At 73.2% G+C, this 55066-nt stretch carries 54 protein-coding genes and 2 pseudogenes (2 of these 56 cut by a window edge); 32 read left to right on the top strand and 24 right to left on the bottom strand.

What is annotated here, in order from left to right; translation table 11 throughout:
• From ACFW3D_RS03980 to ACFW3D_RS03990, 3 genes are all read left to right on the top strand, one after another.
• Window positions 1-215, top strand: partial view of a TetR/AcrR family transcriptional regulator gene (locus ACFW3D_RS03980; protein WP_500501003.1) — the final stretch only. Its footprint begins 418 nt before the window's first position; the window shows 215 of its 633 coding nt (coding positions 419-633); its start codon lies beyond the left edge, outside the window; the stop codon is at window positions 213-215.
• Window positions 216-246: 31 nt separating this feature from the next.
• Window positions 247-825, top strand: a complete 579-nt coding sequence (locus ACFW3D_RS03985) for an SRPBCC family protein (RefSeq protein ID WP_500501005.1) — start codon at window positions 247-249, stop codon at window positions 823-825.
• Between the two features lie 99 nt (window positions 826-924).
• Window positions 925-2514: an MFS transporter gene (locus ACFW3D_RS03990; protein ID WP_500501007.1), complete on the top strand. Its 1590-nt coding sequence runs from the start codon at window positions 925-927 to the stop codon at window positions 2512-2514.
• Window positions 2515-2871: 357 nt separating this feature from the next.
• Here the strand turns inward: ACFW3D_RS03990 and ACFW3D_RS03995 are convergent, their stop codons facing one another.
• The 6 genes from ACFW3D_RS03995 to ACFW3D_RS04020 all read right to left on the bottom strand — a co-directional run bounded on the left by ACFW3D_RS03995 (window position 2872) and on the right by ACFW3D_RS04020 (window position 8492).
• Window positions 2872-3033, bottom strand: coding sequence for a hypothetical protein (locus ACFW3D_RS03995; protein ID WP_499600674.1), 162 nt, complete (start codon window positions 3031-3033; stop codon window positions 2872-2874).
• 71 nt (window positions 3034-3104) lie between these two features.
• A complete protein-coding gene (locus tag ACFW3D_RS04000; RefSeq protein WP_500501009.1) occupies window positions 3105-4157 on the bottom strand; it encodes a hypothetical protein in 1053 nt (350 codons plus the stop codon).
• Window positions 4158-4188: 31 nt separating this feature from the next.
• Window positions 4189-5142, bottom strand: a complete 954-nt coding sequence (locus ACFW3D_RS04005; RefSeq protein WP_500501010.1) for a cytochrome c oxidase assembly protein — start codon at window positions 5140-5142, stop codon at window positions 4189-4191.
• A gap of 137 nt (window positions 5143-5279) precedes the next feature.
• Complete coding sequence (locus ACFW3D_RS04010) at window positions 5280-6305, bottom strand: 6-phosphofructokinase (protein WP_500501011.1); 1026 nt, start codon at window positions 6303-6305, stop codon at window positions 5280-5282.
• A gap of 188 nt (window positions 6306-6493) precedes the next feature.
• Complete coding sequence (locus ACFW3D_RS04015) at window positions 6494-7222, bottom strand: type 1 glutamine amidotransferase (protein WP_500501012.1); 729 nt, start codon at window positions 7220-7222, stop codon at window positions 6494-6496.
• Between the two features lie 31 nt (window positions 7223-7253).
• Window positions 7254-8492 carry a MurT ligase domain-containing protein gene (locus tag ACFW3D_RS04020; protein WP_500501014.1) on the bottom strand — a complete coding sequence of 413 codons (1239 nt, stop codon included), beginning with the start codon at window positions 8490-8492 and terminating at the stop codon, window positions 7254-7256.
• A 162-nt stretch (window positions 8493-8654) separates the two neighbouring features.
• On the opposite strand from ACFW3D_RS04020, the gene def reads away from it, so the two are divergent.
• On the top strand, window positions 8655-9218 hold the full coding sequence (gene def, locus ACFW3D_RS04025) for a peptide deformylase (RefSeq protein WP_500501016.1): 564 nt from the start codon (window positions 8655-8657) through the stop codon (window positions 9216-9218).
• Between the two features lies 1 nt (window position 9219).
• Here def and ACFW3D_RS04030 read toward each other — a convergent pair whose 3' ends face one another.
• Window positions 9220-9870, bottom strand: coding sequence for a TetR/AcrR family transcriptional regulator (locus tag ACFW3D_RS04030; RefSeq protein ID WP_500501018.1), 651 nt, complete (start codon window positions 9868-9870; stop codon window positions 9220-9222).
• Window positions 9871-9998: 128 nt separating this feature from the next.
• Here ACFW3D_RS04030 and ACFW3D_RS04035 point away from each other — a divergent pair, with 128 nt between their 5' ends.
• Window positions 9999-11222, top strand: coding sequence for an acyl-CoA dehydrogenase family protein (locus ACFW3D_RS04035; protein WP_500501020.1), 1224 nt, complete (start codon window positions 9999-10001; stop codon window positions 11220-11222).
• Between the two features lie 467 nt (window positions 11223-11689).
• Here ACFW3D_RS04035 and ACFW3D_RS04040 read toward each other — a convergent pair whose 3' ends face one another.
• Window positions 11690-13768: an FUSC family protein gene (locus ACFW3D_RS04040; protein ID WP_500501021.1), complete on the bottom strand. Its 2079-nt coding sequence runs from the start codon at window positions 13766-13768 to the stop codon at window positions 11690-11692.
• 88 nt (window positions 13769-13856) lie between these two features.
• On the opposite strand from ACFW3D_RS04040, the gene ACFW3D_RS04045 reads away from it, so the two are divergent.
• The 5 genes from ACFW3D_RS04045 to gnd all read left to right on the top strand — a co-directional run bounded on the left by ACFW3D_RS04045 (window position 13857) and on the right by gnd (window position 19505).
• A complete protein-coding gene (locus ACFW3D_RS04045; RefSeq protein WP_500501023.1) occupies window positions 13857-14054 on the top strand; it encodes a hypothetical protein in 198 nt (65 codons plus the stop codon).
• Between the two features lie 292 nt (window positions 14055-14346).
• Window positions 14347-14892: a winged helix-turn-helix domain-containing protein gene (locus tag ACFW3D_RS04050; RefSeq protein WP_500501025.1), complete on the top strand. Its 546-nt coding sequence runs from the start codon at window positions 14347-14349 to the stop codon at window positions 14890-14892.
• A 176-nt stretch (window positions 14893-15068) separates the two neighbouring features.
• Window positions 15069-17186 (top strand): SpoIIE family protein phosphatase, encoded by a 2118-nt coding sequence (locus tag ACFW3D_RS04055; protein WP_500501027.1) that lies wholly within the window; start codon window positions 15069-15071, stop codon window positions 17184-17186.
• A 166-nt stretch (window positions 17187-17352) separates the two neighbouring features.
• Window positions 17353-17973 carry an SRPBCC family protein gene (locus tag ACFW3D_RS04060; RefSeq protein ID WP_500501029.1) on the top strand — a complete coding sequence of 207 codons (621 nt, stop codon included), beginning with the start codon at window positions 17353-17355 and terminating at the stop codon, window positions 17971-17973.
• A gap of 92 nt (window positions 17974-18065) precedes the next feature.
• Window positions 18066-19505 (top strand): NADP-dependent phosphogluconate dehydrogenase, encoded by a 1440-nt coding sequence (gene gnd, locus ACFW3D_RS04065; protein WP_500501031.1) that lies wholly within the window; start codon window positions 18066-18068, stop codon window positions 19503-19505.
• A 40-nt stretch (window positions 19506-19545) separates the two neighbouring features.
• Here the strand turns inward: gnd and ACFW3D_RS04070 are convergent, their stop codons facing one another.
• Entirely contained in the window at window positions 19546-21168 is a 1623-nt protein-coding gene (locus tag ACFW3D_RS04070) for an ATP-binding SpoIIE family protein phosphatase (RefSeq protein WP_500501033.1), read from the bottom strand.
• 204 nt (window positions 21169-21372) lie between these two features.
• Between ACFW3D_RS04070 and ACFW3D_RS04075 the strand changes: the two genes are divergently transcribed.
• The 5 genes from ACFW3D_RS04075 (at window position 21373) to ACFW3D_RS04095 (ending at window position 25702) form a co-directional block, all read left to right on the top strand.
• Complete coding sequence (locus tag ACFW3D_RS04075) at window positions 21373-22047, top strand: response regulator (protein ID WP_500501034.1); 675 nt, start codon at window positions 21373-21375, stop codon at window positions 22045-22047.
• Window positions 22044-23105: a sensor histidine kinase gene (locus ACFW3D_RS04080; RefSeq protein WP_500501036.1), complete on the top strand. Its 1062-nt coding sequence runs from the start codon at window positions 22044-22046 to the stop codon at window positions 23103-23105. Before ACFW3D_RS04075 ends, ACFW3D_RS04080 begins: the two co-directional genes overlap by 4 nt.
• 49 nt (window positions 23106-23154) lie before the next feature.
• The gene (locus ACFW3D_RS04085; RefSeq protein ID WP_500501038.1) at window positions 23155-23787 is read left to right on the top strand and encodes a nucleoside/nucleotide kinase family protein; all 633 of its coding nucleotides are present in this window, start codon (window positions 23155-23157) and stop codon (window positions 23785-23787) included.
• A gap of 52 nt (window positions 23788-23839) precedes the next feature.
• Complete coding sequence (locus ACFW3D_RS04090; RefSeq protein ID WP_500501040.1) at window positions 23840-24871, top strand: GNAT family N-acetyltransferase; 1032 nt, start codon at window positions 23840-23842, stop codon at window positions 24869-24871.
• A 243-nt stretch (window positions 24872-25114) separates the two neighbouring features.
• Entirely contained in the window at window positions 25115-25702 is a 588-nt protein-coding gene (locus ACFW3D_RS04095) for a lytic polysaccharide monooxygenase auxiliary activity family 9 protein (protein ID WP_500501042.1), read from the top strand.
• 166 nt (window positions 25703-25868) lie between these two features.
• On the opposite strand, the pseudogene ACFW3D_RS04100 reads toward ACFW3D_RS04095, so the two are convergent.
• The 4 genes and pseudogenes from ACFW3D_RS04100 to ltaE form a co-directional block, all read right to left on the bottom strand.
• Window positions 25869-26639, bottom strand: a pseudogene (locus ACFW3D_RS04100) (SDR family oxidoreductase); the annotation flags it as partial.
• A gap of 62 nt (window positions 26640-26701) precedes the next feature.
• Entirely contained in the window at window positions 26702-27997 is a 1296-nt protein-coding gene (locus tag ACFW3D_RS04105; protein WP_500501044.1) for an RICIN domain-containing protein, read from the bottom strand.
• A 260-nt stretch (window positions 27998-28257) separates the two neighbouring features.
• Window positions 28258-28902 carry a L,D-transpeptidase family protein gene (locus tag ACFW3D_RS04110; RefSeq protein ID WP_500501046.1) on the bottom strand — a complete coding sequence of 215 codons (645 nt, stop codon included), beginning with the start codon at window positions 28900-28902 and terminating at the stop codon, window positions 28258-28260.
• A 102-nt stretch (window positions 28903-29004) separates the two neighbouring features.
• On the bottom strand, window positions 29005-30144 hold the full coding sequence (gene ltaE / locus ACFW3D_RS04115) for a low-specificity L-threonine aldolase (protein WP_500501048.1): 1140 nt from the start codon (window positions 30142-30144) through the stop codon (window positions 29005-29007).
• Between the two features lie 206 nt (window positions 30145-30350).
• Between ltaE and ACFW3D_RS04120 the strand changes: the two genes are divergently transcribed.
• Window positions 30351-31295 (top strand): DMT family transporter, encoded by a 945-nt coding sequence (locus tag ACFW3D_RS04120; protein ID WP_500501050.1) that lies wholly within the window; start codon window positions 30351-30353, stop codon window positions 31293-31295.
• Between the two features lie 34 nt (window positions 31296-31329).
• Here ACFW3D_RS04120 and ACFW3D_RS04125 read toward each other — a convergent pair whose 3' ends face one another.
• Both ACFW3D_RS04125 and ACFW3D_RS04130 read right to left on the bottom strand, forming a co-directional pair.
• Window positions 31330-31509, bottom strand: coding sequence for a hypothetical protein (locus tag ACFW3D_RS04125; RefSeq protein ID WP_500501053.1), 180 nt, complete (start codon window positions 31507-31509; stop codon window positions 31330-31332).
• 38 nt (window positions 31510-31547) lie between these two features.
• Entirely contained in the window at window positions 31548-32240 is a 693-nt protein-coding gene (locus ACFW3D_RS04130; RefSeq protein WP_500501056.1) for a hypothetical protein, read from the bottom strand.
• Between the two features lie 91 nt (window positions 32241-32331).
• On the opposite strand from ACFW3D_RS04130, the gene ACFW3D_RS04135 reads away from it, so the two are divergent.
• Window positions 32332-33336 (top strand): DNA polymerase Y family protein, encoded by a 1005-nt coding sequence (locus ACFW3D_RS04135; protein WP_500501058.1) that lies wholly within the window; start codon window positions 32332-32334, stop codon window positions 33334-33336.
• On the opposite strand, the gene ACFW3D_RS04140 is transcribed toward ACFW3D_RS04135, so the two are convergent.
• Entirely contained in the window at window positions 33309-33521 is a 213-nt protein-coding gene (locus ACFW3D_RS04140; RefSeq protein WP_500501060.1) for a hypothetical protein, read from the bottom strand. The two genes, ACFW3D_RS04135 and ACFW3D_RS04140, sit on opposite strands and share 28 nt — an antisense overlap.
• 203 nt (window positions 33522-33724) lie before the next feature.
• On the opposite strand from ACFW3D_RS04140, the gene ACFW3D_RS04145 reads away from it, so the two are divergent.
• Together ACFW3D_RS04145 and ACFW3D_RS04150 are read left to right on the top strand one after the other, a co-directional pair.
• Window positions 33725-33949, top strand: coding sequence for a DUF397 domain-containing protein (locus ACFW3D_RS04145; protein ID WP_500501062.1), 225 nt, complete (start codon window positions 33725-33727; stop codon window positions 33947-33949).
• Between the two features lie 220 nt (window positions 33950-34169).
• Window positions 34170-34403 (top strand): DUF397 domain-containing protein, encoded by a 234-nt coding sequence (locus ACFW3D_RS04150; protein ID WP_500501064.1) that lies wholly within the window; start codon window positions 34170-34172, stop codon window positions 34401-34403.
• Between the two features lie 44 nt (window positions 34404-34447).
• Here ACFW3D_RS04150 and ACFW3D_RS04155 read toward each other — a convergent pair whose 3' ends face one another.
• Complete coding sequence (locus ACFW3D_RS04155) at window positions 34448-34642, bottom strand: hypothetical protein (RefSeq protein ID WP_500501065.1); 195 nt, start codon at window positions 34640-34642, stop codon at window positions 34448-34450.
• 161 nt (window positions 34643-34803) lie between these two features.
• On the opposite strand from ACFW3D_RS04155, the gene ACFW3D_RS04160 reads away from it, so the two are divergent.
• Window positions 34804-35853 carry a CobW family GTP-binding protein gene (locus tag ACFW3D_RS04160; protein WP_500501067.1) on the top strand — a complete coding sequence of 350 codons (1050 nt, stop codon included), beginning with the start codon at window positions 34804-34806 and terminating at the stop codon, window positions 35851-35853.
• A gap of 58 nt (window positions 35854-35911) precedes the next feature.
• Here the strand turns inward: ACFW3D_RS04160 and ACFW3D_RS04165 are convergent, their stop codons facing one another.
• Window positions 35912-36871: a GlxA family transcriptional regulator gene (locus ACFW3D_RS04165; RefSeq protein ID WP_500501069.1), complete on the bottom strand. Its 960-nt coding sequence runs from the start codon at window positions 36869-36871 to the stop codon at window positions 35912-35914.
• A 111-nt stretch (window positions 36872-36982) separates the two neighbouring features.
• Between ACFW3D_RS04165 and ACFW3D_RS04170 the strand changes: the two genes are divergently transcribed.
• Complete coding sequence (locus ACFW3D_RS04170) at window positions 36983-37303, top strand: DUF4326 domain-containing protein (RefSeq protein WP_500501071.1); 321 nt, start codon at window positions 36983-36985, stop codon at window positions 37301-37303.
• A gap of 180 nt (window positions 37304-37483) precedes the next feature.
• Window positions 37484-38122: an HD domain-containing protein gene (locus ACFW3D_RS04175; RefSeq protein ID WP_500501073.1), complete on the top strand. Its 639-nt coding sequence runs from the start codon at window positions 37484-37486 to the stop codon at window positions 38120-38122.
• A gap of 31 nt (window positions 38123-38153) precedes the next feature.
• Here ACFW3D_RS04175 and ACFW3D_RS04180 read toward each other — a convergent pair whose 3' ends face one another.
• Both ACFW3D_RS04180 and ACFW3D_RS04185 read right to left on the bottom strand, forming a co-directional pair.
• On the bottom strand, window positions 38154-39197 hold the full coding sequence (locus ACFW3D_RS04180; RefSeq protein WP_500501075.1) for a GlxA family transcriptional regulator: 1044 nt from the start codon (window positions 39195-39197) through the stop codon (window positions 38154-38156).
• A gap of 129 nt (window positions 39198-39326) precedes the next feature.
• A complete protein-coding gene (locus ACFW3D_RS04185) occupies window positions 39327-39779 on the bottom strand; it encodes an ATP-binding protein (protein WP_500501078.1) in 453 nt (150 codons plus the stop codon).
• Between the two features lie 158 nt (window positions 39780-39937).
• On the opposite strand from ACFW3D_RS04185, the gene ACFW3D_RS04190 reads away from it, so the two are divergent.
• The gene (locus tag ACFW3D_RS04190) at window positions 39938-40438 is read left to right on the top strand and encodes a metallophosphoesterase family protein (protein ID WP_500501080.1); all 501 of its coding nucleotides are present in this window, start codon (window positions 39938-39940) and stop codon (window positions 40436-40438) included.
• A 21-nt stretch (window positions 40439-40459) separates the two neighbouring features.
• On the opposite strand, the gene ACFW3D_RS04195 is transcribed toward ACFW3D_RS04190, so the two are convergent.
• Window positions 40460-42082, bottom strand: a complete 1623-nt coding sequence (locus ACFW3D_RS04195) for a hypothetical protein (RefSeq protein ID WP_500501083.1) — start codon at window positions 42080-42082, stop codon at window positions 40460-40462.
• A 120-nt stretch (window positions 42083-42202) separates the two neighbouring features.
• On the bottom strand, window positions 42203-42397 hold the full coding sequence (locus ACFW3D_RS04200) for a hypothetical protein (protein ID WP_018534760.1): 195 nt from the start codon (window positions 42395-42397) through the stop codon (window positions 42203-42205).
• A 378-nt stretch (window positions 42398-42775) separates the two neighbouring features.
• On the opposite strand from ACFW3D_RS04200, the gene ACFW3D_RS04205 reads away from it, so the two are divergent.
• The 3 genes from ACFW3D_RS04205 to opcA are packed head-to-tail and all read left to right on the top strand — an operon-like array spanning window position 42776 to window position 45767.
• Window positions 42776-43189, top strand: a complete 414-nt coding sequence (locus ACFW3D_RS04205) for an ankyrin repeat domain-containing protein (protein ID WP_500501085.1) — start codon at window positions 42776-42778, stop codon at window positions 43187-43189.
• A 50-nt stretch (window positions 43190-43239) separates the two neighbouring features.
• Window positions 43240-44775, top strand: a complete 1536-nt coding sequence (zwf, locus tag ACFW3D_RS04210) for a glucose-6-phosphate dehydrogenase (RefSeq protein ID WP_500501087.1) — start codon at window positions 43240-43242, stop codon at window positions 44773-44775.
• Window positions 44772-45767, top strand: coding sequence for a glucose-6-phosphate dehydrogenase assembly protein OpcA (opcA, locus tag ACFW3D_RS04215; RefSeq protein ID WP_500501089.1), 996 nt, complete (start codon window positions 44772-44774; stop codon window positions 45765-45767). Before zwf ends, opcA begins: the two co-directional genes overlap by 4 nt.
• On the opposite strand, the pseudogene ACFW3D_RS04220 reads toward opcA, so the two are convergent.
• Window positions 45692-46045, bottom strand: a pseudogene (locus tag ACFW3D_RS04220) (hypothetical protein); the annotation flags it as partial. The gene opcA and the pseudogene ACFW3D_RS04220 sit on opposite strands and share 76 nt — an antisense overlap.
• Window positions 46046-46407: 362 nt before the next feature.
• Here ACFW3D_RS04220 and ACFW3D_RS04225 point away from each other — a divergent pair.
• Window positions 46408-46998, top strand: a complete 591-nt coding sequence (locus tag ACFW3D_RS04225) for a hypothetical protein (protein WP_500501091.1) — start codon at window positions 46408-46410, stop codon at window positions 46996-46998.
• A 324-nt stretch (window positions 46999-47322) separates the two neighbouring features.
• Here the strand turns inward: ACFW3D_RS04225 and ACFW3D_RS04230 are convergent, their stop codons facing one another.
• Window positions 47323-48075: a DUF4328 domain-containing protein gene (locus ACFW3D_RS04230; RefSeq protein WP_500501092.1), complete on the bottom strand. Its 753-nt coding sequence runs from the start codon at window positions 48073-48075 to the stop codon at window positions 47323-47325.
• 590 nt (window positions 48076-48665) lie between these two features.
• On the opposite strand from ACFW3D_RS04230, the gene ACFW3D_RS04235 reads away from it, so the two are divergent.
• The 5 genes from ACFW3D_RS04235 to ACFW3D_RS04255 form a co-directional block, all read left to right on the top strand.
• Complete coding sequence (locus ACFW3D_RS04235; RefSeq protein ID WP_500501094.1) at window positions 48666-51086, top strand: FtsX-like permease family protein; 2421 nt, start codon at window positions 48666-48668, stop codon at window positions 51084-51086.
• A gap of 268 nt (window positions 51087-51354) precedes the next feature.
• Window positions 51355-52275 carry a carbohydrate ABC transporter permease gene (locus ACFW3D_RS04240; protein WP_500501096.1) on the top strand — a complete coding sequence of 307 codons (921 nt, stop codon included), beginning with the start codon at window positions 51355-51357 and terminating at the stop codon, window positions 52273-52275.
• Between the two features lie 2 nt (window positions 52276-52277).
• The gene (locus ACFW3D_RS04245; RefSeq protein ID WP_500501098.1) at window positions 52278-53246 is read left to right on the top strand and encodes a carbohydrate ABC transporter permease; all 969 of its coding nucleotides are present in this window, start codon (window positions 52278-52280) and stop codon (window positions 53244-53246) included.
• 116 nt (window positions 53247-53362) lie between these two features.
• Window positions 53363-54706, top strand: coding sequence for an ABC transporter substrate-binding protein (locus ACFW3D_RS04250; protein WP_500501100.1), 1344 nt, complete (start codon window positions 53363-53365; stop codon window positions 54704-54706).
• A 153-nt stretch (window positions 54707-54859) separates the two neighbouring features.
• On the top strand, window positions 54860-55066 hold the start of the coding sequence (locus tag ACFW3D_RS04255; RefSeq protein WP_500501102.1) for a LacI family DNA-binding transcriptional regulator. 846 nt of this gene lie beyond the right edge of the window; 207 of the gene's 1053 nt are visible here — the first part of the coding sequence; the start codon lies at window positions 54860-54862; its stop codon lies off the right edge, out of view.

Below are 55066 nucleotides of genomic sequence, written 5' to 3' on the forward strand. Positions count from 1 at the left end.
AGAAGCTGCGGGACAACCAGCGGCGCCGCCGCATCAGTGTCGAGCAGGGCATGAACCACGTCGCGGCGCGCGCGGTGACCCGGGAAGAGCTGGACGGGGTGTGGGCGGTCCTCGGCGTCGAGGTCTACCACCTGCTGACCGGGATCTCCGGATGGACGCCGCAGCAGTACGAGCAGTGGGTGGCCGGTGTCGTCGACCGGCTGCTCGACGCGTGACGACCGAGCAGGGCATCGAGGGGGGAGAGGCATGAGGGACAACGAGAGCGGCAACGGCACCACGGAGGGCAACGGGACGGAGCGCGGCGTCGCCCGGACGTGCCGCAGCGAGGTGGTCGTCGACGCACCGGCCGGGGCCGTGTGGCGCGTCGTCGCGGACGTGACCCGGAACAGCGAGTGGAGCCATGAGTGCCACCGGGTCACCTGGCTGCGCGGGGCGGCCACGGCAGCGACGGGCGCCCGCTTCCGTGGGTACAACCGATCGGGCCGGCTGCGCTGGAGCCGGGTCTGCGAGATCGTGGCGTTCGAGCCCCCGCGCCTGATCACCTGGCGCACGATCCCCGCCCCGCTGTTCCCCGACAGCACCGAATGGACCATCGAACTGGAGCCGGCCGACTCGGGGACCCGGGTGGTGCAGACCTACCGGATGCGGAGCACGCCCCGCTGGTTCCGGTGGCTCGTGGGCAGGATGGTCCCGGCCCACCTCGACCGCAGCGGTGACCTCTCCGGGGACCTGCGCCGCCTCGGGACGATCGCCGCCGGTGACGCGCACCGCTCTGCGACGCGACGTGATCCCGAGCCGGAACACGTGGTGCAGCCGACCGGGTGACGTGGCCGTCACGCCCCGGGAATGGCCTTGCCCGCCACCCTGCGCCGATGTGACCGTGTGCCGCAGACAACCACGGGCCGGGACCCTGGAGGTGCGCACATGGGGCGCTGGCGGGCTCTGATCGTCCTCGGCACGGCGCAGTTCCTGATGGTGCTGGACACCTCGGTGATGAACGTCTCGATCAGTCAACTGGTCGCCGACTTCGACACCGAGGTGACGGCCATCCAGGCCGTCATCACCCTGTACACCCTGGTCATGGCCGCCTTCATGATCACTGGCGGGAAGCTGGGCGACATGTTCGGGCGCCGCCGCGCCTTCGCCGTCGGACTCATGGTGTACGGCGCGGGTTCGGCGATCACAGCCGTGGCCCCGAGCCTGTGGGTGCTCACCCTCGGATGGTCCGTGATCGAGGGCCTCGGCGCGGCACTGGTCCTCCCGGCCCTGGCGGCGCTGGCGGCGGGCGCCTACTCCGGCCGGGACCGGGCGGTGGCCTACGGTGTCATCGGCGGCCTGGCGGGAGCGGGCATCGCCGTCGGCCCGCTGCTCGGGGGATGGGTCACCACCTATCTGACGTGGCGGTTGGTCTTCGCCGCGGAGGTCGTCCTCGTGGCCGCCGTACTGTGCTGCGTGAGGTGGGTCGAGGACCACCCCCGCCCCGGACCGGGGCGCCGGCTCGACACCGGTGGCGCGGTCCTGTCGGCCGTCGGTCTGGCCCTGGTGGTCCTGGGCGTCCTGCAGAGTGGATCCTGGGGCTGGCTGCAGCCCCGCAACTCCCCGGTCACGGTTTTCGGCTTCTCCCTCACCCCCTTCGTCATCACGGCGGGAGCCGTGGTGCTGTTCCTGTTCCGGTCCTGGGAGCGGCACCAGGAGTCCACCGGCCGTGAACCCCTGGTCCGCTTCTCGCTGTTCACCGTCGCCCCCCTGCGCTCCGGCCTGGCGATGCTGCTCGTCCAGAACCTGGTGCTGCTCGGCCTGTTCTTCGCCATCCCCCTGTACCTCCAGGTCGTCCAGGGCTTCGACGCCTTCCAGACAGGCCTCCGGCTGCTGCCGGTCTCGATCACGATGCTGGTCGCCTCGATGAGCGGACCCCTGCTCGGCCGCATCGCCGGTCCCCGTGCGATCGTGCGGCTCGGCCTGCTGGTGCTGTTCATCTCGGTCCTGTGGCTGCTCGCCGCCGTCGAGCCCCGCATCGACGACCTCTCCTTCGCACTGTCCATGGCGCTTCTGGGGCTCGGCATGGGCCTGCTGGCCTCCCAGCTCGGCAACGTCGTCCAGTCCGCCGTGGGGGAGTCCGAACGCAGTGAGGCAGGGGGACTGCAGTACACCGCCCAGAACCTGGGGTCCTCCTTGGGCACGGCGCTCATCGGCGCCATCCTCATCGGCGCCCTGGCGAGCGCGTTCACCAGCCGCATCGCCGACAATCCGCTGGTGTCCGACGTCGCGCGGCAGGAGACGGGCATCGCCCTCGAGGCGGGCGTCAGCTTCGTCGGCACCGATCAGGTGCGCTCCGCCGCAGAACGCGCCGGACTGCCGCAGTCCGAGGTCGACGCGATCGTCGACTCGTACGCCGAAGCCCAGTTGGCCGGCCTCAAGTCCGCCGTTCTGGCGGCATCCGTCATCACCCTCACCGGTTTCGCGGCCACCCGTCACCTGCCCGCCGGCCGGCTCACCGGCACCTCGTCGCCGTAGCGTCGGAGGCCCTATCGGACGCCTCGTCCCGGCCGGTTCGGGTCACGGGGTGACGCTGACGAGGTCCGGGTCACCGCGCACGTGGGCGAGGGGCGAGAGCCGGTGCGCGCGCAGGAGATCGGGAGAGGCGGAGACGGTGGGGGAGCGGACGGGGCCCTGACGCGGTTCGAGACCGCCGGTCAGGTGGAAGGCGCCGCTCGTCGGCGGACGGCGATCGCACCGCTGCTACGTGCCCGAACCGGGCCGGCGCTCCGTCGCCGTCCGGCAGCCGGCTCACGCCGGCGACGGGTGCACCGGCCGACCGGGCAGGGGCGCAGTGCCCCCCTGCGCTCACCGGACCACCGCGCCGCGCAGGCCTCAGCGGGGCGTGCGGATCGCGAACACCCCGATCGTGGCCAGCATCAGGACGACCCAGGCGAACCACACCCAGCCGTTGGGGCCGAGTGCGACCGTGTACGCGGTCACTGCGACCAGACACGCCACCGTGCACGTGATCATCGCCTTCGCAGGTGTGGGCATCGCCGGCCTCCTCCCCGGGGGCCGCGCGGCGGCGGCCCGGACTCCATGGTCCCGCCGCCGCCCGCCGTGCGCTACCAGTCGCCGTCGGTGACCTGACCCTCGTCGCCCAGCTGCTTCACCTGACCCGGATGCGGTGCCACCCACGGCGACTCGTCCTCGCCGAGCCAGTCGCCGACCGGCTTCACCTGGGTGAGCGTGCCGGGCGCCGCCAGGTCCTCGGCGTCGGCGTCGTAGTAGTCGAACCAGGGCAGTCCCGCGGCGGTGTACGCGGCGCGGTTGACCGGGGAGGGAGGAGCCGGCTCGCCGGTGATGCGGCGCCATTCCGGCACCGTCGTGAGGTGGACGAAGACCCGGCCCGAAGGCTCCGCACGCCAGTCGGAGGGCTTGCGGTCGTCGCGGTAGACCTCCTGCCGCATCCGGCCGCCCGCGCCCAGCCCCATGGCGACCGGGGAGCGCTTCGCGCCTTCGCCCTGACGCGGGGCGCGGCCCGGGGCCGGCGGCGGCGCGGCCGCGGGGGCGGCCATGGGCATGGCCCCGGGAGCGCCGCCGTAGCCGCCGAAGGCCGCGCGGCGCGTGCTCTCCCGGCGCCGCTGCTCGGCCCGCCAGGCGGCCAGCTGCTCCTCGCCGAGTTCGGTCACCTGCAGCTGCACCCCGCCCCAGACCTCCTCGCCGGTGACCTGGCCCTCGACGGTCGCGCCTAGGCCCAGGGGCACGGCCACGAACTGCCGGATCGTCCCCGAGCCGGAGTTGATGCCGTCCAGCCACGGCTGGCGCGGCAGCACCACGTAGTTCTGCGGGTCCTGCGACAGCCGGTTGCTCCACGGCCGTCCCGACACCGCGCACACCTTGCCGACGCCCACCTGGAGCGCGGCCGGCGCGGCGGCCGAGAAGCTGAGCCACATGGCCTCGCGCTGGTAGACGGGCAGCATCACTCCGCCCCGCGCCAGCCACTCCTGGGGCGCGGTGCCGGGATGGTCGGAGACCCGGCGCAGCGGGAAGGTGCCGATGCCGGGTGGGAGCGGATGCGTCCCCGTCTCCGGCAGCCGCAGCGTGCGCATGAAGCGCACCGTCACGCCGCCCGGCAACTGCAGCGCGTCGCCCGATATCCGTACCTGGTCGCCCATCGCGGGCCTCCCTTCGCGGCGGGCGGCCCCGTCAGCCGCGACCCCGTGCCTCCAAGGATGCCAAGTACGCGTTGTAGGCTGCCAGTTCCGCGTCGCCGTCGCGGTCCGCGGCGCGGTCCTTGCGACGCGCCTGGCGCTGGTCGGAGGTGTACCACTGGATCAGCAGCGCGACGAGCACGATCACCGACGGGATCTCGCTGAACGCCCACGCGATGCCGCCGGCCGCGGTCTGGTCGTCCAGTGCGTCGATCCCCAGCGAGGCGGGCGGGTGCTTGAAGGCGCCGATCATCGGCTCGCTCGCCATCATCAGGGCGATGCCGAAGAAGGCGTGGAACGGCATCCCGGCGAACAGCTCCAGGATGCGCATCACATGGCTCGGCCGGTTCGGCCCCGGGTCCACGCCCATGATGGGCCAGAAGAACACCAGGCCCACGGCGAGGAAGTGGACCATCATCGCGATGTGCCCGGCCCGGCTGCCCATCAGGGTGTCGAACAGCGGGGTGAAGTAGAGCCCGTACAGGCTGGCGATGAACAGCGGGATGGTGAACGCCGGATGCGTGATCACCTGCATGTAGCGGCTGTGCAGCAGCGCCACCAGCAGCTCCCGCGGGCCCTTGCGGCCGCGTCCCGCCGTCGGCAGCGCCCGCAGCGTCAGTGTCACCGGGGCGCCCAGCAGCAGGAGGATGGGGGAGACCATGCTGACGACCATGTGCTGCACCATGTGGACGCTGAACATGACCATGCCGTAGTCGTTCAGCGCGGTGCACATCACCAGCGCGATGGAGAGCACCCCCGCGACGAAGGCGACGATCCGGCCGGCCGGCCAGCGGTCGCCGCGCCGCAGCAGGCGTACGACCCCCCAGCCGTAGAGCGCGAGCGCGAGCAGACAGCCGGCCAGGAAGACCGGATCCCCGCTGAACTCGAGCCCCCGGCCGAGGGTGAACGGCGGGAGCTCCGTCGTCATCCCGTGTCCGCCGTGGTCCATCCGTCACTCTCCTGTCGCCTGCCGCACGCACCGCGCCGTCGGCAATGTGCCGGTTGGGGCGGGTGCGCCCGCACCAGACTAGAACCGCCCCCGGCCGCGCTTGCGACCGGGGGCGGTTCGAGGAGGCGATCAGCGCGTCACAGCACGCACTCGGCCTCGACGTAACGCTCGACCGGGACGGTCTTGAGCCGCTCGACGGCCTCGGCCAGCGGGACCAGGGTGATGTCGGTGCCGCGCAGCGCCGTCATCATCCCGAAGTCGCCGTTGTGCGCGGCCTCGACCGCGTGCCAGCCGAAACGGGTGGCCAGCACCCGGTCGTAGGCGGTCGGGGTGCCGCCGCGCTGCACGTGGCCGAGGATGACCGGGCGGGCCTCCTTGCCCAGCCGCTCCTCCATCTCGATCGAGAGCCGGGTGGCGATGCCGGTGAAGCGCTCGTGGCCGTAGATGTCCTTGGCGCCCGACTCGAAGTCCATCGTGCCCTCGCGCGGCTTCGCGCCCTCGGAGACCACGACGATCGCGAACTTCTTGCCCGCGGAGAAGCGCTCGCCGACCCGCTGGGTCAGCTCCTCGATGTCGAAGGGGCGCTCCGGCACGACGATCGCGTGCGCGCCGGCCGCCATGCCGGAGTGCAGGGCGATCCAGCCGGTGTTGCGCCCCATGACCTCGACGATCAGCACGCGCTGGTGCGACTCGGCGGTGGTCTTGAGGCGGTCCAGGGCCTCGGTGGCCACCGTCACGGCGGTGTCGAAGCCGAAGGTGACGTCGGTGGAGGCGATGTCGTTGTCGATCGTCTTGGGCACGCCCACGATCGGCAGACCGTTGTCGGACAGCAGCCGGGCGGCCTTGAGGGTGCCCTCGCCGCCGATCGGGATGATCGCGTCGAGACCCAGGTCGGCGACGTGGCCCCTGGCCCGCTCGACACCGTCCCGCAGGTGCTCGGGGCGGACCCGGGACGAGCCGAGGATGGTGCCGCCACGGGCCAGGATGCCGCCGACGGCGTCGAGGTCCAGCTTGCGGTAGTCGCACTCGAGGAGGCCCTTCCACCCGTCGTGGAAGCCTATGACCTCGTCCCCGTGGTCGACGACCGCGCGGTGCACGACCGACCGGATGACGGCGTTGAGCCCGGGGCAGTCGCCGCCGCTCGTCAGCACACCAATACGCATTTGCTCGTTACTCCTGAATGATCGATCCGGGCGCCGGACCTCGTCGTCCGGATGGACCCGCGGCGACGCGCACCGCTGCTCCCTACGTTATCGAGCCGGGCTCGGGCGGCGGAAACGCCGCCCGCAGTGCGGACACCACCCGGCCCCGGCCCCGTTGTCCCCCGGTCCGGCCCGCGACGGTGCGGGCCTCAGGCGGGCTGCGTCGCCGCCGCGATGCGCTCCGCGCGCAGCGCCTCGTACCACTGGTCGTCGACCGGCGGCAGCGCCCTGACATCCATCGCCAGCTTGATCAGCATGTCCGCGATCTGCGGGTTGCGGGCCATGACGGGGCCGTGCATGTAGGTGCCGAAGACGGTCTCGTTGTACGCGCCCTCGGTCCCGTCGCCGGTGCCGTTGCCGTTGCCGAAGCGGGTCCGCGCCAGCGGACGGGCCCGCTTGCCGACGTGCGTGACGCCCTGGTGGTTCTCGAAGCCGGTCAGCGGCGGAAGACCGAGTTCGGGGTCGATGTCGGCCAGCACGTCGCCGACGCAGCGCGCGCCCTCGCCGCGGACGCTGACGACGTCCAGCAGGCCCAGGCCCGGCTCGGGACGGCCGAGGTCGTTGACGAACTCGTTGCCGATGATCTGGTAGCCGGCGCACACCGAGAAGACGATCGCACCGTTGTCGACCGCGCGGTTCAGCCCGCCGTCGCGGCGCAGCCGCTCCGCGGCCAGCCGCTGCGGGCGGTCCTCGCCGCCGCCGATGAGGTAGATGTCGCCCGAGGTGGGGATCGGCTGGTCGGACCGTACGTCGATCCGGGTGACCGGCACCCGCCGCTGGCGGGCCCGGCGCTCGGTGACCAGGACGTTGCCCTGGTCACCGTAGGTGCTCAGCAGGTCGGGGTAGACCCACACCAGACGCAGGCTGGAGTCGCTCACAGCGTGTTCTCCTGTCGAAACGGGTCTTCGGTCAGTTGCCGACGCGGCGGCGGAGGTCCTGGAAGGCGGTGTAGTTGGCGATGGCCTCGATCCGGCCGGCCGGTGAGGTGCGGACCGCCTCGTCGAAGTCCTGGCAGACCTCGAACTGCAGCCCCGCGACCTCCAGGCGGACCGCGAGGTCCAGCTTGCGGTCGCCGATGACCCGGATCGGGTGCCCGGCCAGGCGGGTGTAGTCCACGTCCCAGAGCCAGGAGGTGTCGGTGCCGTCCGCCGACCGGGCGTTGACGGAGAGGACCACCGGGGTGGGCGGCCCGTCGATCAGGGAGAAGGTCTCCAGCCAGCCGGCCGGGTTCTTCGCCAGCAGCAGCCGTACGTCGCGGCCCTGGAACTGCACCACGTCGTAGCGGCCGGCGACGGCCTGCACCTTGTACATCCGCTCCAGGGCGACCTTGGGGTCGACCCCGAAGGCGGCCGCCGCCGCGGCGGACACGGCGGCGTTGGACTTGTTGGCCCGGCCGGGCAGCTGGAGCTGGATCGGCCACGCGGACCCGTACGGGTCGATCACGTGGTCGCCGGAGAGCGCCCAGGTCGGGGCCGGGCGGCGGAAACCGCACTCGCCGCAGAACCAGTCCTCGGCCGGCCGCTGCAGGACACCGCCGCACGAGGGGCAGGACCAGGCGTCGTCCTTCCACTCCTGACCCGCCGCGACCCAGACGACGGTCGGGCACGAGGAAGCGGCCCAGGTGATCAGCGGGTCGTCGGCGTTGGCGATGATGATCGCGTCCGAGCCCGCCAGGCCCTCGCGCCACTTCTCGGCGAGCATGCGGGTCTCGGCGGCGCGGTCGAGCTGGTCCCTGGAGAGGTTCAGCAGGGCGATGGCCTTGGGCTTGACGTCCCGGGCCACGCCGGCCAGGTACTTCTCGTCCACCTCGATCACGCCGTACCGCGCCTCGGAGCCCCCGGCGAGCGCCGAGGTGATGCCCGCCGGCATGTTGGCGCCCAGCGCGTTGGAGACGACCTCGCCGTTGGCGCGCAGCGCCTCGGCGAGCAGCCGCGTCGTGGTGGTCTTGCCGTTGGTGGCCGAAACGAGCACGACGTCGAGATGGGTCGCCAGCCGGGCCAGCAGATCAGGGTCGAGTTTCAGCGCCACCCGGCCGCCGATCACCGATCCGCTGCCGCGCCCCGCCGCCCGCGACACCGCCGCCGCGGCCTTGCCCGCCGTCACGGCCAGCTTCGCCCGCGGCGACAGTGGCTCCGCGTTGCCTGCCATCGTCTCCACATCCTCCTCGCGTCCGGCCCCGCTCACCTCTCCGGCGGTCGGCCGTGGTGCTCGCACCGGGCCGTTGCACCGGCCGGAAGGCATCGGTCGCCGATCAGCCTATCCACTTCCCCCACCGGCGCTGAAACGAGCCGCCACCGTACCCTGACCGGCATGCGACACGCCCCCATCCCCGGCAGCTCCGGGACCGTCCGTCCGATGCGGCTGCTGGGTGATCCCGGGCTGCGGGAACCCTGCCGCGACGTGACCGTCTTCGACGCCGAACTCGCCTCCCTCGTAGAGGACTTGTTCGCCACGATGTACGCGCACGACGGGGTGGGGCTGGCCGCGAACCAGATCGGCGTACCGCTGCGGGTGTTCGTCTTCGACTGCCCGGACGACGAGGACGTCCGGCACCTCGGGTACGTGGTCAACCCCCGCGTCGTCCGCGAGGACGGGGTCGTGGTGACCGGCGACGAGGGCTGCCTGTCGCTGCCGGGGGTGCAGGCGGGCACCGCCCGGTACGACGAGACCGCCGTCGAGGGCGTCGACGCCGACGGGGCGCCGGTGCGCGTGGAGGGCACCGGATTCTTCGCCCGCTGCCTCCAGCACGAGTGCGACCACCTGGGCGGCGGCCTGTTCGTCGACCGGCTCACCGGCCTGCGCCGCCGCCGCGCGCTGCGTGCCGTGCGCCGCGCCCCCTGGTCGTCCGGCGACGAGGTCCACGGCCTGGCGTGATCTAGAGGCGCGGTGCGCCCGGGCGGTCGCCGACGGCGGCGAGGCGGCCCCACAGCAGGTCGGCGAGGTGGCGGACGAGGACGTCACGGGCGACGGGGCGCTCGCCCAGCCACCAGTCGCCGGCCGCGTGCATCATGCCGACGATGCCGTGCCCCCACACCCGGGCGGCCACCTGGCCCTCCGGGCCGAGGGCGAGCCGCTCGGCGATGAAGCCGGCCAGTTCCTCGCCCATGCGGCGCAGGACGGGGGCGGAGTGGCGGCCGATGTCGAAACCGCGATCGGAGTCCGCGGCGTTCTCGGCGGGGTGCATCAGGAAGCGGTAGACCTGAGGACGGGCCTCGATGGCCGACAGGTACGCGTCGAGGGTGGCCTCCACGCGGTCGCGCCGCTCGTTGGGCGCGTCGAGGGCGGCCCGCAGGTTGGCGAGCAGCGCGTCGGTGTGGCGCTTCGCCAGGGCTCGGTAAAGTCCGCTCTTGTCGCCGAAGTGGCGGTACAGAATGGGCTTGGTGATGCCCGCCTCGGCGGCGATGGCGTTCATGGACGCCTCGGGGCCGTCCCGCAGCACGACGCGGTCCGCGGCCTCGAGGAGCTCCCTGCGCCGCTCCTCCGCCGCGGATGCCGATCGCTGCTCCCGCCGCTGGCTGGTGTCCACCCGAGCCTCCCCGCCCGTTCGAATTTCCTCGCGCCTGCGCAACGTAACACCCCAAGTCCGGTTGACATCCCTTACCGACCGGTAACAGACTGGCGGTTACCGCAAGTAACAAGCACGTGGAGGGGACGATGGGCGACTTCTCGCTCGAGCTCAGCGACGACCAGGTATCGGTGCGCGACTGGATCCACGGCTTCGCGGCCGACGTCATGCGCCCGGCCGCGGCGGAGTGGGACGAGCGCGAGGAGACCCCCTGGCCGGTGATCCAGGAGGCGGCGAAGATCGGACTCTACTCGCTCGATTTCTACGCCCAGCAGTACTTCGACCCGACCGGTCTCGGCATCCCGATCGCCATGGAGGAGCTCTTCTGGGGCGACGCGGGCATCGGCCTGTCCATCGTCGGCACCGGGCTGGCCGCCGTCGGCGTGCTGGCCAACGGCACCGAGGAGCAGATCGGCACCTGGATCCCCCAGATGTACGGCGACGTCAACGACGTGAAGGTCGCCGCCTTCTGCTCCTCCGAGCCCGACGCGGGCTCGGACGTCGGCTCGATGCGCACCACCGCCGTGTACGACGAGGCCAAGGACGAGTGGGTGCTGAACGGCACCAAGACCTGGGCGACCAACGGCGGCATAGCCAACGTCCACGTCGTCGTCGCCGTCGTCGATCCGGAGCTCGGCTCCAAGGGCCACGCGTCCTTCATCGTGCCGCCGAACACCCCCGGGCTCTCCCAGGGGCAGAAGTTCAAGAAGCACGGCATCCGCGCCTCGCACACCGCCGAGGTCGTCCTCGACGCCGTCCGCGTCCCGGGAAGCTGCCTGCTCGGCGGCAAGGAGAAGCTCGACGAGCGCCTCGCGCGGGCCCGCGAGCGGGCCAAGGGCGGCGAGCGCGTGAAGAACGCCGCCATGGCCACCTTCGAGGCCTCCCGCCCGGCCGTCGGCGCGATGGCGGTGGGCACGGCCCGCGCCGCCTACGAGGTCGCCCTCGACTACGCCATGACCCGCACCCAGTTCGGCCGCCCCATCATCGACAACCAGGGCGTCGCCTTCCAGCTCGCCGACATGCGCACCCAGGTCGACGCGGCCCGCATGCTGGTCTGGCGCGCCTCCTGGATGGCGATCACGGGCAAGCCCTTCACCTCGGCCGAGGGCTCGATGTCCAAGCTGTACGCCAGCGAGACGGCGAAGAAGGTCACCGCCCAGGCCATCCAGATCCTCGGCGGCAACGGGTTCACCCGCGAGTACCCGGTGGAACGCATGCATCGGGATGCGGCCATCTACACCATTTTCGAGGGCACGAGCGAGATCCAGCGCCTCGTCATCGCCCGCACTCTGTCGGGCATGCCGATCCGCTGAGCCCGGGCCCCAGCCTGACCCCCGACCCGCCTGGCGGCGCCTGCACGCCGCGGGTGGGGAAGGCGTCAGGGACGCGTCGACGACACGGAGCGGGCCGACAGCTTTGCGCCCGCAGCCGTGCGTCGGCGCGGCAGGGCGGGGAGTCCTCCGGGAGCGCGTTCGGTTCCTGGGCGACGCGGCGGAGCGGGGCGGCCGCAAAGCGGCGTCCGCCTGCGCCGGCAGGTTCGGCGGACGCGGTGCGCCGGGCCGGTCGTCCACGGCCCCGGCCGCCGACACGGCCTCCGGGGAGGCGTCAGCCGCCTCGACCTCGCAGACCGGCCTTCGCGACCGCCCCGTCAGCCACGCCCCGCACGCCGGGTTCGGCCCGACCGCCGCCGGCATCCGTCGTGTCGCAGCCCGTGCGCTCCGCCCGGGGCCCGCCGGGGCGCGCGGCGTCCGCGCACCTCGGGAACCCCCGCCGGGAGGCGTCAGCGACGGCGGGAGGGACGGGTACGGGGGCGGGGGCGCAGCGCGGTCTCGAGGTCGTCGAGGGTTTCCATCAGGAGCTCGGCGCTGCGGCGGACGATGCGATCGGCGTCCGAGCGCGGCCAGGCGTCGAGGGCGGCGCGGACGGGGGCGAAGTCCGGGGGGCGTCGTTCGCGGACCGCGGACGCGGCGTCGGCGGTGGCCGTGCGCAGGTGCCGTGCGAAGGGTGCGGCGTCCGGGACGGGGGCCGCGTCGGGGGCCGGGAGGTGGGCCTCCATGAGCATGGGGACGCGGCCCATGGCCGACAGGGCCGCGTCGGCGCCGTCGGCGGCGCGGCGGGACAGGCCGCGGCTGCGGACGGGCTCCGCATCGGCACGGGAGACCGCCTGGTCCCAGGCGAGCGCCGCCGCGCGGGCGTCCAGCAACGCCGCGCGCACGGCCTCGCGCCCGCCCCGCGCGGGGGCCGCGTGGGCCTCCATCGCGGCGGCGGCGTACCGCCCGGTGGCCTTGATGCGCTCGGCCAGCCGGTTCCGCAGCCGCGGGGTCTCCCAGGCCGGGAACACCGCGTACGCGGCCATCGCCAGCACTCCGCCCAGCATCGTCAGCAGCACGCGCTCGGGCACCGTCTGCGTCCAGCTGGCCCCGGCCATGCCCAGCAGGAAGACCACGTACGCCGACGCGGCCACCTGCGAGACCAGGTAGCCGGTGCGCATCAGCCCGTACATCAGGGCGACCGACACCACCGCCAGCACGGCGCAGGGGTACGGCCCCGGCGCGAAGGACTGCATCACGGCGGTCGCCACGGTGACGCCCACGAGGGTCCCGACGAACCGGGCCACGCTGCGGCCGTACGTCTGCGAGAAGTCGGGACGCATCACCAGCACCGAGGTCAGCGGTGCCCAGTAGCCGTGGCCGAGCGGCAGGGCCGCGCCGAGGGCATAGCCCGCGGGGATGACGGCGGCCAGCCGGACGGCGTGCCGGAAGACGGGGGAGTCGAACCGGGCCTCGCGCCGCACGGTGCGCGCGGCGAGCGGCAGGAGTTCGGGCACGCTGGGGCGGCGCAGGTGGGCGGTGTCGGTGCTCACCGAGCCGCCGCGGCCGGTGGCGGAGGAGACCGCCTCGCTGAGCAGCGCGACGAGCCGCAGCGCGGTGCGCCGGGCGGGCCCGGTCAGCTGCTCCTCCGGGGCGGGCTCGACCAGCACCACGGAATCGGCCTCAGGCGGCACGCGTACCGGCTGGGCCTCGCGCACCGCGCGTGCCACCGCGTCCAGCACGGAGGCCGCCGCTGCCAGCAGTTCACGGGCCCGGTCGCGTTCGGGCCCCTCGGCGGCGGCGCCGACCGCCGGGTCGGCGAGCGAGGCCAGCACCGGGCGGATGCGCTCGGCCAGCACCCGCTTGCCGCGCAGCGCGGCCGGGCGCCGCCGCGCCTGTCGGTCGGTGATGACGGCCGCGCTGCGCGCGGTCATCAGCGGCTCGGGGTCGAACGGCGCGACCGGGTCGTGCCGCAACCGCCGCGCGTAGTCCGCCTCGGCCGCGAAGGCGTCGGCCAGCGCGTCGCGCTGCCGGCCCCAGCGGCGCACCGGGAACAGCAGGATCAGCGCCGCCTGCACGACCCCGCCCGCCGCGATGACCAGGGCGTGGCCGAAGGCGCTCAGCACGGAGGTCGGCAGGGTGATCACGACCAGCATGACGGCGACGGTCAGCGACGAGACGATGCCCGCGGTGGGCCCCAGCGCCCAGGCCATGCCCGCCAGGAACGCCCAGACCGCCAGCAGCGCCACGAACACCCACCAGTGCGCCCCCGCCAGGTAGCCCAGGAAGGTGCTGACGGCGAGCCCGGCACCGGCGACCAGCGCGAGCACCGGCCGGGGCCGCCAACTCCGCTGGAAGGTGGCCATGCCCGAGGCGAAGGCGCCGAAGGCGGACGAGGCGGCCACCGAGGGGGTGGCCAGCCACAGCGAGAGGCCGACGACGACGGCGACGCCCGCGGCGGCGCGCAGCGCGACCAGCGGTTCCAGCCCGGCGCGCTCGATCCGCAGCCCCTCGCGGGCACTGCGGCGCAGGGCGCGCAACCAGGTCATGAGGCCGAGGATAGGACGGGTAGGACGGGGAGGGCCGGGTAAGCGCAGCCCAAGATCCGTTCCGGTGAGTCCGAGGAGGCAGACCGTCATGACCGCCCCCGCACACCGCGCCACGGTGCCCCCGGTGCCGCCCGCCCCGAGCCCGGTGCCGCCCTTCCCGCCCGACCCCGTGCCGCCCGCCCCGCACCCCGTGCCCGGTCCGACCCCCGACCCGGTACCCGCGCCGCCGCCGCAGCCGGAGCCCGTTCCCGACCCCGAGCCGCAGCCCGAGCCGCAACCGCTGTAGGGCCTGGTCAGAGCCCCTCGGCGGCTCTCCCTGTCCCGACGGGCCCCAGGTCTGGTTCAATGGGTGCCATGGCCAGCCTCACTGACACCGCGACAGGTCGCAGCGACCTCGAGCCGTTCTGGCCGTCCAGGCAGCAGTACCAGTTCGACCGGGAGTGTTGTCGCGCGGTCCCCGCGCGGACCCCGGCCCACAGCTGCTGACGCCGTCCCCCGGTCGCCACCCGCTGCCGGCCTCCCGGCGGTCCCGCGCAACACGTCGTCCGACGACCCTTCGCGCGAGAGCCGAGACCTGCATGTCCTCCAGCACCAGCACCCGTTCCCTGCCCCTGCCCGCCGCGGGCCGCCAGCACCTGCGCGCCGTCCGCACCGGGGACGCCCGCGCCGGCGACGTCCCGCCGGTACCGGACTTCCTCCCGCCCGGCGCGACCTGGCTGCCCGCCCCCGGCCACCTGGTGCCCGCGGCCGTCGGCGGGCCGCCGATGGTGGGCTACCTCGTCCTCGTCCCCGTCGAGGGCCAGGCGCCGCCCGAGCCCCCGGCAGCCGCCGGCCTGCCCGTCACCGTCGACGCCGAACGCCGCGTCGCGCGGGTGCCGGGCCGCGCACTCGACCTCACCTACCTGGAGTTCGAGCTGCTCGCCCACCTGGTGGCGCACCCGCACCGCGTGCACACCCGCGACCACCTCGTCACCACGGTCTGGGGGTACGGCCACGTCGGCGACGGGCGCACCGTCGACGTCCACATCGCCCGGCTGCGGCGCAAGCTCGGCCCCGAACACCGCGGCAGCATCGTCACCGTGCGCCGGGTCGGCTACAAGTACGCGCCGCCGGCGGCCCGCTGAGCCGTCCGGCGGACGGAACGAGGGGGCCGGGCGGCCGCCGGGGGCGTCCCCGGAACCGGCGGAAACCCGGCTCTCCCACACGTCACGTCGGTAGCATGTCGCCCCACCGGAGTATGAGTACGCTGTCCCTGTTCCGGTGCGGCTCGGCGCAGCGGGGAGCGGTTCCGGAGGGCGTGATGGCTGAGTCTCGGGAGTGGGCGCCCCCTGCGCCCGCGACGGTGGCCTGGCCGGCTCCCGCCGCCGCCCGGATGTCCCTCAACGACGTCGGCGGCTTCGACTGGGACCTCGACCGCGACCGCATGCACCTCGACGAGCCCGCCCTGCGGACGCTCGACCTCCGCCCGGAGGACTTCGACGGCGACCCGAAGGCGCTGTTCTCCCGGCTGACGCCCGACGAGGCCGGCGATGTCACCCGGACCATCACCCAGGCCCTCGGCGACGGCCACTCCTCCTTCCTCGCCTTCAGCCGGCTCACGCGCCGCGACGGCCGCCGCGGCTGGATCCGCTTCCAGGGCCGCATCGTCCGCGACGGCACCGGCCGGGCGAACCGCGTGATCGGCCTCGTCAGCGACGCCACCGACGAACTCGCCCAGGCCGCCGAGTGCCTGCGCGCGGACGAGGACGGCCCGACCGAGAGCAACCTGGTCATGGAGGTCACCGCGTCGCTGGCCCGGGCGGTCACCGTGCGCGACGTGACCGCCGCCCTCACCGGGAACCGCAGGATGGACCGGCTCGGGATAGCCAGCCTCTTCCTCGGGCAGGTGGAGGCCGGCCGGGTCCACGTGGTGAGCGACGCCAAGGCGAGCAGCTGGGTGCCGTCGCTGCAGTACACCCGGATCGAGGACGAGTTCCCGATGAGCGAGGTCGTACGCACCCTCGTCCCGCGCTTCATCACCTCCGGCGAGGAGTTCGCCCGGCGCTACCCCGAGTTGTGGCCGCACATCGAGCCGCTCGGCGCCTCCTCCGCCGCCTATCTCCCGCTGATCGCGCAGGGCAAACCCATCGGCGCCCTCGGCCTGCTGTACCGGCACAAGCAGGGCTTCTCCCCACAGGAGCGCCACCTGCTGATCGCGCTCAGCGGCAGCATCGCGCAGAGCCTCCAGCGCGCCATCCTCTTCGACCAGGAGCACGACATCGCGCAGGGTCTGCAGACCGCGATGCTGCCCCGCACCATCCCGCGCATCCCCGGCACCGAGATCGCGGTGCGCTACCGCTCCGCCCGGCTGGCCAGGGACATCGGCGGCGACTGGTACGACGTCGTGGCGATGCCCGGCGGCCGGGTCGCGGTCGTCATCGGCGACGTCCAGGGCCACGACACCCACGCCACCGCCGTCATGGGCCAGTTGCGGATCGCGCTGCGCGCCTACGCCGGCGAGGGCCACCCACCCGCCAGCGTCATGGCGCGGGCCTCGGCCTTCCTGCACGAGCTGGACACCGACCGCTTCGCCACCTGTCTGTACGCCCAGGTCGACCCGGCCACCGGGTCCGTTCTGCTGGTGCGCGCCGGCCACATCGACCCGCTGGTGCGGCAGTCCGACGGCACCGTCCGCGAGCTGCCCACCGCGGGCGGGCTGCCGCTCGGCCTCTCCGCCCAGTTCGGCAGGCCCGACTACCCCGTCACCCCCGCGGAACTCGGCCCCGGCGACACCCTGCTGATGTTCAGTGACGGACTCGTCGAGCGGCCCGGCGCCGACCTCGACGTCGGCGTGCGCAGGCTGTCCGCGGCGCTGTGCGAGGGCCCCCGCAAGATCCCGGACCTCGCCGACCACCTCACCGCCGTCATGGGCGAGCAGGCCACCGACGACGACATGGCGCTGCTGCTGCTCCGGCGCGACAGCGACGCCTCCCCGCACCCGCCGCACCGGCTGCACCGGCACATCGCCCCCGGCGACCCCAAGGCGCTCTCCGAAGCCCGGGCCATGGTCCGCGACGCCATGGCGGGCTGGGGACTGCGCGACCGGGTCGACGAGGCCGAACTCGCCGCCGGCGAGCTGATCACCAACGCGCTGGTGCACACCGACGGCGGTGCAGTGCTCACCCTGCGCATGCTCCCCGACCCCTCCCTGGCCCACGCCACGCCGGACGTCACCCGGCGGCTGCGCATCGAGGTGCACGACCTGGCGGCGAACTGGCCGCGCCGCCGCCGGCCCGGCGAGCGCGAGGTGTCCGGACGCGGTCTGCTGCTCGTCGACGGGCTCGCCGACGCGTGGGGTGTGGAGCCGCACGGTTCGGGCAAGGCAGTGTGGTGCGAATTCCGCGACCGCAGGAGCGGTACGGAGCCCTTCCGGCACTGACCGCGAGGGTACGCGCGCATACCGTTCGCGCCGGTCACGCACCCCGGATTCACCCGGACGGCTCACCCGCCACGACACACCGCCCGATTGGACGCAGGCTGTCGGTGAGGAGCCAAGAAGCCACTCTGCTCACATGCTGGCCGCGCCGGCACCGGGGAGGTCTGCGATGCCGACGGTGTCTACGAGCGTGATCGTCACCCGTACCGTGGAAGAGGTCTTCGACTTCCTTGCCGACGCCCGCAACCTGGCGTCGTGGAACTCCGGTGTCGCCGCCGTGGCGGCGGACGCCGTACCCCCCGGCGAGCGGGCGATGTACCGCTACCACTATCCGGGCCGCCACCGGGAGCACCGGCTGGTCTGCTCGGTCTTCCAGCCCTGCCGGCGGATCACCTACCGCGGCCGGCGGATGTGGAGCCCGCTGGGCACCCAGACGCCCGAGTTCGCGTTCCGGATGCTGCCGCACTCGCGGGGCGCGTTCGTCCAGTTGCAGGTCACCTGCCAGCTCGGCGGCGGCATGCTGCTGCTGGGCCCCTTCCTCGGCTGGGCCTGGCGCCGCGACCTCCCCGAGGACGCGCGCCGGCTGCGCGAGGCCCTCGGCGACCACCACGTCGCGCCGCCGCCCCCGCTGCCGCCCCCGCCACCACCCCTTCCGGCGACGGGGCCGCTGCGGGCGGCCCAGGCCCGGGCACCGGCACCGGCGGGGGCCGTCCCCGCGCCGCCGGCCAGGGGACTGCGCCGTGCGATGTCCCGTGTAGCAGGTCAGGGCCGGATCGGCACGGGCAGCTGACGGATCCGCGGGAATCCCGGCCACCCGGCCGGTTCGCTGACAGGCTGGACGCCGTACGTGCCCCCGCACCACAGCACAGAGAGGAACCGCAGATGGCGGAGCAGGCCCGCATCGGCGTCACCGGACTCGCGGTCATGGGCCGCAACCTGGCCCGGAACCTCGCGCGGCACGGCCACCCCGTGGCCTTGTACAACCGCACCCCGGCCAGGACGCGCTCCCTGGTGGAGGAGTTCGGCGGCGAGGGCGAGTTCCATCCGGCGGAGTCCCTCAAGGAGTTCGTCGACTCGCTCGAACGGCCCAGGCGCATCATCATCATGGTCAAGGCCGGTGCCCCCACCGACGCCGTGATCGACGAACTGGTGCCGCTGCTGGAGCCCGGCGACATGGTCGTCGACGGCGGCAACGCCGACTACCGCGACACCCGGCGCCGTGAGAAGGCGCTGCGCGAACAGGGACTGCACTTCGTCGGCACCGGGATCTCCGGCGGCGAGGAGGGCGCCCTCAACGGACCCTCGATCATGCCGGGCGGTTCGGCGGAGTCGTACGAGTCCCTGGGCCCGATCCTCGAGGACATCGCCGCCAAGGTCGACGGGGTGCCCTGCTGCACCCATGTCGGACCGGACGGTGCCGGACACTTCGTCAAGATGGTCCACAACGGCATCGAGTACTCCGACATGCAGCTCATCGCCGAGGCCTACGACCTGCTGCGGCACGCCGCCGGCAAGCGGCCGGGCGAGATCGCGGAGATCTTCCGCACCTGGAACTCCGGCCGCCTGGAGTCGTACCTGGTCGAGATCACCGCGGAGGTGCTGGCCCACACGGACGCCGGCACCGGCAAGCCGTTCGTCGACGTCGTGCTGGACCAGGCGGGCCAGAAGGGCACCGGCAGCTGGACCGTGCAGAACGCCCTGGAGTTCGGCGTCCCGGTCTCCGGCATCGCCGAGGCCGTCTTCGCACGCTCCCTGTCCGGCAGCGCGGAGCTGCGGGCCGCCTCGCACGGGCTGCCCGGACCGGCGGAGACCTGGCTGGACAGCGCGGCGGGCGACCGCTTCGCCGACGACGTCGAACAGGCGCTGTACGCCTCGAAGATCGTCGCCTACGCCCAGGGCTTCAACCTGATCCAGGCGGGCAGCAAGGAGTTCGGCTGGGACATCGACGCCGGCTCGATGGCGACGATCTGGCGCGGCGGCTGCATCATCCGGGCGCGCTTCCTCAACCGCATCAAGGAGGCGTTCGACTCCGAGCCGGGCCGTCCCACGCTGCTGACCGACGACCACTTCGCCGAGGCACTCGGCGAGGCGCAGGCGGCCTGGCGGCGGGTCGTCTCCACGGCGGCCCAGCTCGGCGTGCCCGCGCCCGGGTTCTCGGCGGCGCTCGCGTACTACGACGCCCTGCGGGCGGAGCGGCTGCCGGCCGCGCTCATCCAGGGGCAGCGCGACTTCTTCGGCGCGCACACCTACAAGCGGGTGGACAAGTCCGGCTCCTTCCACACGCTGTGGGGCGGCGACCGTTCGGAGCACTCCGCCGACTGACGCATTCCGCCGCGTGGGCCCGGCGAGGCCCGGCCCGGGCCTACGCGGCGGCCGGCGGGATGATCGGCTGCTCCGCCCAGACCGTCTTGCCCGTCCTCGTGTAGCGGGTGCCCTGGGCGTCGGTGAGCTGGGCGACGATGGACAGCCCCCGTCCGTCCTGGTCGCTGGGCGCGGCGTGGCGCGGGTGCGGGGCGGCGCTGCAGGAGTCCGACACCTCGCACACCAGCACCCGGTCGCGGATGAGGCGCAGCCGGATCGGCCCCGTGGAGTACCGGATGGCGTTGGTGACGAGTTCGCTGACGACCAGGGTGGTGGTGAAGGCCAGCTCCGGCAGCTTCCATTCGGTCAGCAGCCGGTCCGTCCAGGCCCGTGCGTCGGCCACCGCCGCGGGGTCGTTGGGGATCTCGCGGGTGGCGACGTCGTCGGTGTCCAGGGCGCGGGTCCGGGCGGCGAGGAGCACCGGGTCCGTGCCGCACGCCGCACCGCGCAGGATGCCGTCGAGCACCGTCGCCGGGTCCGCGGCCGCGGCGTCGTCGGCAGGCAGCACGCGCAGCCCCGTCAGCTGGCCCGCGCCCTCCGCGCCGGCGGGGACGCCGTCCGTGCCGCAGCTCAGCAGCAGCACGCTGCCGGGCGGCACGTCGCACTCGGTGACAGACGGCTCGCCGGGCGCGTGGACGTCCCCGTCCACCGCCTGCGGGGGCGCCGGCGGCGCCGGGTCCGCGGCCGCGTATCCACCGCAGGCCACCGTGCAGCGGCAGGCCACCGGGTCGTAGACCACGATCAGGCACTGGTCGGCCTCGTCGCCGGCGGGGGTCGCGGTGGGCCGGTGGAGCCGGGAGATGACCTCGCCGGGGCTCATGTCGAGCAGCATCAGTGCCCGCACCGCCGCCTTGAGCTGGCTCATCGCGGTCGCCGCGGAGACGCCCTGCCCGCGGACCGAACCCGTCACCAGGGCCACCCGGGCGCTGGGCAGCGGGATGACGTCCACCCAGGCCCCCGGGGCCGCGGACGGCGGCAGGTGCCCCCGGGGGTCCTCGATGGCGTTGACCTGCGGGCCCTGCGGTGCGAGCAGGGCCTCCTGCAGGATCCGCCCGGCGGCGTTCCGGACCAGGCGACGGCGGGCGCCGTCCAGCAGGCGGGCGGCCTTGCGGGCCAGGTTGCCTGCGGCCAGCAGGTCGCCCCGCGAGAAGGCGGGGGAGCCCGTCGTCCGGTAGAAGGCCGCGACGCCGAGGACGACACCGCCGACGTCCAGCGGCATCACGAGCAGGGAGTGCGTGCCGGTGATCCGCAGCAGCGGCGCGCGCACCGGGTCGCGGGTGAGCCACCCCGTCTGCGGGCGCAGGTTCATCACCAGGTGCGGTCGCAGGTCGGTCAGCGACGCGTGGTACGGCGTCCTGTCCGGCAGGGTGCTGATCTCGCCGACCTCGTAGGCGCGCGGGATCGCGGCGCCGCGCGCCGCCCGGAAGGCCCCCCGGCGGAAGGTGAGTGCGGTGGCGGGCAGCCCCGAGATGGCGGCCTGCTCCGAGACGGTGGCGTCCGACACCTCGACGGCGGCGAAGTCGGCCACGGCCGGCACGGCTGAATCCACGAGCTGCTGGGCTGCGTCGTAGGACCACGGCCGGACCGGGGGGCCGGCCTGGGGCGGGAGGGTGGCACAGAGCATGACGGTCGCCTCGGGTGCGGTTCGGGATCGGCGGTTGGTGTGCCTTTCAAGCACTCTCTTCGAGCGTGCCTCCGCACCGGGGCGGACACATCCCCGCCGGGCCGCAGACGTCATCGGGGATTTCCCGCAGACGTGACTGCGGGTTTCCCGCAACACCGGCGGCGCGGGCTGCCCACCACGCGCGCCCGATCTAACGTGTGTGCTATGGACGTCCTCAGCCGCTCCGACGGCAGGCAGCCGCACCCGGCCATCTCGGTCGTACTCGCCGACGACCACCTGGTGGTCCGCGCGGGCATGCGGCTGCTGATGGCCGCCGACCCGGCCTTCGAGATCGTCGCCGAGACGTCGACCGTGCCGGAGACCCTGGAGGCCGTCCGACGCCATCACCCGCGGGTGCTGGTCCTGGACCTGACGATGTCCGGCAGGTCCAGCCTGCCGACGATCCCGGCGCTGCTCACCGAGTCACCCAGGACGCGCATCCTGGTGCTCACCATGCAGGAGGACCCGGCGTTCGCCCGCGAGGCACTGCGCACGGGAGCGGCCGGCTACCTGCTGAAGGAGGCCGCCGCCGAGGAACTGCTCGCCGCCGCCCACCAGGTCGCCGGCGGCGCCACCTACGTCCAGCCCTCGCTCGGGGCGCGGCTGGCCGTCGAGGACCTGGACCTGGCCGAGCGGTACCACGAGGAGCCGCTCACCGACCGGGAGGCGCAGGTGCTGACCCTGCTGGCGCTGGGGCACACCAACCAGGAGATCGCCCGGCGCCTGTTCGTCTCCGTACGGACCGTGGAGACCCACCGGTCACGGCTGCGGGACAAGCTCGGCAAGGAGAGCCGGGCCGAGCTGATCGCCGCGGCCAGAGAGCGCGGGCTGGTGGCATGACGCCGTCCGGCCCAGGAAGGACCGGGACGCGCCTGGCCCTGGAGGGGCTGGGCACCTGCCTGCTGGCGGCGGCGATCGTCATGGAGGTCACCGACCGCTCGCATCGCTGGGAGCTCGGTCTCGCTGTTGTCGCCGCCTGCTGCTACCTGGCGCTCACTCCGCTGGTGGCGTCGCGGCAGCGGGTGTGGCTGGTGGTGGCCATCGCCGTCGCCCTGATGCTGACGGTGGCCGGGACGGTCCGCGTCGCCCAGCAGCCGTCGCTGAACGTCCTGCACGTGCTGCCGCTCCTGCTGGTCGCCTACGCCCTCCTCGCCGTCCGTTCCTCGGCCCGCCGGGAGGCGAGGCTGCGCCGCGAGCGCGTCAGGGCCCGGCACGACGGGGAGGAGCGCGAGCGCCGCCGCTGGGCGCGCGAACTGCACGACGACACCCTGCAGGAACTGGGCGCGGTCCAGGTGGTGCTGTCCACCGCCGCCGCGGACGGCCGGCCGGAGGCCATGCGGGAGGCCATCGACCAGGCACGCGGCCTGGTCGGCAACCAGATCGCCTCGCTGCGCCACCTGATCGTCGACCTGCGGCCCGTGGTCCTGGACGAGCTGGGACTGCGCCCCGCCCTGCAGGCGCTGTGCCGGCGCTCGTTCGAGACCTACGGCATCCGCACCGAGCTGCGGCTCGGCCCGCACTCGGACACCGTCTGCGGACGGCTCACGGCCGAGACGCAGGCGCAGATGTACCGGATCGTCCAGGAGGCGATCACCAACGCGGTGAAGCACGCGGAGCCGACCCGGGTGGTGGTCAGCCTGGAGAGCGACCAGCGCGGCGTGCACGTGTCGATCACCGACAACGGGCACGGCATGGCCGCGGCGACCGCCGCCGGCCGTGGCACCCTCCGCGCCGCGGAGCCGCCACCGCCGCAGAGCCGGGGCATCGGCCTGTCCGCGATGCGTGAGCGCGCCGAGCTGATCGACGCCCGGCTCGCCGTCCGCAGTGCCCCGGGCGAGGGCACGACCGTCGACCTGCGGGTACCGTGGGCGCCGGGCGAGGTCTCCGACGAGGAGTGAGCACGGGCCGCCTGCGCGCGCGTGGACCTCGACCGGCACCATGGAGGGCGTGCGACTGACGCCTGTGACCTGGGAACGGCTGACCGAGACCCTCGCGGACCGCGTGCTGGAACTGAAGCCGGACGACGGCGGCGAGCGCCCCCGGGTCGCGGTCGACGGCGCACCGGCCACGCGCCCGGACGCTTTGGGGGACGCGCTGGCGGAGGCACTGCGGCTGAGGGGCCGTCCGGTCGTCCGGGTACGGGCGGAGACCTACTGGCGGCCCGCCTCGCAGCGCTACGAACTGGGGCGCCACGACCCCGACTCCTTCTACGAGCGCTGGCTGGACACCGGGGCGCTGTGGCGAGAGGTCTTCGACCCCCTCGCGCCGGAGGGCAGCGGGCGCGTGCTGCCCTCGCTGTGGGACCCGGCGACCGACCGTGCGACGCGAGCGGCCTACCGGGAACTCCCGCCCGGGGGTGTGCTGTTGCTGGAGGGCGCGCTGCTGCAGGGCTACGGCTTCCCCTTCGACCTCTGCATCCACCTGAGGATGTCGGGGGCGGCCCTTGCGCGCCGCACGCCGGAGGACGAGCGCTGGACGCTCCCGGCGTACGCCCGCTACGAGCAGGAGGCCGCACCGGGCGTGACCGCGGACGTCCTGGTGCACACCGACGACCCGCGGCACCCGGCCTGGAACGGGTGACCCGGCGGCCCTTGCCGCCGCCCCGCCGCGACCGTTAGCGTCGCGGACCACCATGACTGTCGCCATCGCCCCGCTGACCACCGAGCACGTTCCCGAGGCAGCGGCCCTCCTCGACCGCTGGTACGCCAGGACCCGCAAGGCGCTGCCCCACCAGGCGGGGCGGACCACGTCGCCGCCGCCGGGGGAGGAGCTGCTGGGCAAGGTCCTGGCCGGGCCCGGCGTGGAGGCCGTCCTCGCCCGGGGCGGCGACGGGGCGGTCACCGGCTACCTCGCCGCGACCCCGCTCGACCTCGCGGACGGGGACCGGGCGGCGCTGCGCGCCCATCCGCACTCCGCCCTGGTCCCGTACGGCGGGCACGCGTTGCGCGGCGGCCGGGACGGGGTGCCGGACGACGTGCTCCGCGGGCTGTACGCGGTGGTGGCCGCGCGTCTGGTCGCGGAGCGCCGGTACGTGCACTACGTGGACCTGCCGGCCGACGAGGCGGCGGCCGCGGCCTGGTTCCGCACCGGCTTCGGGCTGGAGCGGGTGCGCGGCCTGATGGCGGTGCGGCCGCGCGGGCGGCAGCCGCGTGGGGTGGACGCGCTGTCGGTGCGCCGTGCGGGGCCCGGTGACCTGGACCGGATCGGGCGGATGGCGGTGGAGGCGGCACGCGCGGACCGCGGCACGGCGGTGTTCCGGCCGCAGCCCGAAGGGGCGTTGGCGACCTTGCGGACGCACTACGCCGACGCCCTGGCCGACGCGCGCTGCGGTGCGTGGGTCGCGGCCCGCCGGGGCGAGGAGATCGGCATGGTGGTGCTGACGCCCGCGGCACCGGGACCGGTCGTGCCCGACGGGTGCGTGGAACTGGTCGAGGCGTACGTGACGCAGGCCGCGCGGGGCGAGGGCATCAGCCGGGTGCTGCTCGCTACCGCGCTGGCATGGGCCTACGACAGCGGCTACCGGCACATCACGGCGAGTTGGCCGGCGGGTTCGCCGGTGTCCGCCGCGCACTGGCCGGCGGTGGGCTTCCGGCCGGTGGCCTACCGGCTGCAGCGGGTGCTGGACCCGCGTATGTGCGGGACACCACAACGCCGGCAGGTTTGAGTGGTGCGGAGCACTCCTCCTTCACTGTTAAACTAATTTCGGATCGTCCGGCGGACCCACGAGCGTCCGCGACGAACTCCCCGGCTGCCCCGGCCAGATCCCCCCGTCCTGGCCGGGGCTTTCCCTTGTTCTTGGTCTGGACATGACCAAATCATGGGAGTACCTTCGCTGTTGGTCTAGACCTAATGCCTGCAGGCTGCGCACTGCTCTCAGAACTCCCCCACGTTCTCCGAGGAGCGAAGCATGCACAAATTCCGAGCCGCCGCCGTCGGCCTGGGTCTCGTCGGGCTGTCCGTGCTCGGCACCGGCAGCGCCTGGAGCCACGGGTACACCGACGCCCCCATCAGCCGTCAGAAGCTCTGCGCCAACGGCACCGTGACGAACTGCGGTGACATCCAGTGGGAGCCGCAGAGCGTCGAGGGCCCCAAGGGCTTCCCGTCCTCCGGCCCCTCCGACGGCACCCTCTGCGCCGGTGGCAACAGCCGGTTCGCCCAGCTCGACAACCCGCGCGGCGGTACCGGCTGGCCCACCACCAAGGTGACGTCCGGTCAGAACTACAGCTTCCGCTGGCAGTTCACCGCCTCGCACGCGACGAGTGACTTCAAGTACTACATCACCAAGCAGGGCTTCGACCCCAGCCGGCCGCTCACCCGCTCCGCGCTGACCCTGACGCCGTTCCTGACCGTCAACTACAACGGCGCCAGGCCGCCCGCCACTCTCACCCACCAGGGCACCATGCCCAGCCGGACCGGGCGGCACATCATCCTGGCCGTCTGGTCCGTCGCGGACACCGGCAACGCCTTCTACGCCTGCTCCGACGTGCAGTTCTAGGACGACACGGCCCTACGCGTCCGGAGCGGGTCGGCGGCCGAGCAGCCGCTCCCGTACGGCGTCGGCGCCCGCGGGCGACGCCAGCCCGCCCGCCCCCGGGGCCCGAAGCCTCGGGGCCGGCCGCATCGCCGCCGGCGCCGGTGCCCGAACGCTCCGTGCCGTCCGTGCCGCCGGTGCGGGCGGCACGGACCCGTGTCCCGCCGTCCACCACCAGCTCGGCACCCGTGATCCAGGCCGCCTCGTCCGAGGCGAGCCAGCGCACGGCCCGGGCCACGTCGCCGGGCTCGCCGATCCGTCCCATCGGCAGCCCGGCGGCGATCGCGTGCTCGGCGTCCTGCCAGACGAAGCGTGCCATCCCGGTGCGCACCAGGCCGGGGGAGACCGCGTTGACCCGTACGGCCGGGCCGAGTTCGCCCGCGAGCTGCATCGTCAGGTGCAGCAACGCCGCCTTGCTGGTGCCGTAGGCGCCGACGTTGGGCCCGACGTGCCCGGCGCCCTCGGTGCAGACGTTGACCACCGAGCCGCCGTGCTCGCGCATCCAGGCCCGCCAGGCCAGCTGCGTCAGCCGCAGGGGCGCCTCGACGTTGACCGTGAACGCGGCCCGCCACAGCTCCGGGTCGGCCTCCGCGAGGGGCCCGTAGGGGAGATTGGTGGCGGCGTTGTTGACCAGGACGTCCAGGCCGCCGAGCGCGCGCACCGCGAGCGCCGTGCACTCCGCGAGGTGGCCCGGGTCGGCCACCGTCCCGGCCAGGGTGGCCACGGTGTGCCCGGCGGCGCGCAGCCGACCGGCCGCCGCCTCCAGCCGGACCGGGTCGCGGGCGGTGAGCAGGGTGCGCGCGCCCGCGGCGGCCAGTTCCGCGGCGACGGCCAGACCGATCCCGCCGGACGCGCCGGTGACCAGCGCCGCGCGTCCGGCGAGGGGGAGGGGTTCCGTCATGGGGCGACGGTCCCATGACGTGCCGTCGGTTTCCAGGGGCCCGGCCGCCCGGGGTCAGGGGGTCAGGGGGTCAGGGTCCACTTCTGGTTGGCGCCCCCGGTGCAGGTCCACAGCTGGAGCCTGGTCCCGTTCGCGGAGTTGTTGCCGGCGACGTCCAGGCACTTGTTCGCCTGCGGGTTGACGATGTCGCGCGCCCCGCTGAGGACCCACTTCTGGTTGGCGCTGCCGGCGCAGTCCCACAGCTGCAGCTGGGACCCGTCGGCGGTGCCGAAGTCCTTGACGTCCAGGCACTTGCCGAGGGCGCGCAAGGTGCCGTCCGAGGCGGCGGTCCACTGCTGGGCGGCGGTGCCGTTGCAGTCGTAGAGCTGGACGGGGGTGCCGTTGGCGGGGTTGGCCCCGGCGACGTCGACGCACTTGCCGGCCAGGCCCGTGATCCGGCCGGTCGTGCCGCCCCCGCCCCCGCCGTCGGAGGTGGTGACGCGGACGTAGTCCACGACCAGCTGCTGCGGGAAGGCGGTGCTGCCGTCGGGGTCGCCCGGCCAGTAGCCGCCCACCGCGAGGTTGAGGATGACGAAGAACGGCTTGTTGAACACCCACCGGCGGCCGCCGAGGTCGGCCGGGGTGCGCCGCTGGTAGACGGTGCCGTCCACGGACCAGCTGATGGAGTCCGGGCTCCAGTCGACGGCGAAGGTGTGGAACGCGTCGGCGAACGCCTGCCCGCCCGGCAGGGTGTAGCCGGCGCCGATGCCGCCCGAGCCGAAGTAGTCCGGGCCGTGGATCGTGCCGTGGACGGTGCCGGGCTCGAAGCCGACGTTCTCCATGATGTCGATCTCGCCGCTGGCGGGCCAGCCGACGTCGCCGATGTCGTTGCCCAGCATCCAGAACGCCGGCCACATGCCCTGGCCGCGGGGGATCTTCATCCGGGTCTCGACGTGGCCGTAGGTGGTGGTGAAGCGGCCCGCGGTGTTGAGCCGGGCGGAGGTGTACTGGCAACTGCCGTACCAGCACTGGTAGCCGGCGGGGTTCTCCTTGCGGGCGGTGATGACCAGGTGGCCCTGGCCGTCGAGGGCCGCGTTGCGGTTGCCGGCGGTGTAGTACTGCCGCTCGTGGTTGTTGACGTTGTCGCCGGTCTCGATCTGCCACTTGCCGCCGTCCACGGCGCTGCCGGCCGCGCCGTCGAACTCGTCGGCGAAGGTGGTCACGGCGGCGGTGGCGGCGGGGGATGCGGGGAGCGGACGGTCGGCGGGGCCGGTGGTGGTGAGGGCGGCGAGGGCGAGGAGCCCGGCGGTGGCGGCCGTGAGCAGGCCGCGGGCGCGCGGGCGTCGGCGCGGGCGGGGGCGTGGGGGGAGTGCCTTCACAGGGGCGCTGCCTTTCGGGGCGGTCGTGGGTTGGGGTGACGGGCGGAGCCGGGCATGGAAGTCATGCACCTGACATTTCTTGAACCCTCGTGCGTGGGGGCATGGGATTCCCGTCCGTCTTTGTTCAAGGCTTAGTTCACGCCGTGATTGAACTGCCGCCCCCAGGCGCCGTCAAGAGGTCTGGACCAAGAAGGGCGGACGGTCCCGAGCGGATGCTCCCGCCCGGTCCCGCCCGCCCCCCCCGTCGACGCCGCGACGCGTCACGTACCGGGCTTGCGCCCGTACACGTACACGTCGTCACCGTTCTTCAGCAGGCTCCAGTACTTCTTGGCGTCCCCGCTGCGCATGTTCACGCAGCCGTGCGACCCCGGCGGCGACCACACGCTCCCCGCGATCGAGTGGAGCGCCTGCCCCCGGTCGAAGAACTGGCTGTAGGGCATGGCCACGTTGTAGAGCGTCGACCAGTGGTCCTTGTGGCGCCAGTAGATCTTCTTGGCGCCGGTGCGCGTCTCGTAGCCGTTGCGGCCCGTCCGCACCGGGACCGGCCCGAACTTCAGCTTCTTGCCGTCCTGTATCCAGCTCAACTGCCGCGTGAGGTCCACGCAGGCGATCCGCCCCTTGTTGGTGGGGCACTTGCCGGCCTTGTTGGGATTGCTGCCCGCCGCCTTCTGGGAGTTCATGATCTTCATGACGCCCCAGGTCACCGGCCCCGCGTAGCCGATGTTCGGGGATATCCCGTACTTCGTCTGGAAGGCGCGCGTCGCCTTGCAGTCGGCCGCCGACTGCTTCCCGTCCACCGGCCGGCCGAGGAACTTCTCCACTTGCTTCTGGTACGGCCCCTTGCTCGTCGTGCACGACGCGGCCTGCGCCGTGCCGCCCCCCGCCACGACCGGTGTCACGGCCATCACCGCCACCGCGAGGGCGGCCCCCGCCCGGCGTCCCGCTGACGCTCCCGCTCTCATCGCATCCCCTTCCCCGGTGAGGCCGTCGCGCGACGGCCTCACCCCCTAGGACAACCGGGAGCCACCGGAGGTTGCGGAACGACCGGTACGGGAAGCGGAAGTGGCGGTCCGTCGGCCGCGCGGGGCCCCGTCCAGGGCGTCGCGGACGATGCGGACGGCCTCCTCGGTGTCGGCGCGCGACACGTCCAGGTGGAAGACGAAGCGCAGCCGCCCGGGGTAGCCGGCGCAGCGCAGCCCGCGCCGCGCCAGAAGCTCCTGCACCTCCTCGGCGGAGAGCCCCGGCGCCGGCTCGGCGAAGACCATGTTGGTCTGGGCGTCGCCCACCACCAGACCGGGCACGCCCTTGATCCCCTCCGCGAACAGTGCCGCGTTCGCGTGGTCCTCGGCGAGCCGTTCCACCTGGTGCTCCAGCGCGTACAGCGCCCCCGCGGCCAGGATGCCCGCCTGCCGCATCCCGCCGCCGAGTGCCTTGCGCCAGCGCAGCGCCCGCGCCACGAACTCCCGGCTGCCCAGCAGTGCGGATCCGACCGGAGCGCCCAGGCCCTTGCTGAAGCAGACCGAGACGCTGTCGAAGTGACCGGCGATCAGCCGCGCCTGCTCGTACGGATCGCCGCCCGCGGCCACCGCGGCGTTGAACAGCCGGGCCCCGTCGAGGTGCGTGGCCAGCCCGTGCTCACGCGCCAGCCCGGTCGCGGCCCGCAGGTAGTCCACGGGGACGACCCGGCCGCCGATGGTGTCCTCCAGGCACAGCAACCGGGTGCGCGGGAAGTGCGGGTCGTCCGGCTTCACCGCGGCCGCGATGTCGGCCGGGTCCAGCGTCCCGTCCGCACGGTGGGGCAGCGGCTGCGGCTGGATCCCGCCGAGCACGGCACCGCCGCCGCCCTCCCAGCGGTACACGTGCGCCGACTGCCCGGCGATGTACTCGTCACCGCGGCCGCAGTGCGTCAGCAGCGCGCACAGGTTGCTCTGCGTCCCGGACGAGACGAACAGCGCCGCCTCGAACCCGAGCCGCTCCGCGACCCGGTCCTGGAGGGCGTTGACGGTCGGGTCGTCGGCGAAGACGTCGTCCCCCACCTCCGCATCCGCCATGGCGCGGCGCATGTCGGCGCCGGGCCGTGTGACGGTGTCGCTGCGCAGGTCGATGACCCGTCCGGGCTGCTCGTCGGTGACATCAGTGATCGGCATGCGTTCACCCTGCCATGCCCGCCCTTCGGTAGGATCGTCGGGTGAATTCCTACTGGCACGTCGTCCTTCCGCCGCTGTGCGCCTGACAGGGCGCACTCACTGACGACTCGGACCACCGCCCCCGCAGGCCGCCCGGCCGCCGGGGCAGGTCGGGTGCGCCCGTTCCGGATCCGCTTCCACCGATTCGTGACGAAAGGCCACCCCCCGTGCCGGACAGCACCCCCTCCCTCGCCCCCGCACGCCCGCTCGCGCCCGATGCCCCCGGCCCCCGGCCCCGGTTCGTCCACGGCGCACTGCCCATCCTCGCCGCCGCCGTGTTGTGGGGCACCACCGGCACCGCCGCGTCCTTCGCGCCCGCAGGCGCCCCGCCCGCCGCGGTCGGCGGTGCCGGACTCACCCTCGGCGGGCTCCTGCTGCTGGCCGGGGCGCGCGGGGCGCGGACCCTGCTGCGGACCGCGGGCCTCCGCGGGTCGGTGCTGCTCGCCGTCGGCGCACTGGCCGTCGCCGGCTATCCGCTCTCGTTCTACCCGGCGGTCTCCCGTACCGGGGTCGCCGTGGCCACCGTCATCGCTCTGGGCTGCGCGCCGGTCCTCACCGGACTCCTGGCCTGGGCGGCGGGCCTGCACCGGCCCAGCCGCCGCTGGGCCGCCGCGACGGCCGTGGCCGTGCTCGGCTGCGCACTGCTGGTGCTCGGCGGTGCGGACGCGGGCCCGGCGGCGCGCACGGACGCCGCGGGGGTGGTCCTGGCGGCCGTGGCCGGGCTCTCGTACGCGGTGTACTCCCTGGTCGGTGGGCACTTCATCGGCCGCGGACAGGCGCCGGGCGCCGTGATGGGAGTGCTCTTCGGCTCCGCCGGACTGCTGACCCTCCCCGTGGTGCTCGCCTCGGGCGCGCTCTGGCTCGGCACACCGCGTGGTGCCGGGGTGGTGCTGCACCTCGCCCTGCTGACGACCTTCCTGGCTTACCGGCTCTTCGGGCACGGACTGCGGTACACGCCCGCCTCGGCCGCCACCACGCTCACCCTCGCCGAGCCCGCCGTGGCCGCCCTGCTCGGGGTGGCCGTGCTCGCGGAGCGCCCCACGCCGCTGTCCTGGGCGGGACTGGCCGTCCTGGTCCTCGCCCTGGCGGTGCTCTCCCGCAGGGATCGCTGACGGACGTCCGGACGGCGCCGGCCCCCGCCCCGGGTCACTGGGGCGGGACGTCGTCCATGCGCTCGCCCTCCGCCTGGGAGGGGGTCGTCCGGGGCACGTCCGGGTGGATCTCCATCGTGCTGCGCTCGGCGTCGTCGTAGATCCGCTCGCCCTCCGCCTGGGAGGGGGTCTCGGCGTAGAGGTACGGATCGGCGTCCGAGGACGTGGACTTCATGGCGGACCTCCTACGGTCGCTGCCTCCATCCTGCTCCCTCAGGCCCTGCGGGGCGAGACCAGCAGGAACACCCGCCGCCGGCGGTCGTGGTGGAGCGTGCACTGCCAGCCGTAAGTCTCCAGGACGCCCTGGCACCGGGCCGGCCCGGCCTCTGCGGTGCCGGGAGCGCTCCCGGCGGGGGAGTGCCAGGACACCTCCACGACCCCGCTCTGGGCGGCGGGCGCGACGGCGTAGCCGGTGACCGACGGGTTCCCGGCGGCGTCACGCGCGGACGGCGGCAGGCCGGCCGCCTCCAGGGCCAGGGCGACGGCGTGGACGAGGCGTTCGCGTTCCCAGGGCGCGGGCCGCGAGGTGTCGCCGTCCTGCAGCACGCGGCGTATCTCCAGCAGCCCCGACCAGGCCGAGGCGACCTCGCCGGCACGGCCCGGGGCGGCGGTGCCCGTGCCGTGCCCGTCGTCGGCGGTGAAGCCGGGCCCCGGGGCCCGCGCCGGCTCCGGTCCGGGCGTCGTGTCCCGCTGCGTCTCCGCCTCGGCGCGGGGGAGCTCCGCGCGGGCAAGTTCGGTGCGGACCCGGCGGCCCTCCTGGGTCAGGTAGTAGCCGCCGGTACGGCCGTAGCGCACGGCGAGGCCCTGCCTGGTCAGCGCGGCGCAGGTCGGTTCGCGCGCGCTCAGCTGGCCGGTGTTGGCGTCGGACTCCAGCAGGGCTCGGCGCTGGACGGCGGTCAGGGTCATGCGACGCACCCTATGAGCCGGACGCGGGGAGCCGTAATGCCCTACACTCAAAATCGAGCACCTGTTCGAAAGAGGTGGAGGCGGACACATCATGGTCGAAGCCGAGCCGCACCAGGGCCACGGGCCCTGTGTGCTGTACATCCGCTGCGGCGGGGCCGACCCGGCGACCCTCGCGGCGCTGGCCGGGCTCGTCGGGCAGTTCACCCCCGTCGTCCGCGCCGAACCGCCGGACGCCGTCGTGGCCGACGTGCGCTCCGCGGTGAGCTTCTACGGGCTGCTGCCCGAGCAGCTCGCCCTCATGATCAGCACCCGGGCCTCGGCCCTGTTCGACGTGAGCCTGACGATCGGCGTCGCCGGGAGCCGTACGGTCGCCGCCATGGCAGCCCACGACGTCCTCGTCGGCCGGATCCGCGCCGTCGACTCCGATCCGCGGGCCGTCGCCGACTTCCTGCGGGCCCAGCCGGTCGCGGCCCTTCCCGGGATCACCGCGGCGGCCGTCCGGATGCTGGCCGCGGCCGGGCTGGACACCGTCGGCAAGGTGGCCGCCGCGCCGCTGCCCGACGTCCAGGCGGTCCTCGGTGCCGCTCCCGGGCGTGGCGTGTGGGAACGCGCGCACGGCCTCGACCCCGCCCCGATCACCCCCGGGCATCCGCCCGGCTCGCTCGCCGCCGACCGCCTGTTCACGGCCGACCCCACCGATCCCACCGACCGCGGCGCGCTGAGCCGGGCCGTCCTCGAACTGGGGCTGGGCCTCGGTGACCGGCTGCGCAGCACCGGCCGTACCGCCACCGCGCTCACCTTGACCGTCCGGCTCGCCGGCGGCTCTTCCGTCAGCCGCAGCCGCACCCTGCCGGAGCCCACCTCCGACCCCGGAGAACTCGCCGAGGCCGCCTATGCCATGCACGAGGCCCTGGGCCCGCACGGCGCTCCCGTGCGTGCCGTGGCCCTGCGCGCCGAAGGGCTGTCCGCGGCCGACGCCCACCGGGCCCGTGCCGTGCCGGTCGGTGCGGGCCGGGGCCGGGCCGTGCTGCCCTCGACCTTCGCCGATCCGCCCGCGCCCGGTCCCGCTCAGGAGGGGCGACGGCTGTCCTCGTGAAGCGCCCGGAGCGCGGCGGCCATCACCTCCGCGCCGTCCAGCGGGCGCGGCAACGGGGCGCGCCGGGCCCGCGCCATGTCGCCGAAGCACGCGTCGCACACGGAGAGCGGGAGATGACGGATGCCGCAGTCGCGGACGGTGTCGTTCTCCCGCCCGCAGACGTCGCACCCCGATGATGCCGCCATGTGTTCGATACTGCCTGGTTCCGGCGTTTCGCGACAGGGTGCGACCGGTGCTCGACGATCCGTCAGCAGTCCTTCGCCCAGGGGTACTTGGACCGGCTCGGAGCTTCATCCCGATCCCGGGCGCGGCGCCGGTTGCGAGGCGGCCGGGACAGGCTGAGGGTGGGAAGGGGGAACATCCGATCGAGTGTCGAACGGAGCATCTCATGCAAGCGAGAAAGGCCGAACTGTACGCGCGTGACCTGACGGACGCGCGCTGGGTCAAGAGCAGCAAGAGCCCCTACCGGGAAACCTGCGTCGAGGTGGCGGAGCTCGCCGGCGGAGCCGTCGCGATCCGCGACTCGAACGACAAGGACCTGCCGCCGCTGCGGTTCACCGCCGAGGAGTGGACGGCGTTCCGGGAGGGTGTGCGCGACGGAGAGTTCGGTTAGGACCCACCGCGTACGACCTCGTTTGGCGGGCCGGTCCGCCGAGGCTCGACCGCTCCGGTGAGCGGGCCCGCCAAGCCCCCGGGTGACGGCGTGGAGCCGGGGGTCGGCCGAACTCAAGGTTGCCTGAGGCAACCGCATCACCTCGGCGGTTGCGCCGCGGGAGGGGTCGGGGCCACGGTGGTGTGGGAACGCAAGACCGAACCTCGAACGGGGGTTCCCCATGCGAGCGAGAAAGGCCGACCTCTACGCGCGGGACCTGACGGAAGCGCGCTGGGTCAAGAGCAGCAAGAGCGGTTACCTGCCGGAGTGCGTCGAGGTGGCGGAGCTCGGCGGCGGAGCCGTGGCCATCCGTGATTCCGAGAACAAGGACCTGCCACCTCTGCGGTTCACCGCGCAGGAGTGGACGGCGTTCAGGGAAGGTGTGCGCGAGGGCGAGTTCGGCCGGCAGCCGTGACGTCCTCCGCGCTCGGCGGGCCGGCGGACCGGCCCGCCGAGCCTTCATGCGTCGCCCAGCACCCGGAGCGTCTGGGCCCGCAGCGCGCACGCCACCATGCCTTCGCGGGTGTGCCGCACCTGCGGTTCCGTCGCCGGGTGCCGCCCGGAGATCAGGTCGACGATGCGGTACGCCGTCTCCTCGTCCTCCGCCGCGATGCACACCAGCACCGTCCCGCGGTCCGGCTCCTGCTGCGCCATGGGCGCCTCCTCCGTCGTCCGGCCATCCCCGTGGACGCGTCGGAAGACCCCGCCGGCCCCGCCGCGGTTCTGCGCCCGGCGCCGGTTCACCCGCACGAAGCACCACCGGGTGCGCGGGGCTTACGATGAGGGGCCGGCAGCCCGTACCCGGAGAGGAAGCCTTGGCCAAGCAACGGATTCCGGTCGTCGTCATCGCGGGATTCCTGGGCTCGGGAAAGACCACGCTCCTCAACCACCTCCTGCGCAACAGCGGCGGCACCCGCATCGGCGCCATCGTCAACGACTTCGGCAGCATCAACATCGACGCGCTCTCCGTCGCCGGCCAGGTGGACTCCATGGTCGCCCTCGACAACGGCTGCCTGTGCTGCGCCGTGGACGCCACCGAGATGGACGACATGCTCGCCCGGCTCTCCCGCCCGCAGGCCCGCATCGACGTCATCGTCATCGAGGCGAGCGGACTCGCCGAGCCCCAGGGCATGATCCGGCTTCTGCTGGCCAGCACCGACGGCGCCATCACCTACGGCGGGCTGGTCGAGGTCGTCGACGCCGCCGAGTTCGAGGCGGTGCGCGCCCGGCATCCCGAACTCGACCGCCATGTGCGGGCCGCCGACCTCGTCGTCCTCAACAAGACCGACCGTGTCGACGCCGCCGGCCGCGAACGGGTCCGTGATGCGCTGACGGCCGTGGCCCCCGGGACGCCGCTCGTCGAGGCCGCCCACGGCCGGGTGGACCCCGCCCTGCTCTTCGAGCCCCGGCCGCGCACGGCGGACGGCACGTCCGCCCGCCAACTCTCCTTCGAGGAGCTGTACGCCGACGACGGGCACGGGCACCACGCGGACGGCGACCACACCGGCCACCTCCACGCGGCGTACGACAGCGTGGAGTTCACCTCCGAGGCGCCGCTGCACCCGCGCCGGCTGATGGAGTTCCTCGACGGCAGGCCCGCCGGGCTCTACCGGATGAAGGGTTTCGTACGTTTTGCCGCGCCCGCCCACCGGCAGAAGTACACGCTGCACGCCGTCGGCGGCTTCCTGCGCTTCCTGCCGTCCCCTTGGTCGCGGGGTGAGTCCCGCGCCACCCGCCTGGTGATGATCGGTTCGGGGCTCGACGCGGACGCCCTGCGCAAGGGCCTCGACGCGTGCGTGGCCGAACCGGGCGAGGAACTCCGCGAGGACGCCATGCTGGGCGTCCTGCGCCACGTCCGCCCCTGACGCCGCCCGCCCGGGACCCGGCCCGCGAAGTGCCCAGGGGCAGCCGAACGTTCCGGGCTCAGCGGCCGCGCAGCGCCCCGGCCGTCGTGCCGGTGCGGTCGCGGAGGAGGACGCGCAGGGTGTTGGCGTGCTCGTAGCCTACGCGGCGGGCGACGACCTCGACGGGGAGGTCGGTGGTGCGCAGCAGGTGCGTGGCCCGCTCGACGCGCAGGTCCTGGACGAAACGGACCGGGGACACACCCAGCACCCGCCGCACGGCACGCTGCAGGGTCCGCTCGCCGACCCCCAGGTCGCGGGCGGCCGCCGCGATGCTGACCGGCTCCTCCAGACGCTGCCGCACCCAGCGCTCGAACGCGGCCACCGTCGGATCGGCCATGGCCAGGGCGCTGGGGATGGCGTACGCCGACTGTGACGGGCGCTCGTCCACGACCAGGTAGCGTGCGATCAGGTCGGCCAGGGCCGGGCTGGACATGCGCACCACCGCCAGCGCCAGGTCGACGTGGCCGAAGGCGGCGCCGGCCGTCGTGACGCCGTCGCAACTGGTCACCATACGGGTCTCGTCGACCGTGACGGCCGGGTAGCGCTGCCGGAAGACCGGCGCCAGCCACCAACTGGTCGTCGCCCGCCGCCCGTTCAGCACCCCGGACTCGGCGAGCAGGAAGGTGCCCGTGCAGGCCGAGGCGACGGGCGCGCCGCGCTCGCGCGTGGCCGCCACCAGACGTCGCACCGCGGCCGTCCCGGGGCCCGACACGCGTTCCACGAGGGCGTCCGGCCGCCGCTCCGCGAGCGCCGGGACGAGCAGCAGGTCGGCCCGCTCGGCCTCGCCGGCGGGCGCCGTCGCCACCGTGTGCCCGGCGCCGGTGCGGACCCGGCGGCGCGGGCCGACCGTCGTCACGCCCCAGGCGGGCGGCGGCTGCGGGAGCTGCTCGCGCATCGCGTTGGCCGCCTCGAGGACGTCGAGGACCGCCGAGAGCCCGGAGTCGAACACGCCGTCGTACGCCACCACTGCCACGTCCATGACGGAAACGCTATCGAACACGTCGCTTCCGACGCCGGGGGAACGGCGCCGTACGGCATACGTTCCCGGTGTCGGGGCGGACGCACCCCGGATCACGGGAAGGAAGAGGTCATGAACGAGGACGAGCCGCGGACCACTGTCGTCAACCTCAAGGGCCACCGCGACGACCCCGGGTACGCGGATGTCGTCTACGTGGGCCGGCCGATGCACCGCGGCGGATGGCACCTGGCCGGATCCCCGCTGGCCAGCCCCTACCGCCCGGGGCCCGACGGCACCCGCGAGGAGGTGTTGGACAAGTACCGCGCTCACCTGCTGGCCCGCCCCGACCTGCTCGCGCTGCTGCCCGCGCTGCGCGGCCGCAGGCTGGGCTGCTGGTGCGTGCCGCAGCCGTGCCACGCGCAGGTCGTGGCGGAACTCGCCGACGCGTCCTGAACCCGCCCAGCCGGACGGGGACGACCGGACGGGGACGGCCGGGCGCGTGTCCCGATCCGAGGGTCGCGCGTCCCTCCTGCATCCGGCGGGGCCGCCCCCCGCGTCCGACGATGGATCCATCGGCACCGGGCGCCCTGCCCGGAGGCCGCCGGAACCCGGAAACCTGTCAGGAGATTCGACGTGGCTGAAATCATCGCGGACATCGAGGTGCCCGGCACCCGCCTCGTGGCGGAGGCGACCGAACTCGTGCGGAAGGCCGCCGACCCGGTCGTCTTCCACCACTCCCGCCGGGTGTACTTCTGGGCGTCGATGCGCGGCCGCAACCGCGGCTGGGACTTCGACCCCGAGCTGCTGTACGTCGGCGCCCTCTTCCACGACCTCGGACTGACCGACACCTACGCCCGTACCGACCAGCGCTTCGAGATCGACGGCGCCGACGAGGCCCGCCGCTTCCTGCTGGAGCACGAGGTCCCCGAGGAGCGCGCGCGGCTGGTGTGGGAGGCGATCGCCCTGCACACCACCCCGGAGATCCCGTGGCACATGGCGCCCGAGATCGCCCTGGTCACCTCGGGCGTCGAGGTCGACGTCCTCGGCATCGGGTACGACGAGATCACGCCGCAGGAGCGCGAGGCGGTCGTCGCCGTCCACCCGCGGCCCGACTTCAAGAACAACATCCTCAAGGAGTTCACCCACGGCATCGCGCCGCGCCCGGACACGACGTTCGGCAACGTCAAGGCCGACGTCCTGGAACGCTTCGTGCCGGGCTTCGTCCGCGGGAACTTCGTGGACACCATCCTGCAGTCCCCCTGGGCCGAGTGATCCCCGGACCGGGGCGTTCCGGCGGTCGTGCTCATTGGTCGTGGGTGTCGCCGGTGCTGCCGTTGCGGTGGGGGCGGGTGGTGCGGAAGCGGTCGCGGTAGGCGCCGGGGCTGATGCCGAGGCGGCGGCGGAAGGCCCGGCGCATGGTTTCCTCGGAGCCGAAGCCGCTCCGGCGCGCGACGGTGTCGAGGGCGTCGTTGCCGGCTTCGAGGAGGGCCTGGGCGGCTTCGACGCGGATGCGTTCGACGTATTGCGCGGCAGTGCCGCCGGTCTCGGTGCGGAACAGGCGGGTCAGATGGCGCGAGCTGACTCCGGCGCGTGCCGCCAGGGCGGGGAGGCCGTGGTCGGCGGAGGGGTCGGCCGTGACCTGGTCGAGTACCTGGCGCAGTACCGAGTGGGCGGGGTGGTGGGGGCTCTGCCGGACGCTGAACTGTGACTGGCCGCCGGGGCGGGCCATGAAGACGACGAGGAACTTGGCGGCCTTGCGGGCGATGGCGGGGCCGAGGTCGGACTCGACCAGGGACAGGGTCAGGTCGATGCCGGCGCTGATGCCGGCGGAGGTGATGTAGCGGCCGTCGCGGACGAAGATGGCGTCGCGGTCGACGGTGATCTTGGGGTAGCGGGCGGCGAGGTCGTCGGCCAGCCGCCAGTGGGTGGCGGCCCGTCGTCCGTCGAGCAGTCCGGTCGCGGCCAGCGGGAACGCGCCCGCGCAGACCGAGGCGACGGTGCGGGAGCGGTCCGCGAGCCGGGTGATGCCGGCCACCAGCGCGGTGTCGGCGACCGCCGCCCACCAGTCCGGGCGGCCGGGGACGACGAGGGTGCCGACGGGGAAGTCGACCTCCTCCAGCGACAGGTCCGGCAGCAGCCGCAGCCCCGCGGTCGTGCGCACCGGACCGCCGTCCAGCGACACCGTCCGCGTCACATAGTTCCCGCCGTACTCGTTCGCCGCCGTGTACACGTCCAGCGGACCCGTCACATCCATCAACTGCACACCCTCGAACAACAGCACCACCACCCGGTGCGGCACCACCGACGCGGTCCCCGACGGCACGGACGGCTTCACACGGGACGTCACAGCGGTTCCTCCGGATGCGGGCCGGTGTCCGGCGGGACCGCCGCGGTCGCCCATGTGGCCCGCGTCCGGCGGACGTTGGATCCGCCGGTCCCTGTCCGGTCCGTCATTCTCACCCATGTCCGCCGGCACCTACGACGCCGGGCTGGTGACCCCCGCGACGGAGCGCTGGAGCGGGGCGAGCCGGCGCGTGGTCACCACGCGGCGGCCGCGCTCGTCGTCGTGGATGCAGGTCGACCCGGCCAGCCGGCGCACGATCTCCAGCCCGCGGCCGTGCTCGTCCGGCGGGGTGCTGTCGCTGTCGGGGGAGGCCCCGTCGTGATGCCGGGCCTCGCCGCTGTCGGTGACGGTGATGACCAGGCCGTCGTCGTGCATGGAGAGCCGGATCGACATCTGGGCCCGGCCGTGGCGCGCGGCGTTCGCGGCGAGCTCGTCGACGATCAGCTCGGCGGCGATCCGGTCCTCCGCGGCCAGTCCCCACAGCCCCAGCAACTCGGACGTGAAGTGCCGCGCGGCGCCCACGTACGCGGCCTCCGCGGGCTGCACGAGTTCCGCCGAACGGGTGGGGGTGGTGTCACCGCACATGACGTGTGGGCCCTTCATCGATGAGGCCCGCGGTCCCGGCGACCGCGGGGTCGCCCCACCGGCCACGCCGCCCCGCGCGGCACGCCGTGACGTCGGCCTCCCTTCCGGCCGCCGTGCCCGGCACCGCTCCCGTCCCCCCGCGCGGATAGCGTGGACGTGTGCGTCTTCTTGTGATGTCCGATACACACCTGCCCAAACGTGCCAAGGCGCTTCCGGCCGAACTACTGGAACGGATTCCCGGGGCGGACGCCGTCATCCATGCCGGCGACTGGGTCGACGCCGCGACCCTGGACCTGCTGCAGGCGAGGTCCCGCCGGGTGATCGGGGTGTACGGCAACAACGACGGCACCGAGCTGCGGGCCCGGCTGCCCGAGGTCGCCCGCGCCGAGCTGGGCGGGCTGCGCTTCGGCGTGGTGCACGACAGCGGCCCCGCGCAGGGACGCGAACGCCGCTGCGAGGAGCGCTTCCCGGACCTCGACGTCCTGGTCTTCGGGCACAGCCACATCCCCTGGGACAGCACGGCGCCGGGCGGCCTGCGGCTGCTCAACCCCGGTTCGCCGACCGACCGCAGGCGTCAGCCGTACTGCACCTACCTCACCGCCGTGGCGGCCGGGGGCGCGCTGACCGAGGTGCGGCTGCACGAACTGCCGCGGCGCTGAGCCGCGCGGGGGTGCTCGGGATCAGTGCTCGAGCGCCGGGTCGCCGGCCGGCCGGACCGCGCCCGAGGGCCCGGAGACCCGGACCGCGCCCGGGGCCTCGGCGGCCTCCGCCTCCCGCTCCCCCGGCTCCGCCCCCTGGGCGGCGTCCGCGGGCGGCAGCAGCGCCATGACGGCCTGGCGGTGCGCGTCGCTGGCGTCCTCGTCGAAGGGGTCCGGGGTCGCGGGCACCTGCACCCGGAGCACCGGCCCCGAGCCCAGCCGCACGTAGCCGCGGCCCGGCGGCACCTCCGCGGCGGACGTCGAGCACTGCGGCGCGCCGAGCACCGCCTGCGTCTGCTCCGCGGTGACCGCGCCCAGCAGCATCCGGGCCCTGGTGTGGGCGATGACCACCGGGGAGAGCGATTCGGCGCCGTCGAGGTGGTCGACGACGGCGACGGTCACGCCGGCCGCGCGGCCGTGCCGGAGCGGGATGTCCAGCAGCTCCTGCGGGTCGGGGCGGCTCTCGGCGTGCGCGAGCTGGCTGAGCACCGTCGGCCGGTCGACGAGGATCCACAGTGGGCGCCGTACGTCGTCGGGGGCGGTGCGGCCGGCCTGCCGGGCGCGGTTGACGGCGATCAGCCGGCGCTCGGTCTCGTGCGCCGCCCACTCCAGGGTGGCCAGCGTCCCCGCAAGGCCGCTCTCGACGGCCATCACGCCGGGCCGGCCGGTCAGGCAGGCGTACTCGCCGGTCCCGCTGCCGTCGACGACCACGACGTCGCCCTCCGGCAGGGCCTGGAGCGCGATGGAGCGCAGCAGCGTGGTGGTGCCCGTGCCGGGGTGGCCGAGGGCGAGCAGGTGCGGCTCGGTGGAGCGCGGGCCGGTGCGCCACACCACCGGGGGCGCGTCCCTGACATCCTCGCCGTCCCCGACCGGGACGGTGCGCTGCACCGCCTCGGGGTCGGTGAAGCCGAGCACCGTCTCGCCGGGGGAGGTGACGAACCGCTGGGCGGCGATGTCCGTGGGCAGCGGGGGGAGCGCGGTGAGGGTGAGGTGGTTCTCCTCCTCGTTCCACTCGAAGCGGTACTCGCGGCCACGTCCGACCTTGGCGTGCAGCACGTGCTCGACGCGTGCCCTGGCGGCGGCCTCGCCGTCGGTGAAGTAGGCGGGGTACTTCAGGTGCAGCCGGACCAGCCGCCCGTCCTCGAAGGCGTGGTCGCCGAAGGCGTTCTCCCAGCTGCCGTCGTGCGCGTAGAGCGGGCTGGGGTCGTCGGCCACGGACAGGTACGGGACGAGGGCCTCGTACAGTGCGGTCAGCCGGTCGTTCTCGGCGCCGCTCGGCCCGGTCGGGGCGGGGGTGCGGTCCCGGCCCATCCAGCCGGCGGAGCCCATCCAGGCGGCGAACATCAGGTAGGCCCCGTAGGGGAGCAGGACCAGGACGAGGAACCCGGCCCCCACGGAGGCCAGCAGGGCCGGTCCGCGCCGGTCCTTGGGCGTGGTGCCCCACCATTCGCGCGCCCAGCCGGCCTGACGGCGCAGCCCGCGTGCGATGACGAAGAGCGGGTGGAGGACGTCCGTGGTGCTGTCGACGGCGGCCCGCGCGAGCTCACGGCCGCGGGAGAGCGAGGGGCGGCTGCTCAGGAGGGCGGAGAGGGGGCGCCGGACCACGGGGAGCTCCAGAAGATCGTTGCGGGGACGGTACGACGGGGGCTGGACGGGACGGGCCCGGTGCGGAGCGGCGCCGGGCCCGGTGGATCGGCCGTGCGGAACGGCCCAGGACGACATGGCCTAGAACTTGATCCCGCCCAGGAGGCTCGCCAGGCTCGCCCCGCCGGCCTTGATGCTCGGGGCGATGGCGGTGCCCGCGAGGTAGAAGCCGAAGAGGGCGCAGACGAGCGCGTGGGACGCCTTGAGTCCGTCCTTGCGGAAGAACAGGAAGACGATGATGCCGAGCAGGACGACGCCTGAGATGGACAGGATCATGGGGGCTACTCCTGTGTGATGGGGACTGTCACCATGAGTTGTTCCAGAATTACAGATAGTAATATGTTCTGAAAAGAGGCGAATGGGTGATTTGTAGGGAAGTTCACCCTTTCAGCTCTGCTGAACTGTTTCTTCGGGTGTGATCCTCGCCGGTCGTACGGCGTGTCATGTGGCAGGCCCCGCCGACGGAGCAACGAAGTCGCCCGTTCGAGTGATCAAAATCGTTAAGCTTCGGCCATGGCTTCTTGTCCGGTCCACGCCCCCGCCGCAGTGCGCACCGGGGGCACGCCCGGCGAGACCAGGGCGGTTGAGGCCGCTTAGGGTGGATCACGAAGGCCCCGCCCGCGCACGGCGAACAGCCACTTCCAGTGAGGGACGATGAGCGAGCCGACCCCGCAGAACGACCCGGCCCAGGACCCCGGCGTCCTGCGACTCGCCGCCGAGGTCTTCGACCTCGCCCGCCGGGGCGGCACGGAGACCCTCACGGCGTACGTCGACGCCGGCGTGCCGGCCAACCTCACCAACGACAAGGGCGACACCCTCGTCATGCTCGCGGCCTACCACGGCCACGCCGCCACCGTGGCCGCCCTCCTCCGGCGCGGCGCGGACCCCGACCGCGTCAACGACCGCGGCCAGACGCCGCTGGCAGGCGCCGTCTTCAAGGGCGAGGACGAGGTGGTCCGCGTCCTGCTCGACGGCGGCGCCGACCCCGCCGCGGGCACCCCCTCGGCCATCGACACCGCCCGCATGTTCGGCAAGGACGCACTCCTGGAACTCTTCGGCGCCGCATGACCCCGGCGCGCCACGACGACGCCGTACCCACGATGAAGAGAAGTGGACCCATGACGGAAACCGACAGCTGGATCAATCCGCTGCGCGATCCATCCGACCGGCGGCTCCCGCGCATCGCGGGACCGTCCGGGCTGGTGATCTTCGGTGTGACGGGCGACCTGTCCCGCAAGAAGCTGATGCCCGCCGTGTACGACCTGGCCAACCGCGGGCTGCTGCCGCCGGGCTTCTCGCTCGTCGGCTTCGCGCGCCGCGACTGGGCGGACGAGGACTTCGCGCGGGTCGTCCACGACGCGGTCAAGGAGCACGCGCGCACCCCCTTCCGTGAGGAGGTCTGGACGGAACTGTCCGCCGGAATGCGCTTCGTGTCCGGAGACTTCGGCGACGACGACGCCTTCGAGAAGCTGCGCGCGACCGTCGAGGAACTCGACAAGGCCCGGGGCACCAGCGGCAACTTCGCCTTCTACCTCTCGGTGCCGCCCAAGTTCTTCCCCAGCGTGGTCCAGCAGCTGAAGAAGCACGGGCTGTCCGATCCTCCCCGCGGGTCCTGGCGGCGTGCCGTCATCGAGAAGCCCTTCGGCCACGACCTGGCCAGTGCCCAGGAGCTCAACCGGGTGGTCCACCAGGTCTTCCCGCCCGCGGAGGTCTTCCGGATCGACCACTACCTGGGCAAGGAGACGGTCCAGAACGTCCTGGCGCTGCGCTTCGCCAACACGATGTTCGAGCCGCTGTGGAACCGCTCCTACGTCGACCACGTGCAGATCACGATGGCCGAGGACATCGGCATCGGCGGCCGCGCCGGCTACTACGACGGCATCGGCGCCGCACGCGACGTCATCCAGAACCACCTCCTCCAACTCCTCGCTCTCACCGCGATGGAGGAGCCCGCGGGCTTCGACGCCAAGTCCCTCGTCCAGGAGAAGCTGAAGGTCCTCCAGGCCGTCCGGCACCCCGAGGACCTGGGAGCCCATACCGTCCGGGGCCAGTACGCGCACGGCTGGCAGGGCGGGGAGGAGGTGCCAGGCTACCTGGAGGAGGAGGGCATCGACCCCGGTTCCAGGACCGACACCTACGCCGCGATCAAGCTGGGCATCGACAACCGCCGCTGGGCGGGCGTTCCGTTCTACCTGCGCACCGGCAAGCGCCTGGGCCGCCGCGTCACCGAGATCGCGGTCGTCTTCCAGCGCGCCCCGCACCTGCCCTTCAGCCACACCGACACCCAGGAGCTGGGGCAGAACGCCCTGGTCATCCGGGTCCAGCCGGACGAGGGCGTCACCGTGCGATTCGGCTCGAAGGTGCCGGGCACCTCGATGGAGATCCGGGACGTGACGATGGACTTCGCCTACGGCGAGTCCTTCACCGAGTCCAGCCCGGAGGCCTACGAGCGGCTGATCCTGGACGTCCTGCTCGGCGACGCCAACCTCTTCCCGCGACCGCAGGAAGTGGAGGAGTCCTGGCGGATCCTGGACCCGATCGAGGAGTACTGGGACCGGCACGGCAAGCCCGAGCAGTACACCGCCGGTACATGGGGTCCGAAGGCGGCGGACGAGATGCTCGCACGAGACGGCAGGAGCTGGCGCCGGCCATGAACATCGATCTGACCGAGACCACCTCAAGCAAGATCAACTCGGCGTTGATCAAGGCCCGCAGGGCCATCGGCAGCCCGGCGGTCGGCATGGTGCTCACCCTCGTCGTCGTCACCGACGAGGGCAACCACTACGACGCCCTCAAGGCCGCCTCGGACGCCTCCCGCGAGCACCCCTCGCGCATCCTGGTCGTCATCAAGCGCCCCGGCCGCTCGCCGCGGGACCGGCGCAGCGCCCGCCTCGACGCCGAGGTGCGCGTCGGCGGCGAGTCCGGGACGGGTGAGATCGTCCTGCTCCGTCTGCACGGCGAACTCGCCGACCACGCCCACAGCGTGGTCCTGCCGCTGCTGCTGCCCGACGCGCCCGTGGTGGTGTGGTGGCCGGTCGACGCCCCCGCGAACCCCGCCGCCGACCCCCTCGGCGCCCTGGCGCAGCGCCGGATCACCGACGCGTACGCCGTCGAGCAGCCCCTGGAGGAACTGACGGCCCGTGCCACCGGCTACACCCCCGGCGACACCGACCTCTCCTGGACCCGGCTCACGCCCTGGCGGTCCATGCTCGCCGCCGCGCTCGACCAGGCCCGGGCCACGGTCACCTCGGCCGTCGTGGAGAGCGAGGCCGACAACCCCAGTGCCGAACTCCTCGCCCGCTGGCTCGGCAGCCGCCTGCGCGTGCCCGTCGACCGCGTCGTCACCGACGGCCCGGTCGTCACCGCGGTCCGGCTGCGCACCCCGGACGGCGACATCAACATCGACCGCCCCGAGGGTCCGCTGGCCACCCTCACCATCCCCGGGCAGCCCAGTCGGCACCTCGCGCTGAAGGTCCGGTCCACCGCCGAGCTCATCGCCGAGGAACTGCGCCGGCTCGACCCCGACGAGATGTACGCCGCGTCGCTGCGCCACACCGACGTGGCGGGGCCGCCCCGCCGGGCGAAGACCACCGCGCGCAGCACCAAGAAGCGGCCCGCCCCGGCCAACGCGGAGGCGGCCAAGTAGACCGACTGGCGCAGCAGTACGCCGGGGGCGGCGCACACCGCCTGCAGGAGCAGCATCGCGGCCGTGGTGACCAGGTAGCAGGCCACGACCGTCAGCGCCGATCCCAGGTGCGCCCGCCACCCGGCGCGGCCCCGGCCGAAGGTGAACCGCGCGTGCAACTCGGTGGCAAGCACCGTCGAGGCCACCGTCACGCCTGCGTTGGCCAGGGCGAACGGCACCGTCCCGGACAGCGCCATCAGCACCGCGGAGGACGCCAGACCGACCCCGCCGCCGCACACGACGAAGCGCGCGAACGCGGCCGGCGCGGAACGCGAACGCGCGGAGCCGGCGCTGCGGGGCGGGCGGGCGGAAGCGGGCGAAGCGGATCGGTCCGCGGTGACGGTGTCCATGCCCGAACACTGCCCGCCCCCGCTGACAGGGCGCTGACCGCGCGCTGACACGCCCCGCACGCGACCGACGCCCGGGGCCGACGCCGTGGTGCCGGGGCTGGATGCGATCCGTACGGGCGCGCCATCATGGTCGTGCAGCCGCACGGCACAGGGCACACGGCCCACGGCCGCGGTGCACGGCTCGGAAGCTGCGCCAAGCCCTGTCGCGGGGACGGCTGCGGGGGCTCGACGAGGGCGGGGGAAGTCCGGCAGTGATCAGATTCGTCCACAAGCAAGTGCTGTTCGCCGCGGTGTGGTTGCTCAGCGGGACGACCGCCCTCGTGGTGACCGTCGCTGTGAGGGGCGGCGCGAGGGTGCTGCAGTGGGAGATGCTCGCCCTTTTCCTCGCAGGGAACGCGCTGACGGGGTTCGTCGCAACGTCGAGGCTCAAGAGGCTGGGTGACGTCCCCCTCTTCGAGGCGGCCGTACCGATTGCGGATCCCGCCACCGCTCTGTCCGCGTCGGTGCTCGCCCGGTCCAGGCGAAGCCTCGGGAGACGCTACGGCGTGCTGCTCGCCGCCTTCGGCGTCCTCTCTTCCGTTCTCGCGTTGTTCGAACCGGCGGTCGCCCTCCTCGTCTGCTGCTTCGCGGTGGAGCCCCTGATGCGGGCGGAGCGGGCGGCCCGCTGGGAACGGCGGCGGGGGGTCCTGCTCTGGCAGGTCCGGGAGCGGGATGTCGAGCAGGAGCGGCAGCCGGCCGACACCGGTCAGCCACCGGTCTTCACCTCGGCCCGCCCGGGTGCCCCGCGCGTCGGCGTGAACCCCTTGCCGCCGGCCGCCGGCCTGGACGGCAAGTCCCCGTGATCGCACGGAGGTTCCCGCGTCGGCCCACCGGTCGGACCGACTCCGTCACTTCGTCCGCGCGGCCCCGGTCGATCGGGACCTCGGCCGTCGCCCGGGCGGCGGGCCGCCGGCCTGCCGCGACGAACGGCACCGGCAGGTCGCGGGCCCGCTCGAACTCCCCGGTCGCGCACGGCTCGCTGACCGCCGCCTCGGCGCAGGACCACTCACCCCGCTCGTCCGCCGCCCGGATCACGAGGCCCAGGTGTCCCCGCTCCACTCACGACCGGGGAGCGGGGGAGCCGCCACTGCGCCACCGGCATCCGTGGAGCGTGACCGGCTCCACGGTCAGGACAGGGCGAACGGGCCCTCCGTCGCCTTGCGGTGCTGCATGGCCGTCAGCTTGCGGACGAACAGGATGGCGAAGACTGCCGCGAGGATGTCCAGAGCGTCCACGGCGATCATCATGCCCGCGGCGTCGCGGAGGTCGTCGGCGTACACGGAGTTCTCGTTGGTGACGAGCACCGAGAGCATGTCCAGCAGCTGGTCGGCCACCCACGCCGCCCACCAGTACGAGACCGGGCCCGAGTCGGCGGGCCGCAGACGGCCGTCCTGGGTGGTCTGGGAACTCGCGACCCAGGTCTCCCTGGCAACCTGGGAGGGGATCCAGAAGAAGGCGATCGGGATGAACCAGCCGCCGATCGCCCACCCGCGGCCCTTCTCGAACCCGTTGGGGGCGAACACCTCGCCGTTGGAGCGGACCCGGTAGAACCAGACGATGAAGACGATGGTCGTCGACAGCTGCGTGAGGGCCTGCAGCGCCAGCGCGGCACCGGTCCACAGGTCCGACCGGCTCAGGGCGGACTGGTCGACGGTGGAGAGTTCGTCGGCGACCGCCGTACCCATCAGGGCATAGCGACTTGCCTCCGCGGCGATGTCGACCACGTCGGCCGCGATGACCAGCGACAGGAGCACCGTCACCGCGGTCGCCAGCCCCAGCGGGGAACGGAGCACGGCGGTGGTCGCCGGCGGTCCGGCGGGCATGGGGTACGGGGTGGGGTACGGGGCGCCGGGCGGCGGCCCGACAGGACTGAACGACATGGGAATCCCCCCAGGGACACAGCATGGAGACGCGCACGCCGAGCGGCGGGCAGCAGGACATTACGGCAGGAGATCTTGGCCAGTCCACATCATTGATCAGCGTTCGCCGTCTTCGGCCCGGTCACGGTGGCCGCACGGCGAACGGACGACCTGGCTGCCGGTTTCCACGGGGAAACGGCGGGTGCCGGGATGCCGGCGTGTGCCTCGGTGATCGACCTGTCGATGCTGCCCGGGGACAAGTAATGCGAGGGTCGAGAGCCCATCGCCCATGAGACCCGCCCCGGCCGAACCGTCCGGCCCCACCGCCACCAGTGTCGACACTTCTGCCACTGTGCGTCGCAGTCCCTAGGAAGCACGCCGTACCACTTTGACCTGGAGATTTTCCCCATAAGTGGAGGAGCTGGGCCGGAACCGCGAGCACACTGTGCTGACACCTTGTGGGTAGACATTGAGTGTATAGACAGCGTGTATATTCGCTGCATGTTCTTCGACCCGCTCCCGATCCCGCATCCGCTCGCGCCGCCCCAGGCCGCGTCCCGCAACCACCGAACCGCGACGTACGACGGCATGCCCCGTCAGGGAGGCCCGGCATGAGCAGTCGACGTACCGGCGGTGGGCCGGGGCGCATCGGCTCGGCGCTGAGGGATCTGGGGCTCGGCATGCGCCTGGCGGGCGCCGGAGGCCGCGAGGGCTGGATCCGCACGGCGCTGACCGCGGTGGGCGTCGGCCTCGGCGTGGCCCTGCTGTTCCTCGCCACCGCGGTGCCGAACGTCCTCGACGCCCGCGAAGGGCGCGGTCACGCGCGTGAGACGCCGAACGTCGAGAGCGAGGTGTCGGTGCGGCGCGCGGAAACGACGTTCCTCTGGCGCGACGCAGCCACCGAGTTCCGCGGCGAGGCCGTCGGCGGGCAGTTGCTGCGCCCGGACGGTCCCGGTGCTCCGCCGCCGCCGGGTGTGGCGCGGATTCCGCGGCCGGGGGAGATGGTGGTCTCGCCCGCTCTGCGCGGGCTGCTGGACTCGCCGTCCGGCGCCCTGCTCAAGGAGCGGCTCGACTACCGGATCATCGGGACCATCGCGGACCGGGGTCTGCTCGAACCCGGTGAGCTGCGCTTCTACGCCGGCAGCGGCACCCTGTCCAGGAGCGGGGGTGCGATCAGGTCCGCGGGGTACGGCCATGATCCGGGTCCGGGGCGGTTCGATCCGCGGTTGGTGGTCCTGGTCGCGTTGATCTGTGTCGTCCTGCTGGTGCCGGTGGGTGTGTTCATCGCCACGGCCGTCCGCTTCGGCGGGGAGCGCAGGGACCGCAGGCTGGCCGCGCTGCGGCTGGTCGGTGCGGACATCGCGATGACGCGTCGGGTCGCGGCGGGTGAGGCGTTGTTCGGGGCCCTGCTCGGGTTGCTGGTCGGCACCGGGTTGTTCCTGGGGGCGCGCCGGTTGGCGGGGTCGGTGCGGCTGTGGGGGGTGAGCGCCTTCCCGGCGGACGTCGCCCCGGATCCGTCGCTGGCGGTTCTGATCGTGGTGGCGATCCTGGTGGGGGCGGTCCTGGTGACGCAGTCGGCGCTGCGGTCGGTGGTGATCGAGCCGTTGGGGGTGGTGCGGCATGCCGCGTTGCGTCCGCGCCGGTTGTGGTGGCGGCTGGTGGCTCCTGTGGTCGGCGTCGGTGTCCTGACGTGGACGGGGTCGGCGGAGGAGGAGCTGGGCTCGGGCGGTGTGTATCCGATCGCGCTGGGTGCGGTGCTGGTGCTGGTGGGGTTGACCGGGGTGCTGCCGTGGCTGGTGGAGGCCGTGGTGAGGCGGCTGCGCGGGGGGCCGGTCGCGTGGCAGCTCGCGGTGCGCCGGCTGCAGTTGAGCAGTGGGACGGCGTCGCGGGCGGTGAGCGGCATCACGGTGGCGGTGGCCGGGGCGATCGCGTTGCAGATGGTGTTCGGCGGTATGCAGGAGGACTTCGCGTCGTCCTCGTCCGCGCCGAAGGCGGCGGGTTCGTCGTCGGAGCGTGCCGAGGTGGTCCGTGCGGACTTCAGCGTTGCCACGGCTTCGGGGAGCGTGGGGGTGCCGGCGCTGGCGGAGCGGATGGCCGAGGAGTTCCGCCGGGTCGAGGGTGTGCGGCGGGTGGTCGCGACGGTGCAGGCGTACGTGAGCCGTGCGGATGCGGCCGGGGGGCCGGGTTCGGTGACCACGCTCACCGTGGGGAGCTGTGCGACGTTGCGGTCGCTGGCGGCGTTGCCGTCGTGCCGTGACGGTGACACCTTCGTGGCCCGTCAGCCGGGTGCGTCGCGCCGGGTGCGGGAGGCGAATCTCCTGACCGGGGAGGTCGCCCGTCCTGGCAGCCGTATGGATCTGGGCGGCATGTCCGAGGGCGCCTCGGAGGGGGAGTCGTGGACGTTGCCGGAGTCGTCCCGTGCGGTGGTGGCGGTGCGGGATCCGGTGGGCGACGTGCATGACGGCATCCTGGCGACGCCGGGGGCGCTGGCCGGGTACCGGTTGCCGCAGGCGTCGACGTCGGCGTCCGTGGCGATCGACCATGGTGTTCCGGACGCGGAGGAGTACCTGCGCAACGCCGCTGCGCGGCTGGATCCGGCGTTGGGGGTGTACGGGCTGGTGAACGTGGAGCGTGACCGGCAGTACTCGAGTGTGCAGACCGGTCTGCGGATCGGGGGGACGCTGACGGTGGTGCTGATAGCGGCGGGGATGCTGGTGGCGCTGATCGAGCAGTTGAGGGAGCGTCAGCGGTTGTTGTCGGTGCTGGTGGCCTTCGGTGCGCGGCGCAGGACGCTGGCGTGGTCGGTGTTGTGGCAGACGGCGGTGCCGGTGCTGGCGGGTACGGTCGTGGCGATCGTGGGCGGGCTGGTGCTGGGCAGGGTGATGCTGGGCATCGTGGTGAAGCCGGTGCGGGACTGGTGGGTGTTCCTGCCGTATGCGGGGATCGGTGCGGTGGCGGTCCTGGTGGTGACGTTGCTGAGTCTTCCGGTGCTGTGGCGGTTGATGCGGGCGGACGGGCTGCGTACGGAGTGAGGGTCGGCTGCCGCCGGTCCGTGCTGTGGGCCGGCGGCAGCGGTTGGGGCTGTTCAATGGGCTGTTGACGTGCGGGGACGGTCGTGCGGGGTTGTGCCGGGGACGAACCGCGTGAGGGCCCTTGACGTGTCGTGATGGCCGGTGCAAACATCGCGTCCATCAAATGTTTGCGTAAACGTGCGCCGACTCCGGTCACTGATGTTTGCGCAACCATCCCGGACCCGCCCGATGTGACGGGACCCCGCACGACGATGTGAAGGATGGGATCATGGCTGCCGTACCGCCGCCACCGGGCACCGGCCGGGCCGCTCCTCCCCGGGGACGCCGGGGCCGGCGCTGGCTGGGCTGGGGCTTCGTGGCACCCTTCATGATCGTCTTCGCGCTGGTCTTCCTGGCGCCGATCGGTTACTCGATCTACCTGAGCCTGTTCCGCGACCGCCTGATCGGCGGGACCTCGTTCGTCGGCCTGGACAACTACGTCCAGGCCTTCCAGGACGGCCAGTTCTGGTCCGGCCTCGGGCGCGTCGCGCTGTTCCTCGCGGTGCAGGTGCCGGTCATGCTGGGCATCGCGCTGCTGGTCGCCCTCGCGCTGGACAGCGGGAGGCTGCACGGCCGGAAGTTCTTCCGGATCACGATCTTCCTGCCGTACGCGGTACCGGCCGTCGTGGCGACCCTGATGTGGGGCTTCATGTACGGCGACCGCTTCGGCCTGGTCGCCGACATCAACGACACCTTCGGTGCCTCGCTGCCGAACCCCCTCTCGCCCGGCCTGGTGCTGGCGAGCATCGGCAACATCGTGACCTGGGAGTTCGTCGGCTACAACATGCTGATCTTCTACTCGGCGCTGCACGTCGTCCCGCGCTCGCTGTACGAGGCGGCCGAGATCGACGGCGCGAGCCAGTTGCGGATCGTCACCTCCATCAAGATCCCGGCCATCCGCGGGGCCCTGGTCATCGCGACGATCTTCTCGATCATCGGCAGCTTCCAGCTGTTCAACGAGCCGAGCATCCTCAAGCCGCTGGCGCCCAACGCCATCACGACGTACTTCACGCCGAACCTCTACACCTACTCGCTGTCCTTCTCCGGGCAGCAGCACAACTACGCGGCGACCGTCGCGATCGTCATGGGGGTCGTCACGATGATCATCGCCTACGTCGTGCAGCTGCGCGGCATGCGCAAGGAGGCCTGACGATGGCCGAGGCGAGCACCCAGGTGAACACGGGGGCGGACACGGGAGCCGGCACCGTCCCCCGGCAGGGCGGGCCCCGCCCCGCCGCACCGTCCCGGCGCCCGGCGGGCCGGTGGCACTCCTCCGACCGGCCCCGGCGCAGCGTCCTGCTCACGGTCCTCACCGCGCTCGTCGCGGTCTACACCCTGGTCCCGCTGGCCTGGCTGCTGATCAGCGCGACCAAGACCCAGAAGAGCCTGCTGGACTCCTTCGGGCTGTGGTTCAGCGGTGACTTCGCCCTGTGGGACAACATCCAGCAGACCCTCACCTACGACGACCACATCTTCGTCCGCTGGCTGCTGAACACCCTGCTGTACGTGGCGCTGGGCGCGGGCGGTGCGACGTTCCTGGCCGTCCTGGGCGGCTACGGACTGGCCAAGTTCGACTTCCCCGGCAAGCGGGCGGTCTTCGCGGTGGTGATCGGCGCGGTCGCCGTGCCGGGTGCCGCGCTGGCGGTGCCGACCTTCCTGATGTTCAGCAAGATGGGCCTGACCAACACCCCGTGGGCGGTGATCGTGCCCTCGCTGATCTCGCCGTTCGGTCTCTACCTGATGTGGGTCTTCGCCTCCGAGGCGATCCCCGACGAGCTGCTGGAGGCCGCCCGGGTCGACGGCTCGGGGGAGATCCGCACCTTCTTCAGGATCAGCCTGCCGCTGCTGGGACCCGGCATCGTCACGGTGCTGCTCTTCACCGTGGTCGCGACGTGGAACAACTACTTCCTGCCGCTGATCATGATCAAGGACCCGGACTGGTACCCCCTCACCCTGGGGCTCAACGCCTGGAACGCCCAAGCCGCCACCGCGGGCGGGCAGCCGGTGTTCAACCTGGTGGTCACCGGCTCGCTGCTGACCATCGTGCCGCTGGTCGCGGCTTTCCTCCTCCTGCAGCGCTTCTGGCAGTCCGGGCTCGCCGCCGGCAGCGTCAAGGAATGACCACCGGCGCCGTGTCGGCGCCGTGCCCACCCTCCCCCTGCGGTCCCGAGCCCGGCACACCCGTGCCGTGGCGACGGGCGGTGCCGCAGACCATCACCACAACGAAGTGAGATGCGATGACGAACAAGCCACTGCGCCGTTCGGCGCAGGCGATCGCGGTGCTCTGCGCGGCGGCGCTGTCCCTGACCGCGTGCGGTTCCTCCGACGACTCCGGCTCGGGTGCCAAGGCCGCGGACGCGGGCAGCGTCGAGGCCGCGCTGAACAAGGGCGGCTCGCTGACGGTGTGGGCGTGGGAGCCGACGCTGAAGCAGGTGGTGACCGACTTCCAGGCCAAGTACCCCAAGGTCAAGGTGAAGCTGGTCAACGCGGGCACGGGCAACGACCAGTACACGGCGCTGCAGAACGCGGTGCAGGCCGGTTCCGGGGCGCCGGACGTGGCGCAGATCGAGTACTACGCGCTGAGCCAGTTCGCGCTCGGCAAGTCCGTCACGGACCTGAGCGCGTACGGTGCCAAGGACCTGTCCAAGGCGTACTCGCCCGGCCCGTGGAACTCCGTCGCCGTCAACGGCGGTGTGTACGCGCTGCCGATGGACTCGGGGCCGATGGCGATGTTCTTCAACAAGAAGGTCCTCGACAAGTACAAGATCGCGGTTCCCACGACCTGGGACGAGTACCTGACCGCGGCGCGCGCCCTGCACAAGGCCGACCCGAAGGCGTACATCACCAACGACACCGGTGACGCCGGTTTCGTCACCAGCCTGATCTGGCAGGCCGGCGGCCACCCGTACACGGTGGACGGCACCAAGGTGAACGTCGACTTCGGCGACGCGGGCACCAAGAAGTTCACGGAGGTCTGGCAGAAGCTGATCTCCGAGAAGCTCCTCGCGCCGATCGCGTCCTGGAGCGACCAGTGGTACAAGGGCCTGGCCGACGGCACCATCGCCACGCTGTCGACGGGTGCCTGGATGCCGGCCAACTTCGTCTCCGGCGTGCCCTCCGCGTCCGGTGACTGGCGTGCCGCGCCGCTGCCGCAGTGGCAGGCGGGGCAGAGTGCCAGCGCCGAGAACGGCGGCAGTTCGCTTGCGGTGATGGAGGCGGCCAAGGACAAGCCGCTGGCCTACGCCTTCGTGAAGTACGCGAACAAGGACGCGGGTGTGCAGGCCCGCATCAAGGGCGGCGCCTTCCCGGCGACGACCGCGGATCTGAACTCGCAGGCGTTCCTGGACACCGCCTTCCCCTACTTCGGGGGCCAGAAGGCCAACGAGATCTTCGCGAAGTCGGCGGCGAACGTCGTCAAGGGCTGGTCGTACCTGCCGTACCAGGTGTACGCGAACTCGGTCTTCAACGACACGGTCGGCAAGGCCTACGTGTCCTCCACGCCGCTGTCCGACGCCCTGGGCACCTGGCAGGACGCCTCGGTGAAGTACGGCAAGGACCAGGGCTTCAGCGTCGGCGGCTGACGCCCCGTCGTGGCCTCCGGCCGGCGTCCGCGCCTCCCCGGGAGGGGTTGCCGGCGCCGGCCCGGGGGGCCGCGGATCGCCGGTCCGCGCAGCTCTGCCCCCCTAGACTTCTGACCACCAACGGCTGTGAAACGTATGAGGTGTACGACGCACGTGGACGGGACCGGACAGAGCTCGGTGGCGGGCGTGCAGCGGCGGCGGCGCGGTGCGTCGATGGCCGACGTGGCCAAGCTGGCGGGCGTCTCGGCGCAGACCGTCTCCCGGGTCTCCAACGGCTTCCCCGGGGTGCTGGAGGAGACCCGGCAGCAGGTGCTGGCCGCGATGAAGGAGCTGGGTTACCGGCCCAACAGCGCGGCCCGC

This window comes from Streptomyces sp. NPDC058864 (assembly GCF_042742985.1).
Lineage (GTDB): Bacteria > Actinomycetota > Actinomycetes > Streptomycetales > Streptomycetaceae > Actinacidiphila.

Excerpts from the sequence above, each read along its gene's own strand:
- ACFW3D_RS03985 (WP_500501005.1), top strand. The coding sequence starts at position 247 with ATGAGGGACAACGAGAGCGGCAACGGCACCACGGAGGGCAACGGGACG.
- ltaE (WP_500501048.1), bottom strand. The coding sequence starts at position 30,144 with ATGCCGATCACTGATGTCACCGACGAGCAGCCCGGACGGGTCATCGAC.
- ACFW3D_RS04130 (WP_500501056.1), bottom strand. The coding sequence starts at position 32,240 with ATGACCCTGACCGCCGTCCAGCGCCGAGCCCTGCTGGAGTCCGACGCC.
- ACFW3D_RS04200 (WP_018534760.1), bottom strand. The coding sequence starts at position 42,397 with ATGATCCTGTCCATCTCAGGCGTCGTCCTGCTCGGCATCATCGTCTTC.
- ACFW3D_RS04050 (WP_500501025.1), top strand. The coding sequence starts at position 14,347 with ATGTCCTCCAGCACCAGCACCCGTTCCCTGCCCCTGCCCGCCGCGGGC.
- ACFW3D_RS04245 (WP_500501098.1), top strand. The coding sequence starts at position 52,278 with ATGGCCGAGGCGAGCACCCAGGTGAACACGGGGGCGGACACGGGAGCC.
- ACFW3D_RS04135 (WP_500501058.1), top strand. The coding sequence starts at position 32,332 with ATGGTCGAAGCCGAGCCGCACCAGGGCCACGGGCCCTGTGTGCTGTAC.
- def (WP_500501016.1), top strand. The coding sequence starts at position 8,655 with ATGCGACACGCCCCCATCCCCGGCAGCTCCGGGACCGTCCGTCCGATG.
- ACFW3D_RS04165 (WP_500501069.1), bottom strand. The coding sequence starts at position 36,871 with ATGGACGTGGCAGTGGTGGCGTACGACGGCGTGTTCGACTCCGGGCTC.
- ACFW3D_RS04240 (WP_500501096.1), top strand. The coding sequence starts at position 51,355 with ATGGCTGCCGTACCGCCGCCACCGGGCACCGGCCGGGCCGCTCCTCCC.
- ACFW3D_RS04040 (WP_500501021.1), bottom strand. The coding sequence starts at position 13,768 with ATGACCTGGTTGCGCGCCCTGCGCCGCAGTGCCCGCGAGGGGCTGCGG.
- ACFW3D_RS03990 (WP_500501007.1), top strand. The coding sequence starts at position 925 with ATGGGGCGCTGGCGGGCTCTGATCGTCCTCGGCACGGCGCAGTTCCTG.
- ACFW3D_RS04170 (WP_500501071.1), top strand. The coding sequence starts at position 36,983 with ATGAACGAGGACGAGCCGCGGACCACTGTCGTCAACCTCAAGGGCCAC.
- ACFW3D_RS04035 (WP_500501020.1), top strand. The coding sequence starts at position 9,999 with ATGGGCGACTTCTCGCTCGAGCTCAGCGACGACCAGGTATCGGTGCGC.
- ACFW3D_RS03995 (WP_499600674.1), bottom strand. The coding sequence starts at position 3,033 with ATGCCCACACCTGCGAAGGCGATGATCACGTGCACGGTGGCGTGTCTG.
- ACFW3D_RS04055 (WP_500501027.1), top strand. The coding sequence starts at position 15,069 with ATGGCTGAGTCTCGGGAGTGGGCGCCCCCTGCGCCCGCGACGGTGGCC.
- ACFW3D_RS04070 (WP_500501033.1), bottom strand. The coding sequence starts at position 21,168 with ATGCTCTGTGCCACCCTCCCGCCCCAGGCCGGCCCCCCGGTCCGGCCG.
- zwf (WP_500501087.1), top strand. The coding sequence starts at position 43,240 with ATGACGGAAACCGACAGCTGGATCAATCCGCTGCGCGATCCATCCGAC.
- ACFW3D_RS04185 (WP_500501078.1), bottom strand. The coding sequence starts at position 39,779 with ATGTGCGGTGACACCACCCCCACCCGTTCGGCGGAACTCGTGCAGCCC.
- ACFW3D_RS04090 (WP_500501040.1), top strand. The coding sequence starts at position 23,840 with ATGACTGTCGCCATCGCCCCGCTGACCACCGAGCACGTTCCCGAGGCA.
- gnd (WP_500501031.1), top strand. The coding sequence starts at position 18,066 with ATGGCGGAGCAGGCCCGCATCGGCGTCACCGGACTCGCGGTCATGGGC.
- ACFW3D_RS04125 (WP_500501053.1), bottom strand. The coding sequence starts at position 31,509 with ATGAAGTCCACGTCCTCGGACGCCGATCCGTACCTCTACGCCGAGACC.
- ACFW3D_RS04250 (WP_500501100.1), top strand. The coding sequence starts at position 53,363 with ATGACGAACAAGCCACTGCGCCGTTCGGCGCAGGCGATCGCGGTGCTC.
- ACFW3D_RS04150 (WP_500501064.1), top strand. The coding sequence starts at position 34,170 with ATGCGAGCGAGAAAGGCCGACCTCTACGCGCGGGACCTGACGGAAGCG.
- opcA (WP_500501089.1), top strand. The coding sequence starts at position 44,772 with ATGAACATCGATCTGACCGAGACCACCTCAAGCAAGATCAACTCGGCG.
- ACFW3D_RS04000 (WP_500501009.1), bottom strand. The coding sequence starts at position 4,157 with ATGGGCGACCAGGTACGGATATCGGGCGACGCGCTGCAGTTGCCGGGC.
- ACFW3D_RS04095 (WP_500501042.1), top strand. The coding sequence starts at position 25,115 with ATGCACAAATTCCGAGCCGCCGCCGTCGGCCTGGGTCTCGTCGGGCTG.
- ACFW3D_RS04045 (WP_500501023.1), top strand. The coding sequence starts at position 13,857 with ATGACCGCCCCCGCACACCGCGCCACGGTGCCCCCGGTGCCGCCCGCC.
- ACFW3D_RS04010 (WP_500501011.1), bottom strand. The coding sequence starts at position 6,305 with ATGCGTATTGGTGTGCTGACGAGCGGCGGCGACTGCCCCGGGCTCAAC.
- ACFW3D_RS04145 (WP_500501062.1), top strand. The coding sequence starts at position 33,725 with ATGCAAGCGAGAAAGGCCGAACTGTACGCGCGTGACCTGACGGACGCG.
- ACFW3D_RS04155 (WP_500501065.1), bottom strand. The coding sequence starts at position 34,642 with ATGGCGCAGCAGGAGCCGGACCGCGGGACGGTGCTGGTGTGCATCGCG.
- ACFW3D_RS04230 (WP_500501092.1), bottom strand. The coding sequence starts at position 48,075 with ATGTCGTTCAGTCCTGTCGGGCCGCCGCCCGGCGCCCCGTACCCCACC.
- ACFW3D_RS04060 (WP_500501029.1), top strand. The coding sequence starts at position 17,353 with ATGCCGACGGTGTCTACGAGCGTGATCGTCACCCGTACCGTGGAAGAG.
- ACFW3D_RS04205 (WP_500501085.1), top strand. The coding sequence starts at position 42,776 with ATGAGCGAGCCGACCCCGCAGAACGACCCGGCCCAGGACCCCGGCGTC.
- ACFW3D_RS04075 (WP_500501034.1), top strand. The coding sequence starts at position 21,373 with ATGGACGTCCTCAGCCGCTCCGACGGCAGGCAGCCGCACCCGGCCATC.
- ACFW3D_RS04140 (WP_500501060.1), bottom strand. The coding sequence starts at position 33,521 with ATGGCGGCATCATCGGGGTGCGACGTCTGCGGGCGGGAGAACGACACC.
- ACFW3D_RS04020 (WP_500501014.1), bottom strand. The coding sequence starts at position 8,492 with ATGGCAGGCAACGCGGAGCCACTGTCGCCGCGGGCGAAGCTGGCCGTG.
- ACFW3D_RS04005 (WP_500501010.1), bottom strand. The coding sequence starts at position 5,142 with ATGGACCACGGCGGACACGGGATGACGACGGAGCTCCCGCCGTTCACC.
- ACFW3D_RS04235 (WP_500501094.1), top strand. The coding sequence starts at position 48,666 with ATGAGCAGTCGACGTACCGGCGGTGGGCCGGGGCGCATCGGCTCGGCG.
- ACFW3D_RS04110 (WP_500501046.1), bottom strand. The coding sequence starts at position 28,902 with ATGGCCGTGACACCGGTCGTGGCGGGGGGCGGCACGGCGCAGGCCGCG.
- ACFW3D_RS04080 (WP_500501036.1), top strand. The coding sequence starts at position 22,044 with ATGACGCCGTCCGGCCCAGGAAGGACCGGGACGCGCCTGGCCCTGGAG.